This window comes from Paenibacillus camelliae, from assembly GCF_023715345.1.
GTDB lineage: Bacteria > Bacillota > Bacilli > Paenibacillales > Paenibacillaceae > Pristimantibacillus > Pristimantibacillus camelliae.
Window position 1 is genome coordinate 1 of the sequence record NZ_JAMBNY010000007.1, and the last position, 57671, is coordinate 57671.

The 57671-nt window shown below is 43.1% G+C and carries 39 protein-coding genes (1 of these 39 running past the window's edge); 31 read left to right on the top strand and 8 right to left on the bottom strand.

Going from position 1 to position 57671, the window contains the following annotated elements; all coding sequences use genetic code 11:
- Positions 1-173: 173 nt before the first annotated feature.
- The 3 genes from M3180_RS12810 to M3180_RS12820 form a co-directional block, all read right to left on the bottom strand.
- Positions 174-788: a PH domain-containing protein gene (locus M3180_RS12810; RefSeq protein ID WP_251668391.1), complete on the bottom strand. Its 615-nt coding sequence runs from the start codon at positions 786-788 to the stop codon at positions 174-176.
- Positions 789-891: 103 nt separating this feature from the next.
- The gene (locus tag M3180_RS12815; RefSeq protein WP_251668060.1) at positions 892-2523 is read right to left on the bottom strand and encodes an extracellular solute-binding protein; all 1632 of its coding nucleotides are present in this window, start codon (positions 2521-2523) and stop codon (positions 892-894) included.
- Positions 2524-2696: 173 nt separating this feature from the next.
- Positions 2697-5123 carry a helix-turn-helix domain-containing protein gene (locus M3180_RS12820; protein WP_251668062.1) on the bottom strand — a complete coding sequence of 809 codons (2427 nt, stop codon included), beginning with the start codon at positions 5121-5123 and terminating at the stop codon, positions 2697-2699.
- A gap of 306 nt (positions 5124-5429) precedes the next feature.
- Here M3180_RS12820 and M3180_RS12825 point away from each other — a divergent pair, with 306 nt between their 5' ends.
- From M3180_RS12825 to M3180_RS12895, 15 genes are all read left to right on the top strand, one after another.
- A complete protein-coding gene (locus M3180_RS12825) occupies positions 5430-8078 on the top strand; it encodes an S-layer homology domain-containing protein (protein ID WP_432806936.1) in 2649 nt (882 codons plus the stop codon).
- 530 nt (positions 8079-8608) lie between these two features.
- On the top strand, positions 8609-10414 hold the full coding sequence (locus tag M3180_RS12830) for a sensor histidine kinase (RefSeq protein WP_251668066.1): 1806 nt from the start codon (positions 8609-8611) through the stop codon (positions 10412-10414).
- 17 nt (positions 10415-10431) lie between these two features.
- Positions 10432-11586: a response regulator gene (locus M3180_RS12835; protein WP_251668068.1), complete on the top strand. Its 1155-nt coding sequence runs from the start codon at positions 10432-10434 to the stop codon at positions 11584-11586.
- Between the two features lie 146 nt (positions 11587-11732).
- On the top strand, positions 11733-13067 hold the full coding sequence (locus M3180_RS12840; protein WP_251668069.1) for an ABC transporter substrate-binding protein: 1335 nt from the start codon (positions 11733-11735) through the stop codon (positions 13065-13067).
- Between the two features lie 70 nt (positions 13068-13137).
- Complete coding sequence (locus tag M3180_RS12845; protein WP_251668071.1) at positions 13138-14022, top strand: carbohydrate ABC transporter permease; 885 nt, start codon at positions 13138-13140, stop codon at positions 14020-14022.
- Complete coding sequence (locus M3180_RS12850; protein WP_251668073.1) at positions 14019-14846, top strand: carbohydrate ABC transporter permease; 828 nt, start codon at positions 14019-14021, stop codon at positions 14844-14846. Before M3180_RS12845 ends, M3180_RS12850 begins: the two co-directional genes overlap by 4 nt.
- A 255-nt stretch (positions 14847-15101) precedes the next feature.
- Positions 15102-17921 carry a cohesin domain-containing protein gene (locus M3180_RS12855; protein ID WP_251668075.1) on the top strand — a complete coding sequence of 940 codons (2820 nt, stop codon included), beginning with the start codon at positions 15102-15104 and terminating at the stop codon, positions 17919-17921.
- 98 nt (positions 17922-18019) lie between these two features.
- Complete coding sequence (locus tag M3180_RS12860; RefSeq protein ID WP_251668077.1) at positions 18020-19069, top strand: S-layer homology domain-containing protein; 1050 nt, start codon at positions 18020-18022, stop codon at positions 19067-19069.
- A gap of 146 nt (positions 19070-19215) precedes the next feature.
- Positions 19216-21366 carry a transglycosylase domain-containing protein gene (locus M3180_RS12865; protein ID WP_251668080.1) on the top strand — a complete coding sequence of 717 codons (2151 nt, stop codon included), beginning with the start codon at positions 19216-19218 and terminating at the stop codon, positions 21364-21366.
- Between the two features lie 205 nt (positions 21367-21571).
- On the top strand, positions 21572-22081 hold the full coding sequence (locus tag M3180_RS12870; RefSeq protein ID WP_251668082.1) for a YfiT family bacillithiol transferase: 510 nt from the start codon (positions 21572-21574) through the stop codon (positions 22079-22081).
- A gap of 301 nt (positions 22082-22382) precedes the next feature.
- Positions 22383-23303 (top strand): tRNA dihydrouridine synthase, encoded by a 921-nt coding sequence (locus M3180_RS12875; protein ID WP_251668393.1) that lies wholly within the window; start codon positions 22383-22385, stop codon positions 23301-23303.
- Positions 23304-23527: 224 nt separating this feature from the next.
- Entirely contained in the window at positions 23528-24349 is an 822-nt protein-coding gene (locus M3180_RS12880; RefSeq protein WP_251668084.1) for a lipid II flippase Amj family protein, read from the top strand.
- A gap of 92 nt (positions 24350-24441) precedes the next feature.
- Positions 24442-24927 carry a GNAT family N-acetyltransferase gene (locus tag M3180_RS12885; RefSeq protein WP_251668086.1) on the top strand — a complete coding sequence of 162 codons (486 nt, stop codon included), beginning with the start codon at positions 24442-24444 and terminating at the stop codon, positions 24925-24927.
- 234 nt (positions 24928-25161) lie between these two features.
- Positions 25162-25980, top strand: a complete 819-nt coding sequence (locus tag M3180_RS12890; protein ID WP_251668088.1) for a ZinT/AdcA family metal-binding protein — start codon at positions 25162-25164, stop codon at positions 25978-25980.
- A gap of 435 nt (positions 25981-26415) precedes the next feature.
- A complete protein-coding gene (locus M3180_RS12895) occupies positions 26416-30876 on the top strand; it encodes an S-layer homology domain-containing protein (RefSeq protein WP_251668090.1) in 4461 nt (1486 codons plus the stop codon).
- Positions 30877-31101: 225 nt separating this feature from the next.
- Here M3180_RS12895 and M3180_RS12900 read toward each other — a convergent pair whose 3' ends face one another.
- Together M3180_RS12900 and M3180_RS12905 are read right to left on the bottom strand one after the other, a co-directional pair.
- Complete coding sequence (locus tag M3180_RS12900; protein ID WP_251668092.1) at positions 31102-31368, bottom strand: type II toxin-antitoxin system RelE family toxin; 267 nt, start codon at positions 31366-31368, stop codon at positions 31102-31104.
- On the bottom strand, positions 31352-31588 hold the full coding sequence (locus M3180_RS12905; RefSeq protein ID WP_251668094.1) for a hypothetical protein: 237 nt from the start codon (positions 31586-31588) through the stop codon (positions 31352-31354). The genes M3180_RS12900 and M3180_RS12905 overlap by 17 nt, the downstream gene beginning before the upstream one ends.
- 429 nt (positions 31589-32017) lie before the next feature.
- On the opposite strand from M3180_RS12905, the gene M3180_RS12910 reads away from it, so the two are divergent.
- Positions 32018-35764 carry an alpha-L-arabinofuranosidase C-terminal domain-containing protein gene (locus M3180_RS12910; RefSeq protein ID WP_251668096.1) on the top strand — a complete coding sequence of 1249 codons (3747 nt, stop codon included), beginning with the start codon at positions 32018-32020 and terminating at the stop codon, positions 35762-35764.
- Between the two features lie 525 nt (positions 35765-36289).
- Positions 36290-36892 (top strand): DUF6944 family repetitive protein, encoded by a 603-nt coding sequence (locus M3180_RS12920; protein ID WP_251668410.1) that lies wholly within the window; start codon positions 36290-36292, stop codon positions 36890-36892.
- An 87-nt stretch (positions 36893-36979) separates the two neighbouring features.
- On the opposite strand, the gene M3180_RS12925 is transcribed toward M3180_RS12920, so the two are convergent.
- The gene (locus M3180_RS12925) at positions 36980-37450 is read right to left on the bottom strand and encodes a hypothetical protein (protein WP_251668098.1); all 471 of its coding nucleotides are present in this window, start codon (positions 37448-37450) and stop codon (positions 36980-36982) included.
- A 319-nt stretch (positions 37451-37769) separates the two neighbouring features.
- On the opposite strand from M3180_RS12925, the gene ligD reads away from it, so the two are divergent.
- From ligD to M3180_RS12945, 4 genes are all read left to right on the top strand, one after another.
- On the top strand, positions 37770-40193 hold the full coding sequence (ligD, locus tag M3180_RS12930; protein ID WP_251668100.1) for a DNA ligase D: 2424 nt from the start codon (positions 37770-37772) through the stop codon (positions 40191-40193).
- Positions 40194-40557: 364 nt separating this feature from the next.
- Positions 40558-40761, top strand: a complete 204-nt coding sequence (locus M3180_RS12935) for a hypothetical protein (RefSeq protein WP_251668102.1) — start codon at positions 40558-40560, stop codon at positions 40759-40761.
- Between the two features lie 26 nt (positions 40762-40787).
- Entirely contained in the window at positions 40788-41915 is a 1128-nt protein-coding gene (locus tag M3180_RS12940) for a methyl-accepting chemotaxis protein (protein WP_251668104.1), read from the top strand.
- Between the two features lie 40 nt (positions 41916-41955).
- Positions 41956-42714: an EAL domain-containing protein gene (locus M3180_RS12945; protein WP_251668106.1), complete on the top strand. Its 759-nt coding sequence runs from the start codon at positions 41956-41958 to the stop codon at positions 42712-42714.
- Positions 42715-42818: 104 nt separating this feature from the next.
- On the opposite strand, the gene M3180_RS12950 is transcribed toward M3180_RS12945, so the two are convergent.
- Positions 42819-44639 (bottom strand): cache domain-containing sensor histidine kinase, encoded by a 1821-nt coding sequence (locus M3180_RS12950; protein ID WP_251668108.1) that lies wholly within the window; start codon positions 44637-44639, stop codon positions 42819-42821.
- Position 44640: 1 nt separating this feature from the next.
- Positions 44641-45402 (bottom strand): response regulator transcription factor, encoded by a 762-nt coding sequence (locus tag M3180_RS12955; protein WP_251668111.1) that lies wholly within the window; start codon positions 45400-45402, stop codon positions 44641-44643.
- A gap of 268 nt (positions 45403-45670) precedes the next feature.
- On the opposite strand from M3180_RS12955, the gene M3180_RS12960 reads away from it, so the two are divergent.
- From M3180_RS12960 to M3180_RS13005, 10 genes are all read left to right on the top strand, one after another.
- Positions 45671-47083: an ABC transporter substrate-binding protein gene (locus tag M3180_RS12960; RefSeq protein ID WP_251668113.1), complete on the top strand. Its 1413-nt coding sequence runs from the start codon at positions 45671-45673 to the stop codon at positions 47081-47083.
- An 85-nt stretch (positions 47084-47168) separates the two neighbouring features.
- Positions 47169-48071: a carbohydrate ABC transporter permease gene (locus tag M3180_RS12965; RefSeq protein ID WP_251668114.1), complete on the top strand. Its 903-nt coding sequence runs from the start codon at positions 47169-47171 to the stop codon at positions 48069-48071.
- A 12-nt stretch (positions 48072-48083) separates the two neighbouring features.
- Positions 48084-48968 carry a carbohydrate ABC transporter permease gene (locus M3180_RS12970; protein ID WP_251668116.1) on the top strand — a complete coding sequence of 295 codons (885 nt, stop codon included), beginning with the start codon at positions 48084-48086 and terminating at the stop codon, positions 48966-48968.
- Between the two features lie 27 nt (positions 48969-48995).
- A complete protein-coding gene (locus M3180_RS12975) occupies positions 48996-49910 on the top strand; it encodes an ROK family protein (RefSeq protein ID WP_251668118.1) in 915 nt (304 codons plus the stop codon).
- Positions 49897-50802, top strand: a complete 906-nt coding sequence (locus tag M3180_RS12980; RefSeq protein ID WP_251668120.1) for a dihydrodipicolinate synthase family protein — start codon at positions 49897-49899, stop codon at positions 50800-50802. Before M3180_RS12975 ends, M3180_RS12980 begins: the two co-directional genes overlap by 14 nt.
- Before the next feature lie 12 nt (positions 50803-50814).
- Complete coding sequence (locus M3180_RS12985) at positions 50815-51501, top strand: N-acetylmannosamine-6-phosphate 2-epimerase (protein WP_251668122.1); 687 nt, start codon at positions 50815-50817, stop codon at positions 51499-51501.
- Between the two features lie 341 nt (positions 51502-51842).
- On the top strand, positions 51843-52658 hold the full coding sequence (locus tag M3180_RS12990; RefSeq protein WP_251668124.1) for a hypothetical protein: 816 nt from the start codon (positions 51843-51845) through the stop codon (positions 52656-52658).
- Between the two features lie 293 nt (positions 52659-52951).
- The gene (locus M3180_RS12995; protein WP_251668126.1) at positions 52952-55108 is read left to right on the top strand and encodes a DUF8426 domain-containing protein; all 2157 of its coding nucleotides are present in this window, start codon (positions 52952-52954) and stop codon (positions 55106-55108) included.
- Positions 55105-56151 carry a 5-methylcytosine-specific restriction endonuclease system specificity protein McrC gene (mcrC, locus tag M3180_RS13000; RefSeq protein WP_251668133.1) on the top strand — a complete coding sequence of 349 codons (1047 nt, stop codon included), beginning with the start codon at positions 55105-55107 and terminating at the stop codon, positions 56149-56151. Before M3180_RS12995 ends, mcrC begins: the two co-directional genes overlap by 4 nt.
- Positions 56152-56330: 179 nt before the next feature.
- On the top strand, positions 56331-57671 hold the 5' portion of the coding sequence (locus M3180_RS13005; RefSeq protein WP_251668135.1) for a toll/interleukin-1 receptor domain-containing protein. Its footprint extends 1152 nt past the window's final position; only the first 1341 of its 2493 coding nucleotides appear in the window; it begins with the start codon at positions 56331-56333; the stop codon falls past the right edge of the window.

A 57671-nucleotide genomic window follows, 5' to 3' on the forward strand; every position in this document is an offset into this window, starting at 1 on the left:
ATTCATTTCTACAATCACCATAGGTATCAAAAACGATTAAGCGGCCTGAGCCCATTAGAATTCAGGACTCGAGCCGCTTAATGTCTCTTTTACTATTTCCACTGTCTACTTGACAGGGGGCAGTTCAGTTTCGAGCCTCTCCTTTGGTTGCTCATTTTCATATACGTTGAAGGTTACTGATTAATATACTTCTCGAATACGAAGCCAAAGTCTTTGATTTTATATTCATCATGCTTAGCCTTCATCCAATCAAAGGCATACTCATTGATATTCGTGAATTGCTCTGCTGCTGACGCGCCCTGCGTAGAAAGTCGGCCAAGGCTTTCCTTCGCAATATGTACGCTAGACACCGCATAGTCATAAAGCTTCTCGTTGGTCGCGACGATTTCTGAGATTTTGTACAGCGTTTTGTAGAGATCCTTAATTTGTTCAAGCTGCTTTTTATCGACATCAATGGAGAAGCTTTCACTGCCGATGTGAAACTTAATCTCAACATCTAGATCGACCGTGCCTGCTGTCTCTAGCATCACTTTCGAAATTTCATGAGAAGAATAGCTGTAGCGCTTCAGTACTCGCTTGCTGCTAATTGCACTTTCACCATCTAAGTGGATTAACGCAAGATTGGTAAAGCAATATTCATCCTTTTTAGACTTAATAATGAAGTAGATTTTTTCTCCGTCTTCATGCATGACATAATCATCAGTATCTACCTTATCGAAGTCTTTACGATCAATAACCTTACCAATATCGCTTAAACCGAGTGCCTCTGATGCTAATTTCTTAAACATAATATCAACATCCTCTCCATCGAACATAATTAGAATGATTCCGTTGCCCGTTGTCATTGTAGCAGAGGGACCGTTAATACCACAATCATTCAATAAGACTAATTTATTCGATGGTGTGACGTTTATACCATTCATTTGCTTCGTGCAGCACTTGTTTACCGCCAGCCTCCATGAATTCAACGACGAAGGTATCGAAGTAGTCGACAGGCTGGTCGCCAGTGATGATCGAGATGTATGCTTTATCTCTCATCCGTATCAGCTCCGGAGTATATTGAATGAGGGAGGGCGTTGCCACCTCGAGACGATTATATATACCGTGCTGATCCAGCCTCAAGGTCGCAGCCCACTTTTCTCGGCGCTCTGAAAGCTGGCTAGGTACCGCCATGCCAATGCTGGAGCCAATCTTATTAGTGTAGTTATCCATACGATTAAACGGTGGAAGAATATGATATTCACCTGCAAATTCAGTACTCCAGCTCCAGTGCTTACCTGGGAGGCCGTGCAGCATTTTGATCTGCTCTACCGGATCGGTGTTGGCACTGACATAATCGAGTATCTCGAGAATTTTTTCGAGCTTCCCCGGCTCACTTACAGCATTAGCACCGATGGCGACAAAGCTCATCAGCATATTATAAGCCTGTGAACCGCTATGTCCATAAGGTCCAATAACAGGGGGACCGATTACGACATTGGCAGCTGGATTTTTCTGCTGCAGCTCATACACATTGAATGTGGCTTTGATCGGAACTTCTTCATCATGCTCATTGATCACGCTATAATCACCGTCCTCAATCCAGTGATAATAGTTGCCCTTCGAGGTCATTCCAATTCTGCCATTGATAAATGCGTGGGACAAATGCTTATAGCCGCCCTTGTTCTCACCGGTTATAAACTCAGGATCGATAATCCCGTCACGATACCATTTTTGGAGATAGGCTAGCGCTTCCTTCATCTCGGGCTCTAACGCGCCGATAATTAGCTCATTATCCTTCTTATTAAAGTACAGCTGCTCTGTAAATACAGCCTGTCCAAAGGCGCCGAACACAACATTTAAGCCTTCCTTGGATAGACCGTACGTATCCTTTCTACCATTCCCATCAGGATCATCGCTTGCAAATGAATACATAACGGTCTCAAATTCATCTAGTGTCTCGGGGACGTCTAGTCCTAGCTGCTGTAGCCAGTCCTCTCGATAAATGATAGGGATTCGGTATACGTTCGTCTGATTGATGACGGGTATGCCATATAGCGCGTCGTTTATCTTACCGTATTCCAAGTAACGGGGATCGAAGTCTTCGATACGCTGCACAATATTAGGCGCATGCTCTCTCAGAACATCCTCAGGAATGTCCGCAAGCACCCCTTGCATCTCATATTTCAGCAGATCATGCGACTGCCTAATCCGGAACAGGTCAGGGATTCTTTCTTGAGCAAGCTCCAAGTCGAGCAGCTCTTCATAGTGCTTGTTCTCAAGATTCCATATATCCAGATCGACATGAAAGAGCTCTTCGATATATGCGATCATCTCCGCATCCTCAGGGACAGCGATGTTTTGATGCATCGTCCAGCTAATCGTATAAGGTTCAGCTATATCTTCCTTGTCGCTGACGAGGGCGATTGGCTGCTGTACTCTATCCTCTAGTTCTCCTCCGATAACGTTCCAACCGCTTATGAATACAAGTAGCATAAGCGATGCAGCACATAGAATTATTGCTTTTGAAGGGGTGAGTTTCATAGACTATCCTTCCTAACATGCTTTAACTGATGAATCGTGTCATACGTGCAGGTTTGACCTACGTACGCATTCCATTCCATGGTGTTCATTGTATAGTCATATCTAGTGACTTATGGTCATCCGTAGTCGTACATGGTCATACGTGTTCATACAAAGTCATAGACTGACCATCATTAATTCATTAGGCCGCGCATGAAGCTCTTTGGTGTGCAGCCGTGAATTTCTTTAAATCTCTTTATGAAATAAGCAGACGTACTGTAGCCAACAGTGCTAGCAACCTGCTCGATCGTTAATTCACGCTCGGACATAAGCTCCCGTGCCCGTTCCATCCGCTGATTCGTTACATAATCTGAATACGATACTCCAGTTTCTTCCTTGAAGATCTTGCTTAGATATTTTGGACTAATGAACACCTGCTCTGAGACATGATCTAACGTGAGATCGCCGGATAGATTGTCGCGTATGTAGGCTTTCACCGCTGTGATCGTATCAACGCTTCTTACTTGGCTGCGTTTTTCCATATGGTGAATAAACTCGGTCACGAGATTAATCATCCACTCCGAGTATCGGTCAATATGGTAGATCGACCGATACTGCTTGTACAGATCTAATGAGCTTGCCTCAGCAGGCTGCCATCGCACTCCACTGATGCAGTCAGAGTAGATCGAGAGCATCTTTAATAATAGGATGTGACTGTACTCTGCTGAATACAACCCTTCCTTGAGCTCAAGCAACAAGTCCTCAATCGCTTGCACGGTGCCAGTAAGATCACGGGCTTGCAGCTTCTTCTCGAAGCTTGCCAGATACGAATCGGACAGCTCAAGGCTGCTGCTTTCTCTGCTTAGCAGCTTAAGATCGCAAAGGATAGGCTGTTCAGGGCAGAAGTAGCTGTAACGGATTAACGTTTTAGCTTCACGATAGCTCGTATGTATCTCTGTCGGCTGCTCTGCCCAGCTTCCTAATGATAGGCCGAATTCTAGGCCGAATTTGCTTTTCACCTCGGAGAGAATGAAATCGGCAATCTGCTTGGAGAAAGAGTTATCCGTTTTGTTCGTACACAGAATAACGACAATTTTATGATCCTGCAATTCCTCCGCAAGCAGCTGTGTTTCCTCGAAATCTAATGACTCCAGCTGCTGAATGATACTGTACGTCATATGCTGCAGCTGCTTGGGCTGTAGCTCCTTCCACCCTTCACTGACTGGGTCAATAAGCATACATTGGAAGCGGGAATAGTCCATCTCCACCTGAATAGAATGCAGCTGCTCTGTCAGCTCATCCGACGTATAACGGTTATTCAGCATATTGAGAATAATATTATGCTTAATGACCTTTTGATTAGCCTGTAAAGTTTCTTCAAGACTGTCCACTTGATTGGTTAGACTGTTAATTGCAGTATCGATGAATCGATATTCATTCTGCTTCAAGTTAACGGAGCTGCCGTGCCGGCTTTTGATTGTATTTAAAATTCGCTTAAGCGGGCTGTAGCCAGCAGCCGAAAAAGCGAAAGACATCGCAATGCCAACTGCGACAGCGAGCAAGCAGAGGATAATTACGCCATCCTTTAACCCATCTAATTTGTAATAGAAGCTATGAGTGGGAGTTGTCGTGTAGATACTCCACCCGTTTCCAGCTATCTGATTATGGGAAACAACGTATTCGTCATAGTCAAATGTATTCGTGAGACTCCCATCTGACGAAGTGTGGGAGTGCAACGATTGGATTAGTGAAGGATCCTGCGCCGGCTTACCGAGCAAGGACTTGTCCGCAGCAGAAATTACGATCGCATGCTGATCGACTATAAAGGTATGATTGTAACTCGCAGGGATCATTGTCTCGATGATCTCGCTAATAGCCGCTTCTTTAACATCAATGGCTAGCAGCAGCTCAGAGTCTCGCCCTGCAGCTTGAAACGGATAGCTGCGGACGTAGGTCATTAACGGCATCATACTGCTTTGCTTCGTTAATTGTAGATAAGGATCCTGAGGTACCAAACGAGTTTGTAGCCATAAGGAGCTTTCCTCGCGATCCTGCATCGCCGTTATCCAAGCATGCATGCTGTCAGCATCAGAGGTGACTAGATCTGTAACACCCGTACCAGAAACATCTACCCTAGAAGCATCTATATTAGAAGCATCTACACTAGAAGCACCCACAACCGAAGCGACCGAAGTTCCTGCAGCAGAAGAGATACGATCCTCGAGCAGCAGGCCATGTGCAGATGAGATGATGAAACGTTTCTCCGCATCATACAGATGAATCGCGTGGATTAAATCAGAATAATTATGCACCTGGTTATTAAGCAGCTGCTGTATGTCTACAACCTTGCTGTGATTCCCATTTAGGGTATCCATATGAATATTAACGGGGCTTCCGAGTGCCAGAGATAGATAGATTTGATGGACTCTCTGAATGACGGAGCTCTCGATCTGATTGACCGTATTGTTAAGCATCATCTCGTTGTTAATTCTAATTTCTTCACTATATTGGCGAGCGAAGAATAGATAGAAGAATGAACTGAGAAGAAGCGCAATGACAAGCACGACAGCAAGATAGGACAGGACCATTTTGGACAATACAGATTGAAATGGCTTGCGCATCGATTTCTCCTCCTTCACATCTAGCTTCAGAACAACATCATTATACAATAGCACCGGAACTGGTGATCGTCTTAATCATAATTTAACATTTGAAGGCTTTAATACGCTGCGCGTTAATCATTTCTTAATAATAGGCAGGCGTGTATATTTCTCGCACAGGAGAAAAAATGATATGTTGTCTATGCGATAAGCCAGAGCGTACGATTGTGATATAAAGCGGAAATTGTTCTATAGATGCCCAAGCTGCCTTGATGCTACAGTAACGGTGCAAACCAAAAACAAGTTATCGAGGAGAGGATCATGTTGTTGCAGAGTACAAAGAGACAACTAAAAAAGGCATTACTATTACTACTCATGCTAGCTATTGCAATCCCAACGTTTTCTGGTGAGAGCTACGCTGCGAAGCAGGAGGAGAAGTTCTCTGACATTAAGGGACACTGGGCAGAAGAACAGATTCTAGCATGGAGTAATGAAGGCTTGATCAATGGATATTCGGACGGTACCTTTAGACCTGACCAGATCATTACACGAGCAGAATTTATGCATATGGTCAATCAAGCCTTTGGCTATTCAGGACAAGCACCTGTAAGCTTTAAGGACGTGTCTAAGGATGCGTGGTATTACGATGCCGTAGCAATTGCTAGTGAAGCGGGATATATTGATGGCTATTTGGATCAAACGGTGAAGCCGGAAGCTCCGATTACGCGTCAGGAAGCAGCCATCATGATCACGAAGATTAAAGATATGGTGAGTAATATAGATGCTTCTAATGCTTTTACTGATTCATCCTCTATTGCAGATTGGAGCAAGGGTGCAATCGGTGCTGTAGCCATAGAAGAAATTATGGCTGGGTATACCGATGGAAGCTTCAAGCCTCTGAATCCAATTACTCGTGCAGAAGCGGTTGCTGCACTTGACAATGCGTTTAACTTTGTTAAGTCTCCTCTATCCGCGGTGAAGTATGGTGGTAATGCGGATGATGCGACATTGAAAAATATCGCGGCAACGAATCCATTTATACAAATTTTAGACGGGTTTGATCAGGTGTGGTCGCTAAACCAACCAGCCTGGAGAGAAGGAACAGCGTTAACTAAGCCTGGCGTAAATGGAGAGACTGCCAAATATGGAGATGGACCGACACCATATTACGATGGCTTTAAAAATGATAAAACCGCAGTAGTTGCACATAAAAACACATATGCAAATGAGGAAATTAGAAATGCAGCGACTTGGGTTGCTAATATCAGATATGTAGAAGAGGTTACTCAAAATCGTACAGATGAAGAGGCTTTAGCAGCATATTATGACGACCAAAGAGATAAGATCTACAGTATGATGGAGGCGTTCGGACCTTTAGCGAATGCTTATGTAGATATCGTAAAACCAACGACAAATGTTGTAAGAACGTTGGATGAGATGAATATCGTATTAGAAGAAGAAACAGCAGAAGACCAAAGCCAAGGCATGGGGGCAAATTGGGAGGAATCTGAGCTTGCTGATATGCTGGATCTCGTTGCATTAATTAGATTCAGAACACCGGCTTCTTCTAATCCAGCTAAATACTTCTACTCTTCTCCTAGACCTTGGAGAATGAATTCGAACGGTGAAGTAGTTGAGATCGTCGATCGGAATGGACTACCTGTATGGGAAACGCTAGGCAGTGGTGAAAAGAAAGAAGAGCCATTAGCTTCAGGAGGAAAGAAAACAACAGGAGAGAAGCACTACCAGCAATATGAAACAAAAGTAGAGATCATTCCTGCATTAAAATATGTAAGAAGAATCGCTGAGGATGGTCGAGGCAAAGATGGAGCATTCCCAAGCGGGCATACAAGTGCAGCGTATCTATCAACCTTTGGTTTTGCATATGCAACGCCTGAACGTTATTCTGAATTTTTAACGAGAGCGGCCGTAATGGGTGAGAATAGAATTGTAACGGGAATGCACTCACCACTAGATGTAATCGGTGCAAGAATTCAAGCTACAGCTATGACTGCCTATGCGCTCAATAAGGAAGAAAATAGAGAAGTATTAGATAAAGCCTATAAAAATTCCGGAGATGTATTCGGTGCATTAGCAGAAGCTAACAACATGAGTCTGTATGAGTATGCGCATACGGTAACAGAGGATTATACGTTCGAAAGTGCCTATGATGAGACGGCATGGGAGGATCACGAGGCGAATAAAAAGTTCTATAGAGAGAAGCTTACTTATGGTTTGCCACAAACGGGAATTAAAGGCTTAGCGCCTGTCGTGCCAGAGGGTGCAGAGGCTCTATTAGAAACTCGTCAACCGTATCTTACAGACGAGCAGCGTAGAGATGTATTATATACGACCTCCATTGATTCAGGTTATCCTGTAATCGACGAGTCACAGGGCTGGGGTAGACTTGACCTTGTAACGGCAGCCGATGGATACGGTGCATTCTTAAAGGATGTAACGGTTGATATGGATGCTTCCAAAGGTCGCTTCAATGCACAGGACTGGTGGAGAAATGATATTACAGGCCAAGGTAAGCTTACGAAAAAAGGTACAGGAGTACTTACGTTGACAGGTGATAATAGCTATACTGGCGGTACATTACTGCAAGCCGGTACGCTAGAAGCCGCATCAACAACTGCCTTTGGTACAGGTGAGCTTCGTGTAGAGAATGGAACAATTGTAGTAAATGCTGATGGAGCATTGGCGCTTGGTGGTGACTTCACGATGAAAGCTGGTAAGCTGAACATGGTGATGGATGACGATAGTAGTCAAATAACAGCAGCGGGAGCAGTAAACATTGACGGTGGAGACTTAAAGCTAGATTTCTCAAATTATAAGCTTGAGGGTGCTAAAGCTATTACTTTGATCACTGCAGATGCGATTAATGGTAAATTCAGTAGCATAACAGCAGATGGCTATGATGTAAATGTTACGTATGAAGATGATCGTGTCATTGCACAGGTTGTAGCAAAGTAAGAGATAGCTAAATCAACAAAAAAACTGGCGACAATTCATTTGTCGTCAGTTTTTTTGTGCTGACGGGGAAGAAGTTACTACAACATTAACATTATCTGTTATCCCTGCTTCAATCACTACAACACACATAACTAGAAAATTTATGAACACTATCAATTAAAATATCGTTCTTTTCACGAAGGTCTGGTGATATAGATAAAGATAGAAAACGATAGGATTGTCTATTAGATATCTTTAAGATAGACACCATAATTTGGATTTGCTATCATTTATCTAGCAAGCAAGAAAGCGGTTTCAAATCTTAGTCATCTGTGGAAGTACCCCTAAGTAATCGTATCTCAAAGATCATGATTGTATTGTCTTTCTCTACTCTTAACTTCCATTGAACGGAATGAGAGTGGAGATAATTTGTACGATACTTTGAGAACGTAGTTTTATAATATAAAACAAAAAGTTCCCATCATTCATTTATGATCAGAAGGCAAGTGTTCTCCGATCAAAGAATAATGGGAAAGAAAGGGTGAAGGATCATGAACAACACATTCAGATTCTTAATTCGTTTCTTAGCGGGGAAAACCATCATTCGAACGATTATGTTTTCCTATCTCGTATTGAACATCCTTCTATTATTGCTTCTTGGAATGTTATCCGTTCGCGATTCAACGACAAGTCTAACGAAGGAAGTAACTCAATCCAGCTACAAAGTGATGGAGCAAGCAGCGCGAGGGCTGAGCTTCAGTCTCGAAGAAGCGACTCGCCCACTCGTTCTATTAGCAGGTCATTACTCAGTTGGCAGTATGATGAATCCGGGAAGGGAAATGGATATTGCGGGGCGGATCCAGCATGAGAGGAATATCGCAGAGGTAGCTTTTGGCGTATCATCCTTGCAATCGATAGTTAGTGACGTATTAATATTGGGCAAAAATGGGTACGTAAACAATCTTGATGGCAGAATATCACTGCTGTGGGATTATCCTTTCACCGAACAGACTTGGTTTAAGCAGGCAATTTCGGATCGTCCAAGCAAAGGCTTCATTACACTTGGACTTCATAAACAGGATTACTACTTAGAAAAAAATATTTCAAAATATAACAAGCCGACATTATCGATTGCCCTTCCGGTTAGGGATTACAACTATAAAACGTTAGGCGCTGTCGTTGCCAATGTCGATCTGGCCAAGGTCAACACAATGTTTGAATTAAGCTCCTATCAGAACGATGAAAGCATATTTATGATCGATGATCAGCAGACCATCATCGCTCATAAAGAGGGCACTGCAATTGGCACAAAAATTAACTTTACTGGTATCGAGCAAATTTATGAAGGTGATTCAGGAAGCTTCGTTACCATGCTTGATGAAAGGGAGACGCTTGTCATCTTCCACCCTACTGCTGTTCAAGGCTGGAGAATGATCTCTACCGTTCCCATGTCCGTCATCAAAGGTCAAGCAGATTCGCTGAAATCAAATTTGATTGGTTTTATTTATCTCTGTTTGATTCTAAATATTTTTATATCCATCTTGATTACTGCCCGAATATCCCGCCCATTTGGACGATTGCTATCTACATTGGACAAGATTGGGGGAGACAGCATTTATATCATTAAAAATAAATACAAGTATCGCGAATTGAATTTGATTAGCCAAAAATTTAGGGAATTGGTCATTCGTATCGAATCGTTGATCAAACAAAATTATCAATCGGAAATTGCACTGAAGGAGGTAGAACTCAAAACACTGCAGTCCCAAATTAATCCACACTTTCTATTTAACACACTACAGCTACTGCAAACTGAAATTGTATGTGGCAGTACCGAGGACTCCAACCATTTGGTGTTGTCACTCAGCAGTCTATTAAGATATTCCATGAAGCAATCAGAGGAGATGGTAGAGCTCGAGCAGGAAATTCAGAACGTCAGGGATTACCTTTATATCGTGAACAAAAAATACGATGATCGAATAGATATCGAGTTTTTTATTGAAGACGAATCGATTCTAAAAAACAGAACAATTAAGTTGATTCTTCAGCCACTGGTAGAAAACGTAATTTTTCACGGATTTGTTGAAAACCCACAATCGGCAAAAATGACGATTAAGGTTGTAAGAGTCAAGAAAGGAATATTGATCGTTATCAAAGATAATGGCAAAGGGATATCGAGAAGCAGAATTCGTCAATTGAGTAGACAATTGGAACAACCTGACTTTAAGGCTGAGAGTATAGGTTTATTCAATGTTAATCAGCGTATCCGTTTGAAGTTTGGACCTGATTACGGCTTGAAGATTAGAAGCATGGAGGGGGTATTTACAACAGTTTATATCGTGTTACCCATGATATGAATAGGGAGGTAAGTTGCATGAAGCTACTTATTGTAGATGATCAATTATCTTTGCATCGGTATCTAGATAAAGTGATGGACTGGACAGATCTAGGAATTGCAGATGTGAAACATGCATATGACGGGGAAGAAGCTATCGACATGATTGAAACCCTCCGACCTAATTTGATGATTATGGATATTCATATGCCGCTGCTTGATGGGATCGAATCATTAAAACGAATCCAGCACTTGGATGAAATTCCACGCACAATCATTTTAAGCGCCTACGATCAATTCAGTTATGCCAGAGAAGCGCTTAGGCTTCAAGTTTCCCAGTACCTGTTAAAGCCAGTCGACGCCGGACTGCTTAGGGATGCTTTAAGCGAGCTCATTCACCAATCGAAAACTGAAGCTAAGCAATGGGTACAAGCTGAATTAGAACGAACGCTATACTCTGAACAGCTCGAAGGGGATTCGTTGATTAAATTCCAAAACGGTCTAGCACTACTCTCCATCCAACGATTTGCTATTGTGACCTTTGAGGGCATCAGCGCTTTGGAGAATAAATACTTCGCCCTGCTGCAAGAGCATTTGGCTATGAGAATCGACTGTGTGATGTGCTGTAACAACCATAAGGAGCAGCAAGTGGTGCTAGTCGGTGGTGGAGAGGAGCTAACTAGCCGTCATCTACGTGAGCTTAGTGAAGCTGTAATAGAAAAGGTAACCGTAACAACAGCGCCTTGTACATTGACTGTTGGAATCAGCTCAATTGCTCAAGCGCAAGATGCGGCATCCTTGCCACAGCTCATTGCTGAGAGCGCACGGGCGGTACGGGCATCCGCTACAGAAACAATATCCAAGCTTCAGGATGCTGTGTGGCGCATTAAACGGTATGTAGAATGTGAAATTCATGAGGATTTAACTTTGCAATCCGTGGCTGATCGCTTTGAGATTGACAAATATCAATTAAGTCGTGCATTCAAGCAGGAATTCGGAATAAATTATTGGGCTTATGTGACGCAGGTGCGGATGAAAAAAGCAGCAGAACTGCTCGTTGCAACCAATTGGAAGAACATTAATATCGCAGAGCATACTGGTTTTCTAGATGAGAGTCACTTTTGTCGAGCTTTTAAGAAGTATTTCGGGGTTACACCCAAAGAGTACCGCACATCACCAATTCGACCGAACTAAGCTGAACTTGCTGCAAGTGCAACAATTGGCAACAAATGATGCAACAATATGAATTCAAATAAAAGTGAGCTCATACTACACTTTAATTGTAAGTGCTTACAACAAGTGCTTATTATAAAAAATGATGACATGGGGGTAAGCCAAGCATGAAGAAATCGTCCTTTTTGCTATTAATCACTGTCCTTTGTTTGTCAGTAGTACTTGCCGCATGCAGCAATAACAGCGGTAACAGCAACAGCAATAGTAGTAATAAAAGCAACTCTGAGAACACCAGCAATGAAAGTTCATTGAGCAATGCAGCAAAGGAAGATAATGAAGCTAAACCAGTTAAGCTTAGTATTCTGGCATGGAATAATGAAAAAGAAATGAAACCTGTGATCGACGGCTTTACTGAAAAATATCCGCATATTACATTCGATTTTCAATTTGCGCCTCCTGTAACAGATTACATTGCTAAGCTTCAGACGATGTTGTTGTCAGATACGGCGCCTGATATATTCATCATCGCCGCAGAAAACCGCAATGAGATCATAGACGGCGGCTACGCTCTTGATCTGACGGACGAACCATTTATGAAAGTGATGCTAGACAGCAATAAGCCGATGCTTAGTAAAGATGGACGCACCTATGCCTTTACACAAACTGGATGGGCAGGCGGCTTGTTTTATAACAAGGAATTGTTTCAACAGGCAGGCATTACTCAATTGCCAGAAACATGGGATGAGTTCATTGAGGCATGCTTGAAGCTAAAAGAAGCGGGTATCATACCGCTTTATGACAGAATGCATGATATTACAATCATTCATTCTGCTATGTTCGGTAGTAATGTGCTATCGAAAGACCCAACGTTCGATGAGAAGCTATTTAAGGGCGAGACAACTTTCGCAGAAGGCTGGACTGAAGTGTTAACGATGTGGAAGGAAGGACTGATCGACAATAAAATTTTGACGCCAGATATGATCGGATTGACCAGTGACCAGGTGCTCAACGAATTCTCCCTTGGTAACGTCGCTATGTTCCCTGGCGGCCCTTGGAATATCCCTACAATCGAGCAAACGAATCCAGATCTTCAGTTCGAAATTATGCCGATTCCAGGCAAAGAACCTGGCAACAAATATTATAATGGTGCGCCTGGTGTTGGTTTTGCGATTAACAGTAAAACAAAAAACAAGGATGAAGCGATGTTATTCCTTGAGTACATGACAACACATGAAGGGCTGAAGCAATTCGAGGAAGGCACAGGCGGAATCATTACGGTTCATGGCTATGATAGTACAGTGCATCCGGCATATGAGCCAGCATACAGAGATGGGCTAATTGCAGGTAAAATTTACTTGCCAATGGTTTCATGGGATAGGCATCAAGAAGCGCTGCGTAACCAATTCCTTGTATCCATTCAAGATATAGCCGTTAACAAAATAACACCGGAGGAAGCTACAGCCTCTCTGGACAACAAACTGAAAGAAATGGAAAATAAATAATCCTCGATTAGGTAAGGAGAGGGTACAGGGAAACCTACTCCCTCTCCTCACTTTTTAAGGGAGGCAAATTATGGTCAAATTTGTTCGTCAGCTGCAGTTTCAATTGTTTTTGCTTCCGATTCTAGCGATCTACTCATTGTTTACGATCTATCCGCTTATCAAATCGTTTTTCTTGAGTTTTACTAATTTTGACGGATATACGAAGATATATGATTTTGTTGGCTTGAAAAACTATGCGCGAATATTTGTGGATGATGCGATCACATCCGCCATTACCTATACGATATTTTTTACTTTTGGCAAAGCAATACTTGTTACGATTTTAGCGATCCCGCTTGCTTTAATATTGGATCAAAAGTTTTTAACTAGAAACATTCAACGCGCAATTTTTTTCTTCCCAACTATTCCAAGCGGCCTGCTGCTTGCCTATATTTGGGGATTTATCCTGGCGCCGATCGGTTCAGGCATACTGAACACCGTACTTAGAGAAGTGTTTAACATGGGGCCGCAGCCTTGGTTGTCCGACCCATTACTAGCGAAGCTATCTACGATCGTCGTGGCAACATGGGCGGTAACGGGGTGGCATGCAGTGTTGTATCTAGCATTTTTGCAATCCATTCCGAAAGATTATTACGAAGCAGCCTCAATAGATGGGGCGAACCGTTTGCAGCAAATTCGTTTTATTACGATTCCACTTCTCGCACCTGCAATGACGGTCAGCGTCATGCTGCTGCTTACCGGCGGGCTCAAAGTTTTTGAGATTCCATTCGCCTTAACAAAGGGCGGACCTGGCTATGAAACCTACTCGATAACCCAGGTAATCGTGCAAAGGGGAATATCTGAAACACAGTACGGCCTAGCATCGGCCATGTCATTCGTCTTTTTCTTAATCGTACTAACCATTGCAATCTTCCAAGTTACAGTAATGCAACGAAGGGAGCGGGACTTACAATGAAGAAAACCTCTGAAAAACGGTTGTGGATTCTGGACATATTGATGCTCCCGGCCGGAATAATCGCGTTTTTTCCGTTTTATATGATTATCGTCAACACGTTCAAAACGATGCAGGATGCTGCAAAGAACCCTATGGCTCTCCCTTCGAAATGGATCTTCACAAACTACATTCAGGTTTTTGAGGACACCTCGGTTATACGCAGCTTCTGGAACACGCTAACCATTACCGTCTGTTCCGTCGCATTAATTGTTTTGATTGGTGCGATGGCGGCATACCCGGTTGTGTTCAATGCGAATCGAATAACAAGGTTTGCGATGCTGTATTTGCTTGCCGGTTTTATGATTCCTTTCCAAGCGACACTCATTCCTTTATTTCAGCTGATGAGTGATTTGCACCTGATTGATAAACTATACGGCTTGATTACTCTGTATACGAGTGGATCTGTCTTTGTCTTCTTCCTAATGATGGGATATATGAGGACGATTCCTCGGGAGCTAACTGAAGCAGCCGTCATTGATGGCTGCAGCGTATGGGGGATCTTCTGGCGAATCATCTTTCCATTGCTGAAGCCGATTACAATTACGAGCACCATCTTTCAGACGATGTGGATATGGAACGATTTCTTGGCACCTATGCTGTTCTTGAATTCAGCGTCCAAATCGACGCTTGTTCTGCAAATCTATAAAGCGAAAGGCGAATTTACCGTTAATTGGCCGATGTTCATGACACTTACGGTCATCACATTGGTGCCGATATTCATCTTTTTTATTGTTATGCAAAAGCATATTGTCAAGGGGATCGCCGCCGGCGCTGTCAAGGGTTAGATAATATACTAACAAGCGTCGAATAACCGAAACGCATGCCAAAGCCTATGCAACGATACTCTACGAGCTAATCATTACCGTTATGATATTCAACTGTCTTAGGGACATTCTAGAACGGTTAAACATCTTAAGATTCCCTAACGACTCTTATCAAATTTGGGGGGTGATTAAGATGTTTTCTTGATGTAGACGATCTTATAGTCATGTCGTCTGAAAGGCAAAGAGACAAAGAATAAGAGAGAGGTGTTGTAGGTAATGCGTAAAACAAGATTCGTGATGTCTTTCTTGGTTTGCTTCCTTATGGTATCCGTTCTAATGGTATCTAACTTACCCGAGGCCAAGGCAGATACAGCTGCGGAACCGAACGAAACGTGGAGACAGGTCGACCCAGCTGATGTCCAGATTGGCAGAAGTTATCTTATTGTCTCCGAGCACGGAGCACTTACTAACGCTCAAGCGACAATCAGCACACCAGGCGATGTGACCGGCGATACTCAGGTTGGTATGGCATCCAAGGCCGTAACGATTGAAGAGGGCTTAATCACATCCGAAGTGACGGACGACATGATCTGGCAGTTTGGCCTTGGTGCAAATACTGCCGCGGCATCCGGCGGTCTTGGTGACGGCCCAGGCTATTATGTATTGAATGACGCACCCGGCGCAGGCGGAGGCACGGAGCCTTTGAGAAGGGAATCCAGCTTCAACGCGCAGCATGCACCCCTCAACACGACTGGCGCAGCGATCAATGGCAACCAGCAAAGCATGTTGCTGCATGTACTGGATGAACAGGAAGGCACCGTGTCTCTGTACATTTGGGGCGGGAACAACCAGTGGAACTTTGCCTTGACGAGTACGGAAGACGGCTTCACCGCGAAGAGCCAGGCGGCGAACACGACGAGCGCTGCTCAACTGCTTCAGCAGATGCAGGAATCACCGGCTTTACGACTGTATGAACCAAACGTTAGCGTTGGCGTTCAGCACTACGTTATGACATCATCTGGCGAGAACGGCAGTATAAGTCCATCCTCCCTAGCAGGGCATGTTTGGGTAAATGATGGCGAAGACGTAACCTTCACGTTAAACCCTGCATTCGGGTTTGAAGTGGATACAGTTACAGTTAATAATGAAGAAGTAGCTGTTACAGACAACACATATACAATAAGGAATGTCACCGAAAGCGGCATCAGCATCCACGTAACATTCAAGCCTCTTACAAACGCAGCAGATTTACCGTTCACCGTGTATAACGATATATTCTCTGTCGGTAACGTCACGACAGCGGTCATCATCGACCTTGGCGAAGGCAATGAGGCCAACCTTGCTGACCTTAGCTCCGATATGTTCACGGCGGCTGCTAGAAATACAAGACTTGACGGCTCAACCGTGATTTTCGACGGCTTGCGCAATATCACTAGGGTGTATGTAAACAGTGCTCCGGAGCCGCTTGGCTATATATCCCCCGCACCGGGCTCCGAAGACCTCGTAACGGATACTCCGGAGAGTGGTCGCTACATCATCATTGAATTCGAGTTCTGGAATACCAATGGCTATACATCCGGCGCAATGGTATCAGGCAACTTGCAAAACGCCTTCTCTGCACTTCTCAATTACCGCGTCAACGTAGATCGTGAGATCAAACTGACAGACGGCACCACGATAACCCCGAGATTCACTCAATCAGCTGTAGTCAACCCGGCGCTCGACAAGTTTGTCCCTGACAAAACGAACCCGAGCGGCACAGGCAGCATGGACATCCTGATCTCGATCGACGAGTCATGGGAAGAACTCGGTCCTCTCCCACTGTTTATTTACAACCATGGCGGCGGCCGTGGAGGCCCTTCTGGGGACTTCTTCGCTCCAGTGCAAACCGCGAACGGAGCAGCCGTACTATCCAAGCGTCAGCTGGAGAACCCTGGCAAGTACAACGCGCACATTATAGCAACGCAAAACCACGCAAACAATCAGGCCAATAATGAGGCACTTATGGCATATATCGAGAAACTGGCCGATGAGGGCAAGGTGGATCTGAACCGTATCTATATGTCCGGCTTCTCGATGGGCAGCATGTATACGCTCGGCTTCTATAGTCGCAATCCTGAGTTTCTCGCAGCAATTGTTCCGCTTGCAGGAGGCAGCTTGCCAACTGAGGAACAGCTTACGGCGAACCCTGAGTTAACAGTAACCTCCATATGGGCGCATACACATAAGAATGACGGCGCTGGTAATTCATGGACACAGTATTTCAGTACAGGCGCTGGCGCTAGCGGATTGTATTCAAATGCTAACGTAAACGTTCTGGAAACTAACCAGGCCTTTAATTTCCCTTACTACGGCTTTGACTGGACGCCGCACGAAACCGAAGCCCAAGTGTACAGCAACCTTCTTGGTCAATCAAATGCCAGCTTCAGATATGGTGCAAGCCAAGAAGCGTATGCAGATAAGAACATCTTTGATTGGATGTTTGCACAGAGCAGAGGCAGTATAACTAGCTCAGCAACGTTGTCAGGTCCAGCGGTAGTGCAGTTCGGTGAAACATTCGATGTGACCTACGGTCTTGAAAGCTTGAATCAGGAAGTATATGCACAAGACATTACAATCGCATACGACGCTGATAAGCTAGAGCTTGTTGGTCAGCCAGTGTCCGTTGATTCTGAGCAGTTTGTAATTGTAGGCTCAGATAGCCAAGAAGGAAGTATTCGAATTTTAGGCACTCACTTAAATGAAGGCGTAAATAATCCTAATCAACCTCTTTTTAAGCTTAGCTTCAAAGCAAAGCAGACAGCTGGTATTGCGGATATCGCAGTTACGCTAGTTGGGCTTGCAGACGGTGAAGGAGTAGAGGCGGAAATTGATGGAGATACGCATTCAGTTGAGATTCGTAAGCCTGTACTACCAGGTGACGTCAACGATGATGATAGAGTAAGCGTTGGTGACCTGGCTCTAGTTGCGAAAGCTTATGGCAAATCTTCAGATAGCCCAGATTGGGATCAAGTGAAGAAATACGACATCAATAATGATGGAACAATCGACATTGAAGACCTTGTCGCATTGGCGCGTCTCATTCTGACTAATTAATAACTGAAAAACAGCCAAGGGTATCAAAGCTTAGTGCAGTCGATACCCTTGGACCTGTTTCTCTCCTAACCATTATATGAACAAGGGAGACGATTCAATTGAAAATAAAAAAATTGCCGTTGCTGCTGTCCAAGCTTCTACTGTCCGTGCTACTGCTATTTACCTTGATACCGATTATGGCACATGCTGAGAATAACTCCTCATTTACATTAAATAGCTCCGCCAGCAATGCAATAGTTGGCGAAGAAGTAGTAGTATCGGTCGAAGGCGATAGCACGAAAAACGTTTTTGGATATGAGCTTCGTCTATCCTACGACCCTAACATATTGAAATTTAGTCAAGCGTCCACGACTTGGGATGGCTTTACGGTCCCTCCGATTGTTGAGGACGGGATAATAATATTCGCTCATACTAAGGTTGGCGATACCTTAGGCGAAAATGGAAAAATGCATTTTGCCTCGTTAAAATTCAAAGCTATTGGACAAGGCGAAGCTCTCGTTCAATTAACGCGAGTGAAACTGGTTGACCGAGATGGTAGCAGCATCACATCTGAGCCAGCTTTAATAGCGAAGCTTAGTATATCGACGAACTATATAGATACGGAAGGTCACTGGGCCGAGGAAAGCATTAACAGAGCAACCGCGAAGGGATGGGTGAAGGGCTACCCAGATGGGAGATTCGCTCCAGACAAAGAGGTTACTCGTGCAGAATTTATTACTATGCTTTCTCGTGCACTGGCATTGCCAGCTTCCTCTGAAGGAGCACAAACGTTCAAGGATGATGCACAAATTCCACCGTTTGCAAAAGCTCACGTATCGCAAGCAGTTGCTGCTGGATTGGTGAAAGGATATGATGACGCAACGTTCAGACCTTCTCAATGGATCAACCGCGCTGAGATGACGGTCGTGCTCATGCGTGCAATAGGCTATGAAGACACGAAGGATTCGATTTCTGCGCTTACGTATGATGATGTGGACCAAATTCCAGATTGGGCATACCCGGCCATTGCAGCAGCTACAGATATAGGTATAGCTAAGGGAAGGGGCAACAACAAATTTGCACCAGGCGGATACTCAACTAGAGCTGAAGCTGTTACCTTGCTTTTGAGAATAGTGGACCACATTGCTTCAACATCCAAGGTTAATTAGAATACTGAAAACAAAAAGCTCAAGCTTATCTTGAGCTTTTTGCATATCTTTATGACAAAATATTAATTTGACTACCATTCAAAACCTCCTCATTATAATAGAATGTCTACAGCTCAGACAGTGTGTTATTGCAATGGGAGGCAGCTATGAATAAACATAGAAAAGATCATTTACATAAAAAAGAGGGAAGACGCCGCGGACCATCCGGCATCTTTAGGCTGATGAAGCGATTCCGAATATTGATCATCGCGATGGTGCTCTTATTTTTGTCACTAGTAGCAATCGGGGCTAATTGGATTCATTCGCTTGATATCGCTAAGCTAGCTGTACCAATAGCGGCTCCGACACAGTTCATCGATCGATACGGTGAGGTCAGCTCCGAGGTCACCACTGCTAAGATCGATTATGTGTCTATCGATCAAGTTCCGCAACATCTTCAGCAGGCCATCGTCGCAGTAGAAGATAAAAGATATTATGATCATACCGGAGTGGACGTCTTCGGCATTATTCGCGCAGCCTTTCGTAACGTGAAGGAAGGCGGTGCGGTACAAGGCGGAAGCACGATTACCCAGCAGCTTGCTAAGAATGTCTTTTTAACAGGTGAAAAAACGTTTTCCCGTAAGATGACAGAAGCTGCCTATGCAATTAAGATCGAGACACTTTATGATAAGGACCAAATTCTCGAAATGTACCTGAATCAAATTTATTTCGGTGAGGGTCAGTGGGGAGTGCAAAGAGCAGCCAAGCGGTACTTCGGCAAGCAAACGGAGAACTTGACGTTGGCAGAGAGCGCACTGCTTGCAGCATTACCAAAAGCTCCAACCCGATATTCTCCGCTTAGGAATAAGGAGCTCGCTTTGGAGCGACGCAATCTCGTGCTTGGTCTAATGAAGGCTGAAGGCTTTATCACTGAAACCGAATATCAGCACGCCAAGGCAGAACCGATTCAAGTGCTCGAGGAAATTCCACAGGAGCAGCTTAACCATTTGCTCGGTCAATATGCATCCTATATGGATGAAGTGATTGATGAGGCCATTCGTTTGTATGGATTTACCGAGCGTCAGCTGTTAGCTGGAGATCTGCTTATCTACACGGAGCTGGATCCAGTCGTTCAGAACGCCATGGAAGCAACGTACCGCAATGATGCGCTGTTCCCAGAAAGTGCATCCGATCAGCTGCTGCAGAGCGGAGCCGTCATCTTGGATCCATCGACTGGGGGGATACGCGGAATCGTCGGACAGCGAGGAGAGCATACCTTCCGCGGCTTCAATCATGCTACTCAGCTGGTGAGGCAGCCTGGGTCAGTATTTAAGCCGTTAAGTGTGTACGCACCCGCCTTGGAATTAGGCTACGATAAGCATTCACGGCTGTATGATGGCCCATTAGATATTCAAGGCTACCGTCCCAAAAATGTAGATAACCGTACGTTAGGGGAAGTATCGCTTCAAGAGGCGGTTACTTATTCCAGAAATATTCCGGCCGTATGGCTGTTGAACGAAATTGGACTTCAAAGCGGGATAGAGTTTGTGGAGAAGCTCGGTATCCCGCTAGTCGAGGAAGATCGTAATTTAAGCTTGGCGCTTGGCGGGTTATCGCAAGGGGTGTCTCCACTTCACATGGCACAGGGCTATAGCGTGTTCCCTAATCTTGGCGAACAGATTCAAGCGCATACGATTACGAAAATTACAACGGTGGACGGACAGGTTTTAGCTGAGGCTGAGCACCAACCGGTTGCGGTTATGTCTCCAGAAAACGCTTATGCGATGACGGAGATGCTGCAAGATGTAATAAGAGAAGGTACAGGAAAGAATGCCGCACTCAATCGTCCGATGGCTGGGAAAACAGGAACGACGCAGCTTCCGCGAATCGAACAGTTCGAAGGCATAGTTGGCGGTGCTAAGGATGCATGGTTTGTCGGCTATACGCCTGAGCTTGTAGGGGCGGTTTGGCTAGGCTATGATCAGACGGATCGCGAGCATTATTTAACAACATCCGGCGGGCAGTACCCGGCTTTAATTTTCCGAGAAATGATGTCCCTTGCGTTACAGGACGTACCTATATCTGAGTTTACACGGCCTACAATCGAGAAAGCGAAAGACAATGCAGGTCCTATATTTGGGGAAAAGGGAAACAAAAAAGGGGAAGAGAAGAAGAAAAAAGAGGAGGAGAAAAAGAAGAAAGAGAAAGAGAAAGAAAAAGAGAAAGAGAAGAAGAAGCGGGAAGAGGAAAGAAAGAAGAAGAAGGAAGAGAACAAGAAGCGTGAAGAAGAGAGAAAGAAAAGGCATGATGATGATTAAGCACACTGTCGGTGTAAAGTCATCTGCGGCATTACCCTCTATAAGCGAATGTCTACGAGCATGTACCTTGCTCACAGGGATAAGCTGAGGGTTACAGTGGTCGAGATAAGGCTTACAATAGGTTGTGCTGAAGGTTTACATTAGCTTGGACGATTGGTATATTAAACGTTAATCGGTAAAACTAATATAGAAATGAGGTCTGAAAATGGATGTGAAATTCCCAATTGGAAAGCTGCAGGTTCCTGACAAGGTGACGCAACAAAATGTTCAGGAGTGGCTCCAGCAAATCGGTTCCTATACCCATCGATTGAGAGAGGCTGTAGATTCATTAGATGCAGAACAATTGAACAAAACCTATCGCGAGGGTGCATGGACCGTTCGTCAGCTTGTGCATCACATTGCAGATTCTCAGTTAAATATGTATCAGCGCTTGAAATTAGCTCTAACGGATGATAACCCAACCGTACCTGCATTTGATGAAGAGAAGTGGGTGTTGTTACCGGATAACGAGCTTCCTGTTGAAAGCTCTATCCGAATGCTTGAGGGGATTAACGAGCGTGTCGTTGCGCTAGGGAAAACGTTGACTGAGGAGCATCTGGAGCGTGTGTTTACGCACCAAACGAACGGTCAGATCAAAGTAGCTACAAAGGTTGCAAAGCTAGCTTGGCATGAGGAGCATCACTTAGCTCATATAAACCTTGCTTTGTCAAAATAATCAGTCCTTGTATATAGAAGTAGCTTGCCCGATTCCATTAGCCATACGTTTGTAAAACTAGTGCGGTTTAGCAGATGTGGTACAGGTAGTAAAAGGCTGGGAAGCTCTTGAAAGTGCAAAGTCATGCGTGTTATCATATTTGTAATTACAAGCAGACTAAATAGACCGATTCCTTTGCCGGGGCGGTCTATTTGTATTTAATATAATCAAATCGAGAGGATATGAGCTAAGGGTGATAGAGATAGATAAGAAAGATAATTTTTGGCGTAATTTACCGAAACCATTTTTCGTCCTTGCACCGATGGAGGATGTGACGGACGTAGTGTTTCGTCATGTCGTAAGTCAGGCGGGTAGACCGGATGTGTTCTTTACGGAATTTACGAATACGGAGAGCTACTGTCACCCAGATGGGATCAAAAGTGTGCGTGGGCGTCTGACATTTACAGAGGATGAACAGCCAATTGTTGCGCATATATGGGGAGATAAGCCCGAATATTTCAGTCAAATGAGCATCGGAATGGCAGAGATGGGCTTTAAAGGAATAGATATTAATATGGGCTGCCCAGTTCCAAATGTCGCGTCAAGAGGGAAGGGTAGTGGCCTGATTCTTCGTCCAGACATTGCAGCAGATATTATTCAAGCAGCAAAAGCGGGTGGACTGCCTGTTAGCGTGAAAACTAGACTTGGATTCTCCGAGGTAGATGAGTGGCGAGAGTGGTTAACTCATATATTCAAGCAAGATATTGTGAACCTTTCTATTCATTTGCGTACAACGAAGGAAATGAGTAAAGTGGAAGCGCATTGGGAGCTGATTCCGGAAATTAAAAAACTGCGTGATGAAGTTGCACCACATACGCTGCTAACTATTAATGGGGATATTCCTGATCGCGAAACCGGGCTAAAGCTTGCAGAGCAGTATGGTGTAGACGGCATAATGATTGGACGCGGAATATTTAGTAATCCGTTCGCTTTTGAGAAGGAGCCAAAGCAGCACAGTCCGAAGGAGCATCTGGAGCTTCTAAAGCTGCATCTTGATCTTCATGATCAATATATCGAGGAGCTGCCACGTGCAATGTCAGGGCTTCAGCGCTTTTTCAAAATTTATGTGAAAGGCTTCCGCGGCGCTAGTGAGCTAAGACATCAAATGATGAGCACAAAGTCTACGGATGAAGTTCGCGCATTGATTAAAAGCGCTGAAGATCATATGGATGATCTCACATAGCAGAAGGACAAGCCTAATGAAGCTGAGAAGGTTTGTTGTGAAGAGAAAGTAGAGGGGCGATGGCCTCTCTACTTTTTTTTTCTGAGTGCTGCCAAGGGGGATGCACTATTGCAAGGTAACCGTCCTGCTAGTTACTATTTACAACTATAATAGGTAATGGTAATATATTACATAATTTGGCTATTTAAATGTAAGCTGACGAATCTAAAGAAGAAGGTAATGGCATGGAGCTCATATCTGTAAAATTAATATTTTTATTTTTGTTTATTTTTATTATCCATTCGGTAGAAACACTTGCTTACGCTGCAAGGTTGTCAGGTGCAAGAGTTAAAATGATCGCTTCTGCTTTATCTCTCTTCAACATTATGGTTGTCGTTTCGCGTCTTGCGAATATGATGCAACAGCCTTTCACTGGCAGTCTGATCGATAAGGCCCCCCAAGAAAATACCCTAGAGTTTGTAGAAGCACAATTTAGAGTGCTTATCAGTGCATCAACGGTTGGAACATTATTTGGAATGCTTCTATTTCCTACTTTTATCGCTTTGTTTTCAAGAGCAATCATACATTTATCCGAGGAAAAAGGCTCTGTTCATTCATTAATGAAAAAGATATTTTCTCTACAGTACGTAAAACGTGCCATCACTCATTTCAGTTTGCCTAAGTTTTCATATTTACAGGATACGAAAATGAAGGATATACCGATCAAGCTGTTTTGCGTAAATATGGTCATCACATCCATATATACAATCGGTGTATTATCCGCATTATATGCATCATTATTAGCCCCTGAGAGAGCTTCTACAGCAACAATGGCATCCGGTTTAATTAACGGTATCGCAACGATACTATTAGTGATATTAATTGACCCCAAAATATCTGTATTAGCAGACGATGTTGCTAATGAAAGAGGGAGCTATAATAAACTCAAAAGCATGTCACTGATGATGGTAACGTCACGGTTATTAGGTACTTTACTTGCTCAATTGTTGTTCATATGGGGTGCGAAATACATAGCCTGGTTAACGAAGTTTATTGTTTTGCTTTAATTCTATTGAACAGGGTTTTATGAATGATTACTGTATATGGAATATGCTAATAATGATGAACAGCAGAGGATAGTTACGGTGGAGGGAACAATTTGCAGATTAGAAAAGCAGCATTAGGTGATATTGACATCATCATGTCCATATACGACTACGCGAGAAGTTTTATGAAGGAGCAGGGCAATCCGGATCAATGGGGCGATGACTACCCTGAACGAGTGCTTATTGAGGACGACATTAGTCAGGAGAAGCTCTATGTCTGCATCGATGAGGAGAAGGTTGTTGGCGTGTTCTATTATGCTCAAGAGGAAGACCCGACCTATGAGGTCATTAAAGGCGGTGCATGGCTGAACAATGAGCCTTATGGAGTCATCCATCGCATTGCTTCAGCAGAAGGCTCGCGAGGGGTTGCAACGTTTTGCTTAGATTGGGCATTTGAGCATACGGGCAATATTAGAATTGATACACATGTTCAAAACATACCGATGCAAAGTTTACTAAAGAAATTAGGTTATGTGTATTGTGGAGAAATCGTGCTTGATGATGGGACATCGAGAATTGCATTCCAGAAGGTACGCTGAACTGACCTAAGTCCATATAATGCAGCCATAGTGATGGATAATCAGAGTGAGCGCAAGAGCTCACTCTTTTTTGTGTCCAATGTGAATTGCTTGTACAGGTTACTCATCATATGTCGATCAGCAATATGTACACGAAAATTTAATTCGTAATATTTACGATTAGTATTGACATTTAAATAGTCACTGCTTATTATATAAAACGTAATCATTACGATTAATGGAGAGGAGCTTATTATGAAAAAGACAATGATGTGGGCAAGTATCGTAGCGTTAAGTGTCCTGCTAATGGCGTGCCAGTCTAAGGATGTAGAACAGGAGGGTACGAACAACCTGGTGACGGCACAGCAAAGTTCTGATAGTCACAACCATACGCACAACGAAGATGACGGTCATGATCATAAGCACGATGAGGAAGGTGGACATAGCCATAACCACACTCACGATGAGGAAGATGGACATAGCCATGCGCATGACCACAACGATGACGGGCACAGTCATGCTCATGACGAAGAACTAGATCAAATTTATGCAGGTTATTTTGAAGATAGCCAGATTAAGGATCGTGAGCTATCAGACTGGGCGGGAGACTGGCAATCTGTCTACCCTTATCTCTTAGACGGCACTTTAGATGAAGTGTTTGAACACAAGGCAGCACACAGCGATTCGATGTCTGCTGAGGAATATAAGGAGTATTATGACACTGGCTATAAAACAACGGTTGATCGGATTGTCATAGACGGTAATCAAGTGACCTTTTATGACGGAGAGCAAGCTAGCACTGGTGAATATGTTAGTGACGGGTATGAAATCTTGACCTATGAAAAAGGAAATGGTGGCGTTCGCTTTATTTTCAAATTAGCTGAGCCTGCAGAAGGTGTGCCGACCTATATTCAATTCAGTGACCATAGCATTTACCCGACGAAAGCGGGACACTATCACCTGTACTGGGGAGATAACCGCGCTGCTTTGCTAGAGGAATTGGTAAACTGGCCGACGTATTATCCTACAGCAATGGACGGTCATACGATTGCTCAAGAGATGATGGCACATTAATTTAAATTAAGGCGTCTTGCAGCTACATAAGAATGGCATTCAAGGCATGCCTGATACTAAAAACGAGATAGAGAAAAAAGAGATATAGCTTCGAAATAGAATTGAAACCGTATCGTATACTGAGTATTTAACTAAGACCCACCCAGCATGATGCAAGGTGGGTCTTAGTAGCTTTGGATTTAGTTAGAATTAAATTGATGACAATAACTATTCATACATAAAACTTGTCTTAACAGAATACTGTTGTACTATATCTACTGTCATACAATTTTCAACTTATGTCATCGTTTTCAGAAGAGGTGATCATGTATAGCGAATGAAGAAAATGAACGCGCGAACAATCACTCATGAAGCGAATGAAAAGGAGGCGTAGCTAGCCAGATGTGAAAGCACATGCAGTATTATGGAAAAGTAAAAATTGAAGGAGACGAAAGCATGAAATCTTGTAAACGCTTTATTTCATTGTTTTTGGTTGCCATCATGTCACTTACTCTATTCGATATGGGTGCTGTGTTTGCCGAGGAAAACGAGCCTAATGATAGCCCAATCGTGAAAACGAGCTACACTGCAACGGCGAACGGTGAAGCAAATGTGACAACATCGGATGCGATTACACTCGTATTTGAGGAACCGGTACCTGGATTAGAGGAAAGCAACATTGTGCTCTCAGCTGGAACGGCGAGTGCAACAATGGGCTCACTGACTGTGGTAGAAGGTTCAAGCGACACCGAGTACACGCTTGGAATTAGCGATGTGCTGAATGAAGGCACCGTCACGCTCAAGATTACGAAGGACGGTGTGGACGATCAAGAAAAGGCTATTATGATTTATCGTGAAGCAGCTTTAGTTACCTATAGCGTCGCCAACGTCGGAGGTACAGCGTTCGTGGCGGATAGCTCTGCCTTAAGGCTAACGTTCAACAGTGCCGTATCAGAATTGTCGTCGGATGACATCATTCTTAGCGCCGGTACCCCTGCTGCAGTAACCAACTATGCATCCGCAACAGCAGAGAAGGGCGCCTTGACGCAGGTAAGTGACACGGTATTCGAGCTTGCGCTTGTTAACATTACACGAACAGGGACGCTTGGTGTCCAGATCGACAAAGAGGGGATAGAAACGGATAAGAAAAATGTGCTCGTTAACGCCCAGGTCGATAAAACAGCTCTGCAGCCTACACCGCCGCGCGCTAGCTTCCCCCAAAATATTACCTCTTTACCACATTCACCGGGCCTTAATGATCTGTTCCAGTTTATAGATTCTGAGGCAGGTTCGAACGGCCGAGTCACAACGGAGGCTGATTGGCTAGAGCGCAGAGATGAGCTTAGAGATCTCATTCAGTACTACTATTATGGAAGAAAATATCCGACGCCTAAGAGCGCGATCATCGTAAATGAGCCGACAAACCAGATCAATGTCACGATTAATGATAATGACAGAACCGTGACTGGAAGTCTTGGTAATGTTATCGTTCCAACGGGCACACCGCCTGAAGGTGGTTGGCCAGTCATTATTGCCTTTGGTTTCGGTCAGACAGCCATGGCGACAGAAAACGGCTACGCCGTAATTAATGTCTCGAACTGGGGTGGATTTAACAGAAGCGGAAACTACTACAATTTATATCCTTTTAACCCTTATGAATATGATTTCAATACTGGCTCGATCATGACGGCAGCTTGGACCGTTTCCCGCATTATTGATGCGATGGAGATTAGTGCTGAAGCTAACGGCGGCATGAACCAATGGAATATTAACCCTTATAAATCAATGACAACAGGTGTATCGATCAATGGTAAATACGCGCTAATGTCAGCAGCGATGGATGATCGCGTCGGTGCAGCAGCGCCGGTAGACAGCGGACAGTCCGGTGTATCTAGCTTCCGTTACACAGCTGAGGGCAAGCTGTTTTACTATAATACACCGTTAGATCGCATTTATCGTAGAAACCAGAAGGGGCTTAACAGCATTCAGTATTTTGGCGAATCATTCTGGCTGGGTCTTGGTACAGCTGCTGCGTTCCAGCAACAGAAGGATATGGATTATATGCCATTCGATTCGCATGCCGTTGAGGCATTGATGGCACCAAGACCACTCATCGCATTTGTCGCAGATAACAACTTCGATTGGACGACACCGCCATCCTCCGTAATGGCGATGACAGCGGCACAGGAGGTCTATGAGTTTTTAGGCAGTGACAATGCTGCGGTACGAGTTCGCGATGGAGCTCACGCCATTCAAGATCGAGATGTGCCATTCATGCTGGCAATTATGGAAAAGGAGTTTAACGGTAAGTCGCTCCAGGTAAACAATCTTTTTCCGCATAGCGACCCGCCAAGCTATGGAATAGGCAAATACGATAGCATCGCTGATATGTCCATTTCTCCGTATGATATCGACAGCTCCTATATCCGCTGGTCTCGCCCTGGCAAGTACACACTATGGACAGAAAATGAGATCGTCACGGAAGGGGTGCCTGTCTCCATTAAGGTTCACTCTGATGATACGAAGGTTAAGCTCACCCGACTAGATGAGGATAACGAGCCAACAGAGAACACATGGACAGCTGATGTAGTTGACGGCATCGCGGTGTTTAATCTGACAGAGGATGAGGTTAAGATCGGACGCTATGAGATTACGACCGTTGGTTCGGCTAAGGACAGCAAGACCGTATATTTCCAAGGCGTTGATGGCGCAACTGCTCTTCGCCATGGTACCGCTCGCAATGATAACGGAGCAGCAGTCATGTATGGCTTTACGAGCAAGATCAATAAGGATCTGGTAGAAGTGTATGCTGACGGTCGCCTGTTGTCTCAATCGCCACAGGAGGATACGGAGCAAGCATGGATTCTAAACTACGGTGTAACGACTAACCCGAACAGCAACAATCTTATACCGAACGATGCTTTTGAGGTCATTACACTGAAGAAGCTGCAGATGGAGGCGATGCCTGGCAGTACGTTCGAGCTTTCCATTGACAAGTCTAAGCTGGAGAACAATCAGGAAACTGTTAGCTGGAATGCATCGGAATCGGTGCAGAGAATCGGTCCTGAGCCGAACTGGCCACCATATCCGAATAGCGCGACAGACGACGGAAATCGTCCATTACGTCCGGAGACAACGAGCAACTTTAGCGCTGATATTGATTTTAGCCTTAATGACGAGGTTGAACTCGAAGCTGGCGATAAGCTAGAGATTACATTCGATGAGCCTATGCATAGAGGAGACTTTGGCATTGGCTTTGATTTCTCTAATGATTTTGTGATCGCGTGGGCAGAGGACGACCAAACCGCCCTCGTGACCTTTAATCATGTGACGAAGAATAACGGCGAGGTTGGCAATATCTACATCATGCGTTTGAGAGATGCAGCTGGTAATTTGATTGCAGCTCCAATTCATCATTCGTTCACGTTCAAGTCAGTAGAGACAGAGGTACCAGCAGCTCCTACGAATGTAACAGCAATAGCAAAAGGAACGAGCACAATTGATGTAAGCTGGACAGCATCAGAGGATGCAAGCGGCTATAACGTCTATCGTTCTACCTCCGCAGAGGGCAACTACGTAAAAGTAAATACGCAGCTGATTACTGCAACGAAGCTAGAGGATAGCGGGTTAACACCGAAAACGGCTTATTACTATAAGGTCACAGCTGTCAATGATGGTGGTGAATCAGAGCGTTCAACAGCAGCGTACGCAGTAACAGATAGCATATATACCGGACCTGGTATTCCGCCGGCAACACCGCCAGCACCAATTGCATCTGATGAATTAAAGGCAAATGTGGATTCTAACGGTCATGCAACTGCTACGGTTCAAGCTGCACATTTGAAAAAAGCGTTGTCTGATGCAAAGGCAGGTACGATGAAGCTTGTCGTTACTGGTGTTGAGCAGGCTAAGCAGGTTACAATCTCCATGCTTGCTGAACAAGTGAAGGAAGCGAAAGAAGAGGGCATAAAGCGTATCGAGGTTTCATTAGGATTCGGAGTTGTACAGCTGCCAGTTTCGTTGTTTGAGGGAACAGCTGGTAATGCCAATATTCAATTGAATGTCGCTGTCGTTGACAACAGCACGCTATCAGAAAAAGTCCGCGAGTTCGTAGGCTCGAACAAGGTGTATGACTTCAATTTAAGCATTGGCGGTAAGAAAATTACTAGCTTCGGTCCAGGACAGCAGGTGAGAGTCGAAATTCCTTACACGCTGAAGACAGGGGAAAAACCACATCAAATCGTGCTCTACTACTTATCGGATGAGGGGAACATCGAAGTCATTAAACATGCTCATTACGATAAGCATACTGGTATGGTAGTATTCAAAGCGAAGCATTTCAGTAAATACGCAGCAATCGCTAATGCTGTACGATTCAATGATGCGAAGGCAATCGCATGGGCGAGCGACAGCATAGAAGGTCTAGCAGCACGTGGAATTGTAAATGGGGTAACGAAGGATTCGTTTGCACCGGGCAAATCCGTGACAAGAGCTGAATTTGTTCATATGTTAATGCAGACGTTAGACTTGAGCGTAGCAAATGCATCAAGCAGCTTCTTAGATGTTAAGCAAGATGCATGGTATTACAGCTCCGTTGCAACAGCGCAGCAGCTCGGTATCGTAAATGGACGGACGGATGGATCGTTCGGCATATACGACGAGATTACTCGCCAAGAGATGGCAGCTATGGCTTATCGCGCTATCCAGGTGGCAGGCATTGCGCTGAATGCAGATAAAGCGGCAGCGGCCTTCCAAGACGAGCAAGACATTGCAGCTTACGCTAAGAAAGCAGTGAATGCTATGCATGAAGCGGGTATTATCAGTGGCGTTGGTAATAACAGGTTCGCTCCGCATGGAACGGCAACCCGCGCTCAAGCAGCAGTTATTTTGTATCAGTTGTTAATAGAGTCACTGTAATAGCTACTCTAAGATAACTACAAGAAAAAGTAAGAACCCACCCCAAGGTTACCGCCAAAGGTGGGTTCTATTTTCTTCCAACTTAGAAGGGATAAGCCCATCCAAGCCAATATTCAGCCGAGTGTTAGCAGCACTCGGCTTCTTTTGAATATATGATAACATAACTGGAAATTTAAGTTAGTAGCTGATTGTGGAAAGCTAACAAAAGGACATATATTAGTGTCTCTAAGATTTATATACATCGCCACGAGATCCAACCTTTACAATAACAATAATTAATTGATCATTGAAAATAGAATAAACCACCCTGAATGATCCGACTCTGAGACGATAATGATTATTGAATCCTTGCATTTTTTTGATATCTAATTCAGGATGTTTCGGATTATCAGAAAGAATATTTATATGATCAAGAATTCGGTTTCGAGTGGGTTTATCAAGCCTTTGTAAGCTTTTAATGGCATCTTTATGAAATTTAACTGCGTAATTCATGTTCAATGTCCTCTAAATCGATGAGCTCACCGTTGTTTAAAGCCTTGTGAGCTGCTTGGATAGCTTTAATATCATCTTCCGTAGTAGGTTCATCATCGATAGGTACATCAGTAGATGTACTATTTTGAACAAGTCTTTCCATTAAATCTGTTACAAGTTCAAGATCTTTATCATTAAGATGATTGATAAGATATTCTATTCGCTCTTTACTGATCGCCATGGAATACAGCTCCTTTCAACTAATTATAACCATTATAACATTCATAAAACCATATCTAAACAATGCAGAGTCAATTGTTGGAATTTAAGATTGATTATTTATCGTCTGATGTAGGAACTCCTTCACCTCTATTCCACTAACTACCCGAGCTGCAACCACTGCTACAGTTCAACTCAGCAATTACAATTAGCAAATAGATAAATTGTGGTAGAAAAAGGTTGAATTATGTCATGGTTAATTGTAAAATTTTAATAATGATATTAATGATTAATGGTTTTGTTAACGAATTGTCAGCGAAGAATCATCACAGGTTTATACTCCAGTGCTACTAGACTATGCTTTGAATGACAGTTATTCCACACATATTTGCAACCGTTTACACCAGGTGTTATACCGATATCAATAAAAATATAGGGGGCTTTATAAATTATGAGAGTTGGCAAGAGGTTAAGTAGGAATCATATACTTATCATTTCTACCGTAGCAATTTTGTTAATGATAGGATTGCTTTTCTGGGCTTTTAGCTCGAAGGAGAGTCAGACGGTTGATAAGCAGTTTGCGACTAACGGTGAATCGAGCAACGGTGCTACGACAGCTGCTAGCACTCAGCTTACGGAAGTGAGCTTCCGAGAGGATTTGCTGCTTCACTACACCTTCAATCAGCCAGACGGTACGACGGTCGTAGATGAAAGTGGTCATGGCAATGATGGCGTCATCGTTGGTGCAGCAAGCTTTAAAGAGGGGAGAGAAGGAGAGGCGATTGAGCTTAACGGCGGCTATATTAAAATGCCTAATGGCATCTTAGCCAAGCAGCAAGCGATGACGATATCGACCTGGATCAACCCTGCTTCACTGCCCGCTTGGTCAAGAATTTTCGATATTGGTTCATCAACGACTAATTATATCTTCTTTACACTGAACAATGGCTCGTCTATTCAGTTAGGCTTGCATCTAGAAAGCGCCGTTCAATCTCTTACAGGTGTTCCTTTCACCTCAACGAATCAATGGCAGCACATCGCCGTAACGATAGAGGATAAAACTGCGATCATTTATATTAATGGAATCGAGGTATTGAAAAATACGAACCTAACGATTACGCCAGATCAATTAGGTGTAACGACAGCGAATTACATAGGCAAATCACAATACGCTACAGATCCCAATTATGCGGGAAAGCTTGAAGAATTTAGAGTATATAATAGAGCGCTTAATGAGCAAGAGATTATGCAGGTGATAGGCGAGGGCTTGAAGGCTGCAGAAGCGATTGCCCTCGACAAGGAATGGCTGAATCTTGGTGTAAATGCGCAAGAGGTTACGAATGATCTTATGCTTCCCGCGCAAGGACCACTCGGAACAACGATAAGCTGGCAATCCTCCGACCAGACATATGTTAGTGATGATGGTAAAGTGACGCGTCCAGCGAAGGATGCTGAGGACGCTAAAGTAACGTTAACAGCAACGCTAACCAAGGACAACGAGCAGGCGATGAAGGAATTCGACCTTACCATATGGGCTGAAGGCGCAGTAGCATATGAGATCAATGTGGACGCTGATCGACCACAGCATGAGATTAGCCCGACGATGTTCGGCTTGTTCTATGAAGATATTAACTATGCGGCAGATGGCGGGCTGTACGGTGAGCTCATCCATAATCGTTCGTTTGAATTTAATACGCCGTTTTATGGATGGGTGCTGGAAGAGTTCGGTGGCGGCAAAGGGACCATTCAAGCCTCTTCAGATATGCCACTGAACGATAAAAACCACAAATATATCGAAGTCACAGCGACCGAAGCTGGTGACGGAGTAGGGATTTCCAATGCTGGCTACTCAGGAATAGCTGTGGAAGCTGGAGAAAGCTACGAGTTCTCGTTCTATGCGAAAAGCAACGATAAGCTTCAGCATCCGATCACTGCTGAGCTAAGAGGTAGAGATAATAGTGTGTACGGAGCATGCAGCATCGACGGGTTAACGACGCAGTGGCAGAAGCTGCAATGTGTCATTACCGCTGATCAGACGGATTACGAAGCCAAATTCGTGCTGCTGCTCCACGATCAAGCGACAGTTTCACTAGATATGGTCTCGTTATTCCCGCAGAAGGTGTGGAACAACCGCAGCAATGGACTGCGCTATGATCTAGCAGAGCTGCTTGACGATATGGAGCCCGGCTTTTTACGCTTCCCAGGCGGCTGTATTGTCGAAGGTGGCTCCCTAGACAATCACTATCGCTGGGAGAACACGATTGGTGATGTAGCAGAGCGAGAAACACAGCGCAATCAATGGGCGAATAACTATTATCAATCGTTCGGCTTAGGCTATCAGGAATACTTCCAGTTTGCTGAGGATATTGGTGCAGAGCCGTTGCCCGTTATATTTGTAGGGATCGAATCGTGTACCGCGAATCCGGATACGGTGCCGCTTAACGAGCTTCAGCCATATATTGATAGCGCATTTAACCTGATTGAATACGCCAATGGGGATGTGAACACGAAGTGGGGAGCGCTGCGCGCCGCTCATGGACATCCTGAACCATTTGATATGAAATACTTAGGAGTCGGCAATGAGCTATGGGGTGCGAAATACTATGAGCGATATAAGATGTTCTATGATGCCATTAAGGAGAAGCATCCGGAGATTAAGCTAATCTTCAGCTCGGGCGCCTTCCCGAACGATGGTGCATATAGTGATGCCTATCATTGGCTAGCTCAGAATAATAACCCAGCAGATCTTGTTGATGAGCATATGTATCAATCGCCGTCCTGGATGCTGGAAAATGTAGATCGCTACGATGATTTCAGTCGTACAGGTCCAAAGGTATTCGTGGGTGAATATGCATCACACGGAGTTGGTAAAAGAAACAATATGGAGTCGGCGATAACCGAAGCGGCATTTATGACAGGGCTGGAACGCAATGCGGATATTGTAGAGATGGCTGCTTATGCGCCATTGTTCAGTCGTCAGCCGGCCAAATTTACGCAGTGGACACCAGACATGATATGGTTCGATCAGTATCGTACTGCTAAGACGCCGAATTATTATGTGCAGAAGCTATTTATGAATCATCAAGGGGATAAGACGCTGCCGATCCAAGCGAAGAAGCGCAGTGAGAGCGTCAATGATATTACTGGCTCGATATTTCTCGCGACATGGGCAACGCAGGTGGAATACGACAATGTGAAAGTAACGTCGCAGGACGGCAGTGTGTTATACAGCAATGATTTCTCTGACAGCTCTACGAGCTCAGACTTTACAGCATATAACGATGCAGCAGCGAGCTGGAAGATCGAGGACGGCGTATTAAAGCAGACAAGTAATGGTCAGGATACGAGATTCATGCTTGGAAGCGGGCAGAGCTGGAGCAACTACGCGCTCGAGCTAGAGGCGACGAAGAAGAGTGGGAATGAAGGCTTCCTGATCGGCTTTGCAGCTAACGATGCCAACAATTATTACTGGCTGAATATAGGTGGTTGGGGCAATACTCGCACCGTTATTGAGAAGTCATCCAATGGCTCAAGAGGCATCATTACGCCGGTTTTAGATCAAGGAATTGCAAGCAATAAAACGTATAAGGTGAAAATTATCGTCGATGGCTCTCGTATTCAGGCATATTTGGATGATCAGCTGTTATTCGATCTGAACGAAGGAACGACAGAAGGTCCATTATATAGCTCAGCTTCAGTAGATGAGAGCACTGGAGATATTATATTGAAGGTTGTGAACAGCTCATCGACTATGCAAAATGCGAAGGTAAATGTAAATGGGGCCGCATTTATCGCTCCGGAAGCAACAGTGTTTGAGCTATCTTCCCCTGCATTTACAGATGAAAATTCACTTGATAATCCAAATAATATCGAGCCGATCCAGAAGCAGGTGTCTAATCTAGGCGAGTCCTTCGAGTATGAGTTTCCTGCTCATTCGGTGACGATCCTGCGACTAAGAACAGAAGCAGGCCCAGCCATAACGGCTGTAGAAGATGTACAGCTAACGACGACTGTAGGTAAAGCTCCTTCATTACCAGCTACGGTAGTCGTAACGAAAAGTGATGGCTCGACAGAACAGGCTGCGGTCAAGTGGAAGAACGTCGATAAAGCTCAATACAGTAAGCGCGGCGTGTTCAGAGTGAATGGTGAGCTAGCGCATACGTACTTAAAGGGGTATGCAGAGGTAACGGTAGAGTAATAAATAGGTTGATTAATGAGAATCAATAGTCATAAGAACAGTAAGCATAGTTAAAGGGCAATAGGGTGTCAACATCGTGTTGAGATCCTATTGCTTATTTTGTTTTTACAGCAGAACAAAACGGTTTAGTCTAACCTATTGCAGAGCCTCTCATATACTAATGGATGGTGATCACATAACGAGTAGGTGAGAGGTGTGGGTGGTTCTAGCGGTAAGGATAAGCGACATCGCAGCAGGCAGCAGAAGAAACCATGGCAGAAGCATAAAACTACATATCTAACGAGCGTCAATAGCTCAGTTGCCTCTACCAACTCCACTCGTACAAATGGCTTGAATGACTCGACTAATCTCAGTAGCACCACTAGCTCAAACAGCTCAGACAGACCGAGCAGGTCCAGTAGTTCCAACAGGTCCAACAGGTCCAACAGACCCAACATGTCCAACATGTCCAACATATCCAACAGACTCAACATGTCCAACAGGCTCAACATGTCCAACAGACTCAACATGTCCAACAGACTCAACATGTCCAACAAACTCAACATGTCCAACAGACTCAATATGTCCAACAGCCCCAACAGCCCTAGCAGTACCAATGCATTTACGCAAGCAAGCAATTCGAGCACTATTGCGGTTATTGGCGGCTGGGTTGAAGCAGCTGGCAACATTGTCGCGGCCATTGGGTCTACACCGACAAATAGGCTTTCAGACTCGATGCAGACAGATTTGAATATCATTGGTAATGCATTGCAGGCAGTAGGAAGTGTGTTATCGATTAATAATGGGGCGATAACACTGGATGAATTAGGAGATATTTTGCAGTCCGTCGGGAACGTAACGGTTATTGCTGGCATTTTGAATCAGAATGAGACAGCTAGTGAGCGGTTAGAGATGGTCGGTAATGAGCTGCAGCTGGTCGGCTCGGGCCTATCGTTAGATTTGCAAGACAATCTCACCTTTAGCCAGTCATTAGACAATATAGGAAATATCATTCAAATCATTGGCGTCACCATGCAGATCTACGCTAATCCGAATACCGAAGAGGGGGTTCAGGCGAATGCCATTGGCAGCTGGACACAGGCAGTTGGCTCAGTTATCTCAGCGCTTGCATCAGACAATAACAATTAGATGATTCCTTCGGAGAGTACAGTAAATCTGTCAGGCAAGAAGAAATACGGATATTGATTAGTATTAATAAGTTGAGTGAATATAGGTTTAAATTTCACCAGAAATAGCCGATTGCCATTCTGAGGTTTGTCCAGGATCAAACACATGTTCAAATCTAGCTATGCCAAAGTTAGATAAATTACCATTAAAGTAGAAAATAACGCTGTAATTGCTACTCTTTCCGTTCTCCATTATTGATAAGGTTACTTTACCAACCGCCTCACCATCGTCATGGAATACCTTCAAATCCTGATAATTCTGTATATATGTTCCTCTGTTCTTCAAATCTTGAACTCTATTCACCCATAGTTCATTCGCATTCCTCATATCACTGCCGAGGTTAAATTGACTTGAATAATACACATCGTTTGATGCGTTTTGAAAGTGACCATTTTTGAGATTACTGAAGAAGGAAGCAGCCATTATGCGACCATATACCACATCCCAATAATGAAGAAAAACAGCAAGTAATAAAGTTAATATAATTAGAGCTAAAAAGGATTTTTTCAGTCTGCTCATTCGATAACCTCACTTAACAAGATAAACAAGCTCATTCCTCGTTCGAATCTGTCTATCCTGCTTCAAATGTTTATTTTAATGACTAATAACTTTATCTCCTACGTTCTATTAACAAATCTCATTTTCCCATAATGTTCATAAAGAATCATGATGCTTGCTTACTATTTTACAACAGTTTCCAGAAATGTAGATATCCCAATTCCAATGAAGTCGCATCAGTGGTCGTTTCGAGCTGGAAAGCCGAATACTGCCCCATGTATTGGAAACAATACAGGTTATACGTACAAGAAACCGACAAGGAAACGATGTGAAATTATAAATGTGTGCAAAGAAGCTTACTGAATATAACGAAAAAAGGGACTTTGGTATAACGCTGGAGCCAGAGGGAAAGCCAGAAGCAGCCTCGGGACAAGCGCTGAGATTTGTCGTCCAGCACCATATGGCTCGAAGAGAGCATTATGATTTCCGTCTCGAATGGGAAGGTGTTCTGCTCAGCTGGGCTGTGCCTAAGGGCCCCTCCTACAATACAAAGGATAAGCGACTTTCTGTCATGGTCGAGGACCATCCGCTGGAATATCGCAACTTCGAAGGGACGATTCCAAAGGGGCAATATGGCGGTGGAGTCGTTATGCTATGGGACGAGGGCTACTGGGAGCCATATATCGATGTCGAGCAAGGGCTTCGCAAGGGTGAGCTAAAATTCACGCTAAGCGGCAGACGACTCAAAGGCAAATGGGCATTAATCCGCTTGAAGCCTAAGGAAGGCGATGACAAGGACAACTGGCTATTGCTGAAGGAAAGAGATGAGTACGTTCAAGCGACTAGTGGAATAGAGGAATTTAATACGAGTATTCGGACCGGACGCACGATGGATGAAATCGAAAGGGGCGAGGAAGAAAAGGTAGCGAGCAATCCCTTCAACAGAGTTGACGTACAGCTCGCCAAGCTGGCACGAGCCATTCCTAAGGGGGAGGACTGGCTTTATGAGCTGAAGTATGACGGCTACAGAATTGTCGCGTTCGTGGAGGCCAACACCGTCAGGCTTATTACGAGGAACGGGCATGATTTCACCAACCGTTTTCCAACGATCGCTTCTTCGCTTACAGAGCTTGCCGCTGGCAGGGCGATGATTATAGACGGTGAGGTTGTTATAACGGATGAAGCGGGCAAGACGGATTTTCAGGCGTTGCAAAATTATATAAAAAATCCGCGGGGGCAGAATCTGACCTATATCGTGTTTGATCTGCTAGCGCTGGATGGCGAGGATCTTAGAGATCGCCCCTTGATTGACAGAAAAGCTGCACTTGAGCAGCTGATGGAGAATGCGCCTGTCAACCTACACTACAGCCGACATATTCAAGGCAATGGAAAGGAAAGCTTTGCTGTAGCCTGCCAGACCGGAATGGAGGGCATCATTGGGAAGAAGCCCGAGTCCAAGTACAATGGAACCAAAAATGGTGATTGGATTAAGCTGAAATGCGATAGACGGCAGGAGTTCGTGATTGCAGGCTATGCGCTGACCGACAAAAAAACGAGCGGAATAAGCTCTCTTCTATTAGGAGTCTACGAAGGCAAGGACCTCGTATATGTTGGGCGTGCGGGTACTGGCATGAGTGAGGCGGACGTTAGAATGCTAGAGGAGAAGTTCGAGAAGCTAAAGCGGAAGGATTGCCCATTCAAGCATGTGCCTAAGCCTAGAGCAAGCGATACGTACATATGGCTGGAGCCCGAGCTAGTAGCCGAGATCAAATTTGCTGAATGGACGAAGGACAACCTGCTAAGGCAGCCGAGCTTCAAGGGACTACGGGTAGATAAAGATCCACGAGATATTAAGCGGGAGGAAGTGGAAGAGGAGGCACAAGCTCCAGCGTCCACACCAAGGACGGGGAAACCGAGGAGAAGTATCGTCATCGAGGGGGTTAAAATTACGAATCCAGATAAGGTCGTATTCGAAGAGCCTCTCGTCACGAAGGAGGATGTCGTTCGCTACTATGCCAAGGTTTCGGAGCCTATGCTGCGCTATGTGCGCCATCGAATACTCACGTCTGTTCGCTGTCCTAGAGGCGTTGCACAAAACTGCTTTTATAAGAAGCACCCAGGTACGGATAGCAAGGGCAAGGGAGTGATCACCGTTCCGATTACGACTGGCAGTGGCAGCACGGAGGATTATTTCTGTATTGAGAGCCTGTCCGGGCTCATATACGAAGCGCAAATGGGTACGCTGGAATTTCATACTTGGGGAAGCCGAGTGGACACACTTGAAACGCCAGACATTATGGTGTTTGATCTAGACCCAGATGAAGGAATGGAGCTAAGCAGAGTTCGTCAAGGTGCGAGAGATGTAAGAAGCGTGCTTGAAGAGCTTTCTCTTAAGTCCTATCTTAAGACGAGTGGTGGCAAAGGCTATCATGTCGTGGTTCCGTTCCCAGCGAGCATGAACTGGGATAAATTCCATGACTTTGCCAAAAGTGTTGCGCAGGTTATGGAGCAGAAATGGCCAGATCGTTACACCAGCAATGTTAGAAAGGCCAGTCGTGCCGACAAAATATTTATTGATTGGATTCGTAATGGCAGAGGTGCAACGAGTGTCGCTCCTTATTCCTTAAGAGCAAGAGCAGGGGCAAGGGTGTCGATGCCGATCACATGGGATGAGCTTGATAGTATTGAGCCAGATGGCATTACGATGGAAGAAGCAGTTAGAAGGATTGCTAGTAAGGATCCTTGGGAAGGTTTTTTTAGTTAGGAAAGTGTGGAGATAGAGTGGAGTACTATTTCTAGCTGGTTCATCTAGCGGCAAACCTAAAAAAGATCGTCAGATGAAATTTTCCTGACGGTCTTTTCTTTCTGTTGATTGGATTATTATTGAATGCCCCTTTTTTTTCTTCCTAAGTCCTGACTGTTGACTAACTTCTGTCGTATAGATAAATACACATAGGCACAAATTACTATCAATATTGTCAGAATCTCAGTGAAAAACAACCATTTCGACAAATCAACAAAAATATTCTAGGTATAATGTCACAATGTGAAGGAATTTGTTATATTATGTAGAATTTATTTACATTAGGCATATATACCTAATCACAGAAACGGCGAGGAGATTCAAAATGAGAACCAAAATAAAAGCAACACTAACTAGCCATTTAATTCAGAGAACAATCAAATGGACGATCGGAAAGAAAATGGCGTTAGTGATCATTGGTGCTTCTGTCTTAAGTCTAATTTTAGGAACACCGATTGCTCTACTTAAATCGTTTGTATTTAATCTAGAGATTATGGAATCATTGGGAATACGATTAATGAACTATTGAATACCTATTTTACCTTGATCATAAACTTGGCAATTATTTTATATTTTATAAACTTGTCTATAAAGTGGTATATTAAGAAACCAATTAATCAATTCATTAAGGGCATTGAGGATGTTTTATCTGAAGGTCAAATTGATTTGACAAAAAGGATTGAATTGAAGACAAATGACGAGACCAAACTCATTGCTGATTATTTTAATAAGTTCCTTGATGAGTTGAGTTCTCTTACAAAATCATCAAACAATATAGCAGGTAATATCAATACCTCTTCCTCGAACTTAAATATCCAGGCCCATGAGACAGGGGAAGCTTCAAAGCATGTTGCATTAGCGACGGGAGAGTTATCAAAAGGCGTTACCTATCAAAGTGTACGAACGAACGAGATTGTCGGAATGATGCAGGAAACTAAGCAATTGGCTTTAGAAGCGAATAGGCAAATTAATGAAACAGTTGTTTATGCCGATACAGCTACCCACTCAGCGATTCATTCTAATGAGATAATGAAAAAAGCTTCTGAACAACTGAAAGCTTTAACGGAATCTGTTCGTAAATCAACTGTTAATATACATAAATTAGGCGAAAAATCTGATGAAGTCGGTAGTATTATAGGGGTTATTGCAGATATCGCAAGCCAAACAAACCTGCTTGCGCTCAATGCAGCTATTGAATCCGCTAGAGCAGGTGAACATGGTCGAGGTTTTGCGGTTGTGGCAAGTGAGGTGCGAAAATTATCAGAACAAACGAGTCAAGCTTCAGCTCAGGTGGCTACCCTAATCGAAAACATCCAAAATGAGACTAGAGTAACTGTAGAGACAATGAGTGTTAACCTTGAGATGGTAATTAAGCAATCAGATTTAATTCAGAACAGTAACACTTCTATCGAGAAAGTTGTAGAAGAAACTTCAAAAACCGACCAAGCGGTAAAGGAGCTGTACAACATTGTAACTGTTGTTGATCAGCACTCTAGCGGGGTATTATCTTCAATTGAAGAGATCTCTAGCGTAATTGAGGAAGCATCGGCTTCTTTGCAGGAAGTATCCGCATCCACGAAACAGCAATCTACGATAGTAGAACAAATGGCTTCGCATATCGGTCAATTAGAAAGTCTATCGAAGGCTCTAGGTCAAGAAATCAGCAAATTTAAGGTTGCTTAGCAGCAGACAACAATACATAAATGGTTAGGGGAGAATCATCTTGTCAGACGCAATAGATATGCTCCTTAATGGGATCATTAAGGAGCAAAAATTTTATCATGCTTGCCAACCACTCTTCGATTTGAACAGTTGGAATGTAGTTGGATATGAGGCTCTAATACGAAGTGAGCTTTTTGAAAATCCGGAACATTTGTTTAAATATGCTTTGGAGAAAGATCGACTATATGAGCTTGATACGTGCTCTATATTTAACGCAATATTGATGCACAAAGATTTATTGAAGCATACGAAATTGTTGTTAAATGTTTACCCATCTACATTAGTACATCCGTCTTTTCATGATTTTTTGAATAGAATAAATGACATCTCGTTCCCTAGAAAGAATCTGATATTCGAAGTGAATGAGTTTGGAATAGTAACTGCATTGGATTCGCTCAAAAAGGTCGTGACTTTTTTAAGGACTAGATATTCAATTGCCATAGATGATGTTGGTAAAGGAGAGTCAACATTAAGAGCGATAATTGAACTTCAGCCAGACTATGTAAAGCTGGATAGATATTTCTCTATTGATCTATCTGTTTCAAAAGCAAAGCAGGATATGGTTAGATTACTTGTAGGTTATTGCCAAGAAAATAATATACGATTAGTGTTAGAGGGGATAGAGGAATCGAAGGATTTAGATATGGCTAAGGTATTAGGCGTTCATTTGGGACAAGGGTTTTTGTTAGGTAAACCTTCCCCGATAAAGCCGATATTTGCCGAAGGTTCAAGTCAGTCTATGCAAATGATTAGAAGTTAAAGCGATGAATTGGAAGGCTGTGACGAGAGAGACAATACTCTCAGTCACAGCCTTCAAGTTAGTTACGACTAGCTCCCGCCACAATATCAGGTAAGCAGTAAATACTAATCTTCCTCCACGATATAAGGCAGGGAGATCGTAACCGTCGTGCCTTTATGCTTCTCGCTGTCGATCGTAATCCCGTACGGCTCCCCATAGTAATAACGGATCCGGTCATGCACGTTTTTGATGCCGATATGCTCCTCCTCGATAAGATCAACAGGCTTATCCAGCCTTGAACGTAGCAGCTCAAGCTGCGCCTCATCCATACCAATTCCGCTATCCTCAACATATATGTATAGATGCTTTTGAGTAATAAGCGTCCGTATGGTCACTTGACCAGGCTCAAGCTGCGGCTCTAATCCGTGAACAATCGCATTTTCTACAATTGGCTGCAGAATAAAGTGCAATATCACCGCCTGCTCACTGCCAACTGCCAAGTCTTCCTCATAGCTAATTTTATCGGCAAAGCGAAACTGCTGAATTTGAATGTACAATCGCAGCTGCTTAAGCTCGTCCAGCAGTGTCTGTGTATCCTTGCCAGATGGAATGAAGGTGCGGAATAGCTGTCCCAGCTTACCAACCATCTCGCTCGTTTGCCGATCACCGTTAATGATGACCTTCATCTGGATCGTTTCCAGCGTATTAGCTAAAAAGTGAGGATTGATCTGGCTCTTTAATGCACCGTATTGCGTCATACGCTGCTGAACCTTAGCATCCGACAGTCGTTCAATATGCTGCTTCAGATCAGTAATCATCTTACTAATCCCTCGATGCAATACACCGAATTCATCGTTTCTCGAGCTATCGAGCTTAATATTGAAGTTACCTAGTCCGACCTGCTTCACCTGCTGACTCAGCCGTATAATCGGCTTTGTGACACGCTTATGTAGAATGATAAAGAACAGCAGCGCCGTAATGAACGACATTAACGCGAGAGCAAAGATCGTCCCTTGGATATTACGCGCGTACTTAATCATCTCATTCACAGGAATATATTGAATGACCTTCCAGCCTGAATAGGATGAATCCACATAGTTTACGTAGGACTTCACCTGATCAATATTCACATAGAAGTGACCCGTATCATTAGCCTTTAGCTGCTGCTGGGCAAGCTTGGCGGTGATTGCTTGTATGCTTTGCTCATCCATGGCTGCATCTGACGCATAAATTAATTCATGCTGCTCATCCAAGATGATGAAGCTGCGATTCGTCGTTTCAGACTTACTTAATATTTCTCGCAGCGAATCTAATCGAATATCGATCAGAATGACACTGAGCGCCTTTTTCGTTCCAGCCTTATTAATGACCCGAGCGATGGAGATGACAGAATCCAGCGCATTGACACGGTGAAACGGCTTATGGGTCCCGAACAGCACGACTCTCCCGCCTGCTTCAATCGTCCTGCGATACCACTCCTCCTGCGTAAAATCCCCAATATTGTAATCTGAACGATTGAAGCTAGCAGAATAGAAGACACGATCTCCAACATAGATCTGCACGCTATCCACATTTTTGATAGAGACCTCAATCGTACCGACAAAGCTCTCTATCTCCGTCTCGTACCTTAAGCGCAGCTCCTCCTCGTTCTCGAGTGACGTATTGGGCCAGCGCTCTAATGCAAGCTGAAGCTCATCATCCATTAACGCGGTGATCGTCCCTTTTTCAATGCTTTGCAGGTATTGGTCAATGTTGAAGGAAAGGTTGGTAAGAATCAATTGGGAGCTACTTTCGTACTCTGTTTTTAGCGCATGGACGGAGTTAAAGTAGAGCACAGCCGAAATAATTAAAAGTGGGAAGGTTACTGTAATGATCATAATGAGGAATATTTGCCGATTTAATCTGCTCATTTTGTTATGTAGACCTAATCTCCAGCTTTTGATCATACTAGGCGAGCCCCAATCGCTTCCGATATTCAGTAGGTGTCATATCGGTGATTTGCTTAAACGTTTTTACAAAATGCTTATAGCTGCGATAGCCGCACATCGTACATACATCGACGACAAGATTGCTAGGCTGTGCTAGACATTGCTTCGCATAATTTATTCTGACCTCTGCCTGGAACAAGGAGTAATTTTTGTTTAGCCGCTGCTTAAAGAGTCGGCTGAGATAGGATGGGTTATAGAAGAAGCGCTCAGCTACGATTGGGAGCGAGATCTCCTGATCGATATGCTCCAGAATAAACTGCTCAATTTTTTGAAATAGCTGATCTTCTCCATCGGATTCAGATTCAGATTCGGAGGTGTCTTCGCTAGGGATGCTTTTAATCTGGAGGAGCTGCGACGTGCATCGTTCAATTGCACATAAGCTTTCATCATACTGCAGCGGCTTAAGGAGAAATTCAGTTACGCCGCCTATTTTAATCGCGCGCTTCGCATATTCAAATTCATTGTAGCCCGTAAGAATAACGAACAAGCTGCTCGGCAGCTCCACGCGAAGCTGCTCAATCATATCGAGTCCACTCATGAGCGGCATACGAATATCGGTAATAATGAGGTCAGGCCTTTCCTGTAATGCGAGGTTAAGACCTTCTAAGCCATTGCTGGCCTCAAGGATATGATGATATTGCAAAGCCTTCCAGTCAAAGTAATGCTTTAGCCCTTCTCGAATCGTCGGTTCATCCTCTACGAGCATAACCTTCAACATCATTCATTCCTCCTTTGCTGTCGATAAAACTATTATTAATGTACGATGTAATCGCTTTAACTTGATTATAAGCAATATTACATATGAAAAATATACCGGATTTACAAAAAACGAGTAGGAATAACAAATAGGTAAACATAGCACCCCAGATGTAAAATTAGCGGGATTTTATCTAGTGGCAGAAAAGCTTACGATGTTATCAAGGCTGAGACGAGAGCAAAGCATTGCAAGCTTTCGATCATCACCTTACCAATGAATAGGGGGTACAGTCATGCACAAATCAAAACAAAAGTCATTATTGTTAGCAATTACCGCACTACTATTAACATTCATGACAGCATGCTCAGGCTCAAGCACAAGTAACTCCGACAACAATGTTCAACCGACAACTCAGGCGAAGGCTTCCGAGAAACCAGTAGCAGAGGAAACGGTGAAGCCAGCGGATCCAGTCGAAATTACGTGGTGGAACTTCCCGAACTTCACAGCTTTAGATGGTGAGGTTGGTAAATTTGAAAAGCAGCTGATTGCAGCCTTTAACGAAAAGCATCCAAACATTACGGTCAATCTTGAAATGCTTACCTTTGACGGTGGACCTGAAAAGCTGAATGTGGCAATCGCAACAGATACTGCACCAGATGTAATCTATGATGCACCTGGTCGGATCATCGATTGGGCGAAGAACGGCTTACTAGCACCGATTGACGATATGTTCACTCCTGAGGTGCGCGGCGATATCGAGCAGGCCATTATCGAGCAATCCTCGGTCGACGGCACGATGTATATGTACCCATTCAATACTGGCCCATTTACGATGGCCGTTAATAAAACGTTATTCGAGGACATTGGTGCGTTAGATTTGTTACCGCTTGCATCTGAGGATCGCACGTGGTTCGTTGAACAGTTCGAGGCGGCTCTACAGGCCGTGAAGGAAAAGGCGCCAGATGTTATTCCAGTCGGCTTCTTCGCGAAGTCGCAGGCCGGTGACCAAGGGACTCGGGGCTTCATTACGAATCTTGCAGGCTCGACCTTCCTTAATGATACGAACGATGCGATTGCCCTTAATAATGAAGGGGGAGTAGCAGCGCTTGAGTGGATTCTTAATGCATCTGAGCAGGGCTGGCTAGCAGAGGGAGCTTCCTCAATGGCAGCCTCTGACCATAATGATTTATTCCTGCAAGGGAAGATGGCATTTGCCATTAACTACTCTGCCGTACTAAAAACACAATTTGCACCGAACAAAACATCTGACTTTGAGGATGTACTGCTGCCATATCCAACCGTGGATGGTAAAGCTCCAATATTAGAGCCGTTTCTAGGTGGCTTGTCTATCTTTGACAATGGCAATGCAGAGAAGATCGAAGCATCAAAGGCATTTATTGATTTTCTAGTAAATGATCCAGAGTGGAGCATTACAGCCTTAAAGCAAACAGGAGGCTTATCTGCACGCAACTCTGTTACTGGTATCTATGATGGCTCCGAGTACGCATACTCCGAGCTTGCTCGTAAGTTCATCACTACCCCGCCAACGATTGCAGATGGCTATGCGGAAATTCGTACCTATTGGTTCCCAGCATTACAGCAGGTGCTGCTGAAGGCAGCAACTCCAGCAGATGCACTGGCTGAGTTTGAAAGACTAGGTAACGAAGCGATTGCGAAGGGTAAGCAGAACAGAGAAAGCAACTAAAGCTGGAAGCATATAAGGAGTAGCGCTGCTGCTACTCCTTTCCCTTTCAGAAAGAGAAAATGAAGCGCAGAATGGAGCGAACGCTATGGCAGCAACATCCCTTAAGCTGAAGTCTCGAAGGAGATTTAAGAAGGAATGGATTACGAGCTACTTGTTTTTACTACCTGCACTTGCCTTTTTTATTATGTTTGTTGTCTACCCGATGATTCACGGGATCTATATTAGCTTTTTCGATTACTCCTTAACGAATTTCAAATTCGTAGGCTTGCAGAACTTTAAGGAGCTTTTGCAAAGCTCGAATTTTCATCAGTCGGTCATTAATACAGTTGTGCTAGTACTTGTTGCAGTTCCCGTCGTCATCGCCTTTTCGATCTTTGTCGCAATGACCATTTATAAGAAGAAGGAATGGCTTCGCTCACTGTTCCGCGGGATCTTTTATTTACCGGCGGTAACATCCGTTGTATCGGTAACGGTCGTGTGGAACTGGATCTATCATCCGAACTTTGGGATATTGAATTATTTAACGGGGTTAGTCGGTATGAAGCCTATGTTCTGGCTTGGAGATCCGAAAACAGCGCTAATGGCGATCACCGTAATCCTCATTACGACGTCGGTTGGCCAGCCGATCATCCTATATGTGGCAGCGTTAGGGAACATACCTATTTCATATATTGAAGCGGCACAGCTAGACCGTGCGAGCTCTGGACAAATATTTACGAAAATCATCTGGCCGATGCTGATGCCTACGAACCTATACGTCATCGTTATTACGACCATTAACACGTTCCAATGCTTTAGCTTAATTCAGCTATTAACGTCAGGTGGACCGCTGTATAAAACCTCGACCGTGATGTATAGCGTTTACGAGCAAGCCTTCACGTTTGGTAACTTTGGAATGGCGTCCGCTATGGGCGTTATGCTAGCTGTCATTATTGGAGCGATCTCCATTATTCAATTCAAATTTTTCGGCAGCGATGTTGAATACTAAGGGGTGATCAAGATGAGTCATGAACATACAATCAAGCTTAAAGCAGATAACGTTCCTTCGAAAAAGCACAAGCCATTCATTGAACGCTTGAACCCTTATAACATCATATCGATGATACTACTCTGCATGTTTTCTATCGTATTTGTTTTCCCGTTCTATTGGATCATTACCGGCGCATTTAAGATTCAGGTCGTTGCAACACAGCTGCCGCCGCAATGGTTCCCGCTCGAGCCCGTGCTGGACAACTGGGTCACGCTGTTCAAGAATTCGGTTGGCCGCTGGACGTTCAATTCCTTTTTTGTCGCGGTTTCTGAGATGGTGCTGATCTGTCTAGTGTCCTCAACTGCTGGCTTTGTGCTTGCCAAAAAGCAGTTTCCAGGTCGCAGAGTTATATTTTCAGTGCTCGTTGCCGCGATGGCACTGCCGAAGCAGGTCATATTAGTGCCGCTGTTTACGCTGCTTGCGAAGCTGGGCTGGATCAATACGTACAAGGGGCTTATCTTCCCAGCAATAGGCTGGCCATTCGGTGTGTTTCTAATGAAGCAATTCTCTCAGACGATCCCGTCAGAGATACTAGAGGCTGCGAAAATCGATGGCTGCTCAGAGCTGCGTTCATTTATTACGATCGCCTTGCCGCTGCTTAAGCCAGCGATCGGTGCATTAGCGATCTTCACCTTTATGACGAGCTGGAACGATTACTTTAGCCAGCTCATCATTACACGCTCCACGAATATGATGACGCTGCCGCTTGGCATAGCAACGATGCAGGGTGAATATCGGACCGATTATGGCGTGATGATGGCTGGTGCAGCACTAGCGTCACTGCCGATGCTGACGATCTTTATCTTGTTCCAAAAGGCATTTACACAGGGGATTACGCTTGGAGCTGTGAAGTAATATGATCTCGTGAATGGATGGGTTGCGATGAAGGGCTATCTAGCAATAGATATTGGTGGAACCGAGATGAAGTATGCTGTCATCAGCAGCAGTCTAGAGCTGATGCTGCATGACCGGATGCCGACTGCGCAAGACGACCTGCAGCTTCAGATTCCAGCTCAGATCGATACGATTGTGTCGCAATGCCTTCAGCTTCATTATGACATTGTCGGTGTAGGCATTAGTACCGCAGGGGTCGTTCATATGGAGAACGGAGAGATTCTGTATGCAGGGCCTACGATGCCAACGTATGGTGGTACGAAGCTGAAGGCTCATATTGAACATAAGTATGGCTTGCCGACGCGAGTGATCAATGATGTGAATGCGGCTGCTCTAGGAGAGCAGTGGCTCGGTGCAGCTCGGCGCTTCCGCAGCTTCTTTATGGTAACGCTCGGTACAGGTGTTGGGGGAGCCGTTGTGCTGAACGATGAGCTTTACGTCGGGACGAACTTTCGTGCAGGAGAGGTCGGTCATATGCCAATCAAGGGCCTCGTTGAGCTTAGCTATGAGAGCCGCGCCTCGATGAAGGCACTGCTAAATGACGCCAAGCAGCGCTTTGGCTTTACTGGGGATGGTGCAGCGTTGTTCGAGCTGGCAAGAGCAGGTGATACGCGTGTCGATGAGGTTATCGATGAATGGATAAATGAGCTCGCACGAGGGCTAATTCCGATCATCTATGTGCTTGATCCTGAAGCAATCATTATCGGTGGTGGGGTATCGGCACAAGGAGCTTATCTTATCGATAAGCTGACCAGCAGGCTGAGGGAGATTGCGAAGAAGTCACTCGTGCTGCCTGCAATCGTTGCAGCGGAGCTCGGGAATAAAGCAGCGCTTTATGGCGCAGTTCGAGGCTTAATAACAGACAAATCAATAGTGAGGAGCATGAAGGATGAGCAAGCATGAGAGCTTCAAGGGAATCTATGTGGCGATGTACTCTGCTTATAATGAAGCGGGAGAGGTAGACGTAGAGCGAGTAAGGCTACTGGCACAGTACTATGTCGATACAGGCATTACCGGACTATATGTCGGCGGCAGCTCGGGCGAAGGCTTGCTGCAGACGGTTGAGGAAAGAAAGGCTGTGCTTGAAGCGGTGATGGACGCCGTAAAGGGAAGACTAACCGTCATCGTTCATGTCGGAGCAAATGCGACAAGAGATGCGGTTGAGCTCGCTAAGCATGCGGAGCATTGCGGTGCCGATGCGATCTCAGCCGTGCCCTCGATCTATTATCGATTATCGGAGCAGGCGGTAGAGCAGCACTGGCAGGCGATGATCGATAGCAGCTCACTTCCATTCATTATCTATAATATCCCGCAAACGACAGGCTTCCAGCTAAGTGCGAGCCTATGTGCGAAGCTTGCGCAGCAGGAGAAGGTGATCGGCGTGAAGATGTCTGGGGAAAGCACGTATGAGCTGCAGCAGCTAAAGGCGGCTGGAGGCGAGGACTTTATCGTATTCAACGGCCCAGATGAGCAGTTTCTTGCAGGCAGAATTATGGGCGCAGCTGGTGGGATCGGCGGGACGTATGGCGTAATGCCACAGCTGTTCTGTGCACTAGATGCCTTGTATGAGCAAGGAAGAATACGTGAAGCGAAGGAGCTGCAGTACAGGATTAACGCGATTATTAATAGACTGCTAGCCTATCCGTCACTATACGGAGCATGCAAAGCTATACTCCAGCTTCGCGGAATCGCAACCGGACAGCCTCGTTCTCCTCTGCTGCCCGTCTCCGTTGAGCATCATGCAAGTTTGTCGGCGCTTAATGATGAAATTCTGCAGCTTATCGCTGAGGTGTAGGAGGGAATGGCTATGCTACAGCAGATTCATAAGGGCTTAGTCGTATCCTGTCAAGCGCTGCCTCATGAGCCGCTGCATAGCTCCTTCATTATGTCTCGTCTTGCGGTAGCTGCGGAGCAAGGCGGGGCTGCAGGGATACGAGCGAACACGAAGGAGGATATTCTCGCGATTAAGCAGGCTTGCTCGCTAGGCGTCATCGGCATCGTAAAGCGAGATTACGAGGATAGCGACGTATTCATCACCGCAACAACGCGAGAGATTGATGAGCTGCTAGACAGCGGGTGCGAGATGATCGCCTTAGATGCGACCAACCGCGCAAGACCTCACGGACAAATGCTCAAGCAGCTTGTCCAGTATGCTCGAGCTCGTAACGCACAAGTGCAGCTGATGGCAGATATAGCTACGGTAGAGGAAGCTGTGTATGCGCAGCAGCTAGGCTTCGACTGTATTTCTACGACGTTGTATGGCTATACAGCAGCTACGGAAGGGAAGAAGCTGTATGAGCAAGACTTTCAGTTTTTGAAGGATGTGCTTGAGGCGGTCTCGATTCCTGTTATAGCGGAGGGTAATGTGATTACACCGGAGATGAGCCAGCGGTGTTTGGAGCTAGGAGCATACAGTGTTGTTGTTGGTGGAGCGATTACTCGACCGCATGAGATTACGAGGAGGTTTGTTGGGGTTATGCAGGGTAATGCGTAAGTGTGTGGGGGAATGATATGGGAGCTAGTAGGGGCGATTGCTCTTCTGTCTGTGAGGAACAGGAGGGTGGTCGCTTTGTTTTTTATATGAGTTGCCCAGGTGATGGACCAGAAAAGGCTTGATCATCGTAAAATAATATGTAGCTGAGCTTAAAGGAATATAATCGTAACTACTTTAGATGTTCTATCATCGATAAATTCCATCTAACACATGTTTTTATTTTCTCAGATGAGTAACTTGAGCTAATTATATAAACAGATGGTAAAATATGATAAATTAATAATAGAGTTTCTATTAAAACCTAAGGATTGTATTAATATTACTAAAATGAGGTAGAGCATATGAGTGATTCACTTGAAGTTTTACTTAAAATGTTTTCGGTAATAACAGTGCTGTTGCCTATAATAAGGTTATTTATTATTATGCAAAATAGGAGCATAGTTGAATATGTTATTTTACCCCACAAAACTAGAGAATGGGAAAGTTTTTTAGAGTTAGTCTTTTTAAGTGCAGTTATTGTCATAGCATGTACTGTGCCAGTACTGACATTAACATTTAATATTTCGATAGAATTAATTACTATTCTTATACTAACAAATAGTTTTTTTATACTATGCGCTCACGGATGCGCCTTTGTTTTTTGGATAATCTCGTTATTTACTAGTAAAATAAAAAAGTATTCGAATATAATAAATAATATATTATTTACTGATTTTATATTACATCTAATTTTATTAACTCTAATTACTATTTTGTATAAAGAAGAGATTTTAAATAAAGTTATAAAAGAAAACTTTAATTATATATACTTACTGGGGCTAGTAACGATAGTGATTGTAATACTATTATTTTGTGTGTTTAGAGATATTGCAAGATATTTCAAGGAAAAGAACATCGAAGGTTATAAAATGGAAATTATGGATGTGGAGAACATAAACGAGTTATATTTTGTTTACTCAATTGATAATGACATTCAAGTATTTCATTCTTATGCACTTAGTAAAAAGCAACTAAAGTTACCTGCATACATTTTTTATCCAAAAGAGAAATTATTATATAAAATAGATACACATAAAGAAAAAAATCTAGGTATAGATCCAGATTCAAGCAATAGGTATACGCCTTTGGATAGAAGAAGTAAGACAACAAAGAAGTAGCTATACACGTTTAACATACCTAGATGAGGGCTAACTAAGGTGGTTTCAAGTCATGAATTAAAGAAAAGATTATAGGAATAAATGTATACTGTTTTAATAAATGAACTTATGGAAAGAAGAATCGACTCCGTTATAATGTTAATTACGGTGCAGTTTCCTAAAAAAAAAGCACGACTAGGCGATTATTAACTGTGAAGAACAGAGAGTAATCGCCTAGTTTTTTATTGAGATTATGGGTATGTATGCTAATCTACTATTATAAGAGCAATATCAAAACTGAGGAGGTATAGTACATGGAAAAAATAAATTTAAACTGGACTGAATTTTACATAGAATTTGCAACAAAGCTACTTACTTATAAGAATGATCGACCACTACTAATAGAAAAAATAAAAAGAGTTTATGAAGTTATTAATCTACCATTGCCTAAACTAGAGCAGGATCATAACGTTAAAGATATTGACCCTTTTTCAATATTTGCTTTATTTAATAAAGGAATAACAGATAAGAACCGTATTACAATAATAAAACAATTAGCAAAAGAGTTTGAAATAGGTGCTCCAATACCAAAAAGTTTTGATGGAATTCCGGTAGTTAACAATCAATCAGCAACTTTTTATCGTTTTGGGGATGCACGTGGAGAACATGACATTGATAATCTGTGGAATCTATTTGAAGCAGCAATTGCGTTTACTGACCAGTCGACAAATGCTCACAAAAGTGCTTTTGTGAATCTCTTTGATATTGCTGTTCAGCAAAAACAAGTAAAATGGAATATTACAATGGGACTATATTGGATTCGCCCTTATCATTACGTAAATTTGGATAAGAGAAACCGTGAATTTATTAATGATCCAGAACATATGCCAAAAGAAGTGATATCTGAGATTGGAAAATGGAAACAACTTCCTACAGGTGAAGAATATATACAAGTGTGCGAATTAATATTGTCTGCCATGAATAGCGGTAAATATTCGTATAAAAGTTTTCCAGAATTATCATTTGAAGCATGGGTATTAACGAGTGAACAACAAGACAAAAATTCAGAAGCTTATAATAAAAAAATGCTTACCAGAAATCATGGATTAGCTGATGAAGAGGTACGTCCTGTTCATTTTTGGATATATGCTCCTGGAGATAATGCATCTAAATGGGATGAATTTTATGAAGCGGGCATAATGGCTATAGGATGGGGAGATCTAGGCGATCTATCAGAGTATTCCTCGAAAAGTGAAATGCAGATAAAGATGAAGGAATTATATGGACAGCAATCTTCACATAAGAACTCCGTTCATGCTACGTGGCAATTTGCGAATGAAATAAAAAAAGGTGATATCATCTTTGTGAAAAAAGGTATTTCATTAGTAATCGGTAGAGGTATTGTAACATCAGATTATGACTATGACGTTGACATGGAGGATTATTACAATCATGTACGATCTGTTGAATGGACTCATAAAGGACAATGGCAACATCCCGGGAATGCAAATATAAAAACTTTAACCGATGTTACTGTATATATGGAATATGTCGAAAAATTAAATTCATTATTTGTAGATACCTATAGAGAAGATGAAGAGGAACAAGAAATTGATTTCCCTCTATATACTGAACAAGACTTTTTAAGTGAGGTTTATATTGATCAACATCAATACAGAACAGTAGTAAATACTCTGAAAAAGAAAAAGAATATTATCTTACAGGGTGCGCCTGGAGTTGGTAAAACCTTTGCTGCAAAAAGATTAGCTTATTCTATGATGGGGGTCGTAGACATAAATCGTGTGATGATGGTTCAATTTCATCAAAGTTATTCTTATGAAGATTTTATAATGGGTTTTAGACCAACAGGTTCCGGTTTCGAATTGAAAAGTGGTGTTTTTTACGAGTTTTGTAAAAAGGCTGAAGAAGATAATGAACAGCGATATTTTTTCATAATTGATGAAATTAATCGTGGAAATTTAAGTAAAATATTTGGTGAATTATTTATGCTTATTGAAAGTGACAAGCGAGGAGTTGAGTTAGGATTAGTATATAGAGACGAGAAATTCTCAGTTCCTAAAAATCTGTACCTTATCGGAATGATGAATACAGCTGATCGAAGCTTAGCTATGCTAGATTATGCACTTCGTAGAAGATTTGCTTTTATAGAGTTTGAACCTGCCTTTCAATCTGAAGGCTTTAAAACGTATCAGGCAGATTTGAACCATTCAAAATTTGATCGTTTAATTCAATGTGTTGAACAATTAAATCAAGCAATTGCGAGTGATGAAGCACTAGGTGATAGTTTTCGTATTGGACATAGCTATTTCTGCGCTCAAGACTCAATTGACGATTCATGGTTAGCTTCGACCGTTGAATATGAACTAATTCCGTTGCTTAAAGAATATTGGTTTGATGAGCCATTTAAGGTGAGTAACTGGAGTAATCAGTTAAGGAGCGCTATTCGATGATAGCAATTCATAACATTTACTATATGCTTTCTTATGCCTTTCAAGTGTTAAGTGAACAGGGATATAAGAGCATTGCGACTGAACAATTTGATAATACTGCAGAGTTATGTACGGCGATATTAATCAAGGGCGTTAGTAATCAATTGAGAAGAGGACTAGGGAAAGAGTATGTTCCTCAACAAGAAGCACTTTCAACATTACGTGGTAAAGTTGATATGGCGACTTCGATAAAAACACAAAGTATATTGAAAAGACAGTTAGTTTGTGAATACGATGAGTTTTCTATTAATTCGTATATGAACCAGGTAATTAAATCTACGATGGAGTTGCTTTTACGTTCTGACGTCTCAAAACATAGGAAGAAAGAGCTTAGAAAACTGCTTTTATACTTTGCGGAAGTGTCTTCGATTGAATTGCATTCTGTAAACTGGAATATTCACTATAACCGCAATAATCACAGCTATCGTATGCTTGTTTCTATATGTTACTTAATCGTGAAGGGATTACTTCAAAGTAAGACAGATGGAAGTATTAAGTTAATGGACTTCTTGGATGAGCAGCGAATGAGTCGTTTATATGAAAAGTTTATACTAGAGTTTTACAAAAAAGAATTTCCTATGTTAAAGGTAAGTGCATCACAGATTCAATGGCAGTTAGATTATGGACATAGTACATTATTACCTATTATGCAGTCTGATATTATGTTGTCTTGCGATAACAAAGTATTAATTATTGATGCAAAATATTATGAGGCGAATACACAAAGTCATTATGATGCGGTAAAACTGCACTCAAGTCACTTATATCAAATGTTCACCTATGTAAAAAATAAAGAAGCTGAACTATCAGGACAACCTCATGAAGTAGCAGGAATGTTGTTGTATGCTAAAACGAATGCACATGTGCAGCCTAATCAAGAGTATCGAATGAGTGGAAATTTAATTAGTGTAAAGACGTTAGATCTCAATTGTGAGTTTTCGGAGGTATCAGCTCAGCTTAAGGGGATTGTGAATGAGTATTTACATAAACCTTTAATCAATTGATATTTTCCGAATATACTTAAATTTTTGATAGCGGACATGCTAATCCCAAGTTGTATAAAGCTGTATATTGTCTGGAGTGTTAGTATGAGTAAATGAAATTTTATTGTAAAACATATTATAAAATTGTTAATATTTTGTTATAATTGTAGGATGATTTATTCATAATAAGGAGGAAGATTATGCCACGGGTATTTTTATCACATAGTAGTCAGGATAAAGAAAGTTATGTAAGATATGTTGCCGAAAAGTTAATTAAGGAGTTCGGTATTCACAGCGTGGTTTATGATGAAGTTACTTTTGAAGAAGGTATGAAATCTATTGAAGAAATTGAACTAGGATTAGAGTCTACAGATGTATTTGTGATTTTCTTATCAAACCATGCATTAAACTCTAGATGGGTAAAGCTAGAGTTAACTAAAGCATATGAATTGTTATCAAATAAATTCATAAGTAGGATTTATCCAATCATTATTGACCAAGGGGTGACTTATCAGGATGTAAGAATTCCTGAGTGGATGAGAAATGAATATAATATTAAATATATTAGTAGACCAAGTAAGTCATTTAATATGATTAAGCAAAGACTAATTGAAATTAGTTGGAATTTACATCCTAGAATTAAGGAGAAAGATAGAATTTTTGTGGGTAGAAATGATTTAATTACAGTTTTTGAAGAAAGGTTTTACGACTATAGTAAGGAAAAACCACTATGTTTCATAGCTTCTGGTATAGAGTCTATTGGAAGAAACTCGGTCTTAAAGCATTGCTTTATTAAAGCAAATGTGTTTACTAAGGAGTCATATCAGCCAAATGTCATTAGTCTAAATGCTCACCAAAGCATCGAAGATTTTATTTATTTATTATATGGCTTAGGGTATTCTGAAAGTGTAAATATTGAAAATTTATTAATAACTACATTAGAAGAAAAGGTAGAGATAGCATTAAAGTTAGTAAGTGACATACAGTCGTTTGATGAGAAAGTATTTATACGTGATAATGGTTGTATAGTAGCTTTTGATGGTACATTAACTAAATGGTTCTTAGATATTATTAATGGCATAAAAAATACGGACAGGGTAATCTTTGGTATCATTTCTTCATTTGTAGTTAGATTTAAGGAAGTTTTACATAATGAAAGAATATTTTCTATTGAAGTATCTGAATTGCAAAAAAAGGAACGAGATGGTCTTTTAAATAGGTATCTAAATTTTGAAGATATTTCCCTATCAATGGATGATTTTAAGTATTTCTCTAATTTACAAAAAGGATATCCAGAACAGGTATATTACACAGTGTCTCTATTGAAAAGAGAGGGTGTAAATAACGCCAAACGATCAGCAGACGAAATTATCAACTATAGTAATGATAAAGTTAGTAAACTAATATCAAAGTATGAAGATGATTCGAAGTGTATGGAGTTTTTATACTTTTTATCATTATTTGATGCAATTAGCTACTCTTTTATATTTAATATTATCGGTAGTGATGACTACTATGAAGATAAATTACGTGAGTTTTCA

Bases quoted from the DNA above. Each gene is read 5' to 3' on its own strand.
- M3180_RS12925 (WP_251668098.1), bottom strand. From the start codon at position 37,450: ATGAGCAGACTGAAAAAATCCTTTTTAGCTCTAATTATATTAACTTTA.
- M3180_RS12870 (WP_251668082.1), top strand. From the start codon at position 21,572: ATGGATGTGAAATTCCCAATTGGAAAGCTGCAGGTTCCTGACAAGGTG.
- M3180_RS12960 (WP_251668113.1), top strand. From the start codon at position 45,671: ATGCACAAATCAAAACAAAAGTCATTATTGTTAGCAATTACCGCACTA.
- M3180_RS12855 (WP_251668075.1), top strand. From the start codon at position 15,102: ATGCGTAAAACAAGATTCGTGATGTCTTTCTTGGTTTGCTTCCTTATG.
- M3180_RS12990 (WP_251668124.1), top strand. From the start codon at position 51,843: ATGAGTGATTCACTTGAAGTTTTACTTAAAATGTTTTCGGTAATAACA.
- M3180_RS12975 (WP_251668118.1), top strand. From the start codon at position 48,996: ATGAAGGGCTATCTAGCAATAGATATTGGTGGAACCGAGATGAAGTAT.
- M3180_RS12900 (WP_251668092.1), bottom strand. From the start codon at position 31,368: ATGAATTACGCAGTTAAATTTCATAAAGATGCCATTAAAAGCTTACAA.
- M3180_RS12965 (WP_251668114.1), top strand. From the start codon at position 47,169: ATGGCAGCAACATCCCTTAAGCTGAAGTCTCGAAGGAGATTTAAGAAG.
- M3180_RS12895 (WP_251668090.1), top strand. From the start codon at position 26,416: ATGAAATCTTGTAAACGCTTTATTTCATTGTTTTTGGTTGCCATCATG.
- M3180_RS12935 (WP_251668102.1), top strand. From the start codon at position 40,558: ATGAGAACCAAAATAAAAGCAACACTAACTAGCCATTTAATTCAGAGA.
- M3180_RS12820 (WP_251668062.1), bottom strand. From the start codon at position 5,123: ATGCGCAAGCCATTTCAATCTGTATTGTCCAAAATGGTCCTGTCCTAT.
- M3180_RS12910 (WP_251668096.1), top strand. From the start codon at position 32,018: ATGAGAGTTGGCAAGAGGTTAAGTAGGAATCATATACTTATCATTTCT.
- M3180_RS12865 (WP_251668080.1), top strand. From the start codon at position 19,216: ATGAATAAACATAGAAAAGATCATTTACATAAAAAAGAGGGAAGACGC.
- M3180_RS12810 (WP_251668391.1), bottom strand. From the start codon at position 788: ATGTTTAAGAAATTAGCATCAGAGGCACTCGGTTTAAGCGATATTGGT.
- M3180_RS12970 (WP_251668116.1), top strand. From the start codon at position 48,084: ATGAGTCATGAACATACAATCAAGCTTAAAGCAGATAACGTTCCTTCG.
- M3180_RS12835 (WP_251668068.1), top strand. From the start codon at position 10,432: ATGAAGCTACTTATTGTAGATGATCAATTATCTTTGCATCGGTATCTA.
- M3180_RS12905 (WP_251668094.1), bottom strand. From the start codon at position 31,588: ATGGCGATCAGTAAAGAGCGAATAGAATATCTTATCAATCATCTTAAT.
- M3180_RS12920 (WP_251668410.1), top strand. From the start codon at position 36,290: ATGTCCAACAAACTCAACATGTCCAACAGACTCAATATGTCCAACAGC.
- M3180_RS12840 (WP_251668069.1), top strand. From the start codon at position 11,733: ATGAAGAAATCGTCCTTTTTGCTATTAATCACTGTCCTTTGTTTGTCA.
- M3180_RS12815 (WP_251668060.1), bottom strand. From the start codon at position 2,523: ATGAAACTCACCCCTTCAAAAGCAATAATTCTATGTGCTGCATCGCTT.
- M3180_RS12880 (WP_251668084.1), top strand. From the start codon at position 23,528: ATGGAGCTCATATCTGTAAAATTAATATTTTTATTTTTGTTTATTTTT.
- M3180_RS12955 (WP_251668111.1), bottom strand. From the start codon at position 45,402: ATGATGTTGAAGGTTATGCTCGTAGAGGATGAACCGACGATTCGAGAA.
- mcrC (WP_251668133.1), top strand. From the start codon at position 55,105: ATGATAGCAATTCATAACATTTACTATATGCTTTCTTATGCCTTTCAA.
- M3180_RS12845 (WP_251668071.1), top strand. From the start codon at position 13,138: ATGGTCAAATTTGTTCGTCAGCTGCAGTTTCAATTGTTTTTGCTTCCG.
- M3180_RS12950 (WP_251668108.1), bottom strand. From the start codon at position 44,639: ATGATCAAAAGCTGGAGATTAGGTCTACATAACAAAATGAGCAGATTA.
- M3180_RS12850 (WP_251668073.1), top strand. From the start codon at position 14,019: ATGAAGAAAACCTCTGAAAAACGGTTGTGGATTCTGGACATATTGATG.
- M3180_RS12830 (WP_251668066.1), top strand. From the start codon at position 8,609: ATGAACAACACATTCAGATTCTTAATTCGTTTCTTAGCGGGGAAAACC.
- M3180_RS12890 (WP_251668088.1), top strand. From the start codon at position 25,162: ATGAAAAAGACAATGATGTGGGCAAGTATCGTAGCGTTAAGTGTCCTG.
- M3180_RS12995 (WP_251668126.1), top strand. From the start codon at position 52,952: ATGGAAAAAATAAATTTAAACTGGACTGAATTTTACATAGAATTTGCA.
- M3180_RS12875 (WP_251668393.1), top strand. From the start codon at position 22,383: ATGGAGGATGTGACGGACGTAGTGTTTCGTCATGTCGTAAGTCAGGCG.
- M3180_RS12985 (WP_251668122.1), top strand. From the start codon at position 50,815: ATGCTACAGCAGATTCATAAGGGCTTAGTCGTATCCTGTCAAGCGCTG.
- M3180_RS12980 (WP_251668120.1), top strand. From the start codon at position 49,897: ATGAGCAAGCATGAGAGCTTCAAGGGAATCTATGTGGCGATGTACTCT.
- ligD (WP_251668100.1), top strand. From the start codon at position 37,770: ATGTGTGCAAAGAAGCTTACTGAATATAACGAAAAAAGGGACTTTGGT.